This window comes from Scytonema sp. PRP1 (genome assembly GCF_036697665.2).
In the GTDB taxonomy this organism is placed as follows: Bacteria; Cyanobacteriota; Cyanobacteriia; order Cyanobacteriales; family Nostocaceae; genus Kalymmatonema; species Kalymmatonema gypsitolerans.
In genome coordinates this window covers 1-57,671 of the sequence record NZ_JBAHYJ020000084.1, presented here as the reverse complement: position 1 = coordinate 57,671, position 57,671 = coordinate 1, and the positions used below count along the sequence as shown (strand labels likewise).

Genomic DNA, 57,671 nt, shown 5'->3' with positions numbered 1-57,671 from the left:
TTCCGGAGTCAGTGCTAATGAACTTGACTGGCTGTTGTTACACCAAGCTAACCAGCGAATCCTTGATGCTGTAGCACTGCGCTTAGGAGTACCGTCTGAAAAAGTGATTAGCAACCTTGAAAACTACGGCAATACCTCTGCTGCTTCAATTGGGCTAGCTCTTGATGAATGGGTGCGTCAAGGTCACATCCAGCCCGACCACCTGATTGCTGCCTCAGGGTTTGGTGCAGGGCTGAGCTGGGGGGCTGTAGTGTTCCGTTGGGGAACTTAAACATTTTAAGTACGGGACATCAAATTTAGATGCGTTTGCCGTGATTGAGAAATTTCTCGTCGTGCGACTGCATAAAATAATTGGCTTACCCCTATCAAGATATAGAAGCAAGATGATTCGTAATTGAAGAGTCATTGCGAATCACGACTTACGAATTACAAACACCAATTCCCAAAATCTAACAAATAATAACTAAGGTTGACTTCCAATGGACATTTTTCGCAAACCAGTAAGCTTTGATACGAAGTCAAAAAAATTGAAGGTAGCTTTAATGGTTCCTGTAGGATTAGCAGCTATTGCTGTGCCGGTCTATATTTTTTCCACTAGCTCTAATTTAAGTTTGCAACTTAAAAACCAGAGTAATGTAGCGCCAACAGCTCCAGTTCAAAAACCTGTAAATCCAAGTATTGCAGCTTTAGGACGCATTCAAACAAAGGATAAAATCGTTAACCTATCTGGACCATCTGCTTTGCAAACTGCCACGTTAGATAAGGTTTTGGTAAAAGAAGGCGATAATGTTCGTCGCGGACAATTAATTGCTGTTCTTGATAACGTCAGACAACTGCAAACAACCGTAGACAAAGCCCAAATGGGCGTTCGAGTCGCTCAAGCGCAACTTGATCAAGCCAAAGCAGGGACTACAAAACAAGGAGAAGTTGCGGCCGGGCAAGCACGCATCGCAGATTTAGAAGCCCAATTTCAAGGGAATATTACCGTTCAAAAAGCCAAGATAGCTGGCTTGGAAGCGCAACTGAAAAATGCACAGACTGAGTACGCACGCTATCGATCATTGTACGAACAAGGCGCAATATCTGCTGTTACCAACGATACTAAAAAATTAGCAGTAGAAACTTTGCAAGCGCAACTTAAGGAAGCTAAAAGTTCGCTGAATCAGACTTTATCATCATTTCCCAACCAGATTAAAGAAGCTAAAGCTAGTTTAAGAAAGTTAAAAGAAGTACGTCCTGTAGATGTGCAGGTTGCTCAAAGCGAGTTAGAAAAAGCAAAGGCATCTGTCCTGGAAGCAAAAGCAAATTTAGATTTGGCTTACGTGAGAGCGCCGATGGATGGAAAAATTTTGAAAATTAACACTTTTCCGGGAGAAACTATTAGCTTTGAAAAAGGGATAGTTGAGCTAGCTCAAACGCAGCAAATGTATGTTGTTGCTGAAATTTACGAAACTGATATCAGCAAAATAAAAGTAGGTCAAAAAGCTTCGATATCGAGTCGCGCATTACCGAAAGCATTAGCTGGAAGCGTTGAGAAAGTAGGTGTCCAAATAGGTAAGCGAAATGTTGTAAGTAATGACCCTACGATAAATGCTGATTCAAGGATTGCAGAGGTAAAGATTCGCTTAAATGCTAGCGATGTTAACGAAGCTGCTAAATTCATTAATTTGCAGGTTGATGTCAAACTTGAAACTAATTCAAATAGTTGAAATTATAGGAAAATACTAAATTATGAGCGCTACAACACCTATTGCTTGGTTGCAACTAATCCATCGCAAAGCTCGCTTATTAGTTACAATTACTGGCGTGACCTTTGCTGTAATGTTGATGTTTATTCAATTGGGTTTTCGAGACGGACTTTTTGAAGATGCTGTCACCTTTCATAAAAAATTACAAGCAGATTTAGTGTTGCTGCATCGCGATACAGAGCTTTTTTTTGAAATGAAAGAGTTTCCACGGCGCTATTTGTATAACATTTCATCAGTCGATGGGATAGCCTCAGTCAATCCTTTCTACTTTTCCACCGTAAATTTCAAAAATCCTAAAACTTTTGTCAAAACACCGATAGCTATTTGCGCTTTTACGCCGGATAAGCCTGTGTTTAAAATACCAGAAATCAATCAACAAACAGAAGCGATAAAAGCAGCTAACACCGTATTATTTGATAGACTTTCTCGACCGGAATTTGGTCCAATTGTTGAAAACCTGGAAAAACATGGAGAAGTGATAACAGAAGTATCTAATCGCCAAACTAAAATTGGAGGATTATTTTCTCTAGGAGGTGGGGTGATGTCGGCGAATGGTGCTATCATCACCAGTGATCTAAACTTCTCTGAAATCGTTAACCACCCATTAGAAAAAGTTCATATGGGAGTTATTCAACTCCAACCAGGTGTTGACCCCCAAAGTCTCATTAAAAAAGTCTCCAAAGACCTACCTCGAGATGTGAAGTTAATGACTTTAGAAGACTTCATGCAACTTGAGAAAGACACTGTAGCGCAATCTACACCCATCGGATTTATTTTTAATATGGGTACAGTGATAGGATGTGCATTTGGTGGGATTATTGTTTATCAAATTTTGTACACACAAATATCTGATAGCTTAGTTATCTACGCAACATTTAAAGCGATTGGATATGCAAATTCGTACATGGTAAAAGTGGTTTTGCAACAAGCAGTTTTAATGTCCTTAATTGGATACGTCCCTGGATTTGCTTTCTGCATATATCTATATAGCTTTGTTCAAGATGCGACTCGCTTGCCAATGTTTATGACGATAACTAGAGGTGTGCTGGTGATGGTACTAACAATTATTATGTGTTCCATAGCCGGAATGTTAGCGATGAGTAAACTTCGGTCTGCCGACCCAGCCGAACTTTTTGGATAAAGTCTACCAATTTCCAATGAATAATTTGCGGTTTGTAATTAATTTCACAATTTAGAGCAAAGCGTCTCAATCAAAGAGTCTACTGAATTTTGAAGTTTCAATTCTCAATTCTGATACCAAGCATTTATCAATCTTCTATCTTTCAGGTAATCATCATGTTTCAATCTCCGATTATCTCAGTTCAATACCTCAACCACTACTTTGGAAAAGGTTCATTACGTAAACAAGTTTTATTTGATGTCAGCTTATCAATTGACTCTGGTGAAATTGTAATTTTAACAGGTCCTTCTGGTTCAGGGAAAACAACTTTATTAAGCTTAATCGCCGGTTTACGTACTGTACAAGAAGGTAGCGTAAAAGTATTGGGAAGCGAAATCTATCGTGCCAGCAATCAAAAGCTATTACAACTACGTCGTCAGATTGGATATGTTTTCCAAAAGCACAATTTAGTACCCTTCCTAACCGCAAGTCAAAATGTACAAATGACTATGGAATTAGGTAAAAATATGTCTCGTAAAGAAATGTGCCGTGAGGCAGAAGCGATGCTGGAATTAGTAGGTTTAAAACACCGTATTAATTATTATCCTGAACAACTTTCTGAAGGACAAAAACAACGTGTGGCATTTGCACGGGCATTAGTTACTAAACCTCAATTAATTCTTGCTGATGAACCAACAGCATCGCTAGATAAAGCAAGTACTCACACTGTAGTCGAAACCTTAAAAAATCTTGCCAAATATCATGGTTGTTCCATTCTCTTAATTACTCATGACAATCGCATTCTTGATATGGCTGACCGTATTATTCACATGGAAGATGGTTACTTAAAGAATAATGTTCGCACTGCCTAATAAACTGATTTGCTTACACCAAAAAAGTTTCCTTTTTTCAATCTAAACAAACATTAACTTTGATTTTAGGAGATATTTTTAATGACATCTACACTAAACAATTCAATCACAAGAATTCACAATCCCAGCAAGCAGGAATACTTGAATCTGCAGAAACAAGGTCAAGCGTTTATTATTAATGGTGTTGCTAACCAATGGGACGCTTATAAAAAGTGGTCGAATGATTATCTAATAAGTACTTGTGGAGATAATCTTGTTCCTGTTGAAGCTTACAACAAAACTTTTTTTCAGAATTGCAATTTTGATTATAACGATTTTGACCATCTCAAAGAAATGAAACTTAAAGATTATCTTGATGTGGTTAATGGGAATCAAAAGGATGGTAATATATCGTACTAAATAGCTCCTCTGGATTTCCAGAAGTACTTTCCTGAACTCATTAAAGATATACTTCTTCCAAAATACTTCACGAAAAACCTAAAAATAATGTATTTCTTTTTTGTGTTCTCTAACAAAAAATCTACTTCAACTACTTACCTTCACTTTGATGATGTACATAACATTTTTGCACAAATCCGTGGACGAAAAAAATTCATTTTATATCCACCTTCAAATTATCTATCATTTTATCCACCTATTGGAGATAATGGCTCTTCCTCTGCTTGGACTACAGTTGCTTGGAGTAAAGTAAATCCTGCTAAGCCTGACTTAGAATCTTACCCTAAATTTCCTTGGCAAGACAAAATTGAGGTTATTCTTGAAGCTGGAGAAATACTCTACATTCCGCCTTTATGGTGGCATCATGTTACAGCGATAGAAGAAAATATCTCATTAACTTTTTGGTATCCTCCAAGTATCAAAGACTTGATTGCGCAGAAAGGATTCTTATCAACATTTTTGCAAATAGCACCTCATGTCATTCCTCATCTAATTAAATCTGAAGTCAAGAAAAAGTTAAAAATAATAAGTTCAAATAAAACTTGACTCTGAATAAACTCTGTCACAGTAGGTTGACTCACATCTTGCACCCTTCGGGTTCGCCAGTCCCCTGGGCGTGGGAAACCCGCCTGCTTTCTCGCTTACTCACCATTCTCAACAAGAGCCAGAGGCTCTAATATCTCGTTACCAGGTTGAACCTGGTAACGAGGGTTTGGAGGCTGAGCCTCCTCACTATTGCAAAGCATGTAGTAGGCGCTAAAGCGCTTATTACGAGCTAGTTCCCAAGCTTTACTTTCCTTTACATAGTTCGATTTTTTCTCGCCTACTTACTTATACATAGCCAAATTTCTGCATAATTGCTGAGTTTTAACACTATTAAACACAAACTGCTGTTTATTCAAATCAATGATGTAAAACAAATGATTTCAGAAATTGAGCCAAGAACTGTAATACACAGCCGCTATCAGATTCATAAATTTCTTGGTAAGGGAGGATTTGGACGAACTTACCTAGCATTCGACAATGAGCGATTTAATGAAGTTTGTGTTTTGAAAGAGTTTGTACCAACAACATCAAAAGAAGAAAACCTCCGTAAATGCAAGGAGTTATTCGAGCGTGAAGCAAAAGTTTTATACCAAATTGAGCATCCTCAAATTCCCAAATTTTTAGCTTGGTTTACGGATAACCAACGAATCTTTATCGTTCAGGAATATATTGACGGCAAAACTTATTCAGAAATTTTATCCGATCGCATGCTACAGAAAGGTGAGCCATTTTCTGAAATAGAAGTGAGAACATGGTTAATGGATATATTACCAGTTTTAGAATATCTCCACGATCGCCAAATAATTCACAGAGATATTTCACTAGAGAATATCATGTTACCTCATAATCAATCTAAACCCGTGCTGATTGATTTTGGGGTAGTTCAAGAGAATTGTACCCAGATTATGTCTCCTGATTCTCTAAATTTTTATAACTCAATTCGCAAATCAGTAGTCGGGAAGATTGGCTATTCTCCACCTGAACAGCTACGTTTAGGACAATCCTATCCTTCTAGCGATCTCTATGCACTTGGTGTTTGTGCAGTGGTTCTTTTAACGGGTAAAATGCCACTTTCTCTCTTAGATGAATCACTAAATTGGCAATGGCGTTCTCAAGTCAATATCTCTGAGGATTTTGCGCTCATTTTAGAAAAAATGCTGGCAGAAGTACCAAATGAGCGCTTCCATTCAGCTAAAGAAATTCTTGTTTTCTTGAATAACCTACACAGTCATTCACCTGTTTTACCTCGTTTTACATTTATACCTCGAATACAAGGAATTAAAAGTTTCCAAAAGCAAAAACAAGAAAAAAAAACTAAGAAAGCATTAGAAGAATTATTAATTTTACAAAAATTAGAACGAGAACTTAGACAAGAAAATGCTACAAATGGCGACATTCATCCACAAACACCTATGTATATCAACTTAGATTTGGCAGAGTATATACAACAAGAATCAACTGTTCCTATCGAGTCTTCTCCTCATGTTTTGATGAAAACTCCATTAATAGCGGCAAAAATTAGCGATGTTTTGATGAAAATACTTACTAAAATAGCAGTATCTAACACTTCTGTTAATAACAACAACTCTATAAATCATAACATACAGGTTTTTATGGAAAATTCTTCTGTAAATAGGAATTTGGAGCTTTTAAAACTTATTCAGCAAGAACTCACTAAGTTTATTGGACCAATGGCAAGTTTAATTATTAATGAAGTATTAGCGGTTTTTCCAGATTGTTCACCATCGCAACTCATCGAAATCTTAGCAGCAGAAATTCCTGATAAATTAACGTCAAAGCAATTTCAAGAGGATACTTATAACATAATTCAATCAAATTTGCTTCTTATACAAAAAACTGAGTAATATTTATTAGAGGTTTCCAATCGGTTTATTTGAAATAAATCAATAATAATTCATAAGTTACATTTTTTTGTGGAAGCGCTTTGCTTACAGTATTATTTTTGACTTTTAATTCCTTAATTATTGATAAATAATGTATTCTATAGCAATCCTAAATCATAAGCTCTACGGGCACACGAAGAGTTTATGCCTGCGGCACGCACTCGCCTTCGTGAACAGCCAAATTCCTGACTTTACCGAAGAAGCCGGAAACCTGAGCCGATGGATTTTTACAAATTAAATAGAATTACTAGATTTGCTAACATTTTTAATTTTCTCCCAATTTTTTCTGAAAAATCACCAGACAAGTGCATAATTTTCCAGAAGTGAACCGTAATATATTATAAAAGCAATAAAAATATTGGGTGACACAGTATAACATTGCTAGAAAGATTTGACGCTTTATAAGTCCATACGGTTCAGATAAGACCAGAACCCTTATCACGACCACAATGTAGAGATGCGCCATGGCGCGTCTCTACAGAGAACGCGAATCTTTTATAAGTGATTGCACTATCAAGTTTTATGGATATCACCTTTAATAGTTTTATCTTTTATTTTATATAATAAATAAAAAATAAAATTTTATTGAAGAGTTTTCTTATAGTTGCTTGAAGTGAGTTATAGCTTATCTGAATCTTTAAGTCTATTTACCTTAATTTTACAACGGAGGACGGAGAAATGAATCATTTAGTATTGGTTAATTCTCAGCAACAAGAAGTACAAAACCTTGTTGATAAAAGTAACCTAAACCAACAATTGGTCAATGTAGTAATTAGTATTCGAGGTCACAACTATCATACTCAAGCTATTGAAACAACTGTGAAGCAGAGCCATCCATCCTTAAAACCAAGCGCTGGAGTGGTCTTTTCTGTAGAAGTTAATTATCAAGAACGGTTAGTCGTTCTTCAGGAGGTGAAGAGAGCCTATTCACGTATTTTTAATGCGGATGAAGTCATTAAAGCCATCCGTTCTGCAGTTTTAGAAGAACATGAACTGCAAATTTATACTGTGGTGTTTTTAAAGGCAGGTAGTATTCCAAAAGACTCTACTGGTAAGATTGACTATCATGCTTGTCGCAATGCTTTTTTAAATGCAAGCTTGGATGCAATACATACTTGGACCGTGAACCATGAACAAGATTTGCAGCAACTACAAAAAGATGTAGATGCATTGTTAGAACAAATGCAAGTGTTTGTTCAGTCGGCATAGTTCTGATTGGTGTGGGCGCTGTGACTAGTTAATTGTGAGCCAGAGGCTCTAATATCTCGTTACCAGGTTCAACCTGGTAACAAGGGTTTGGAGGCTGAGCCTCCTCACTGTTGTAACAGGTGCAAGATTTTAGCCAACTTACTTAAGTAGGTCGGTGTAGATAATTAAAGGTATGTAATAAGCGCTTACTACAAGCTAGTTTCCAAGATTTACTTTTCTTTACATAGTTTAATTTTTTCTTGCCAGCTTACTTACTGCATAAAATTTGGCATACGACTGGTATTAAACACAAGAACGCACTAAATCCATCGCATACATCCCGCAGTTGCGATTATTCAAAGCAACTTTTCGGAATATTAAACCAGTGAACAGTACCAGCCGCAGTTATCAAGCGTATGGTGTGGATTAACGCCTTCCACCAATTGGTGTGGTGTTTCCGCCAATGATGAAACTAATAATGCGGATACTTAATAACTGTTAATAACAGATTCTGCCAAGTACTTTATCTTTTCTGAGGAAACATCAAATGATTGCTAATTTAAACGATTTTACCAATAACAATGATGTTAAATTTTCTACTTTAGTAGAACTTTTAACCTACAGAGCGCAAAATCAAACTGAACAAACAGCTTATACTTTTCTTCTTGATGGAGAAACAGAAAGCGTTAATCTAAGTTATCAAGAATTAGATAAAAAAGCACGGGCGATCGCCACTCAACTTCTTCAACACGGAGTACCAGGTTCGCGGGCTTTGTTACTATATCCACCTGGACTAGAATTTACCGCTGCCTTTTTTGGTTGTTTATATGCTGGCTTTGTCGCGGTTCCTGCTTATCCACCCCGACGCAATCAAAAAATGTCTAGGCTACAGGCGATTGTATCAGATGCTTCAGCAGTGGTAGCACTGACTACAGCATCCGAATTAACAACCATGGCGGTTCAATTGGCTGAAAATAATACATTGGCTGCAATACCCTGGTTAACAACCGATAATATTAACACTGACATAGCCGTAGATTGGCAGCATCCAAATATAAACAGTGATACTTTGGCTTTTCTCCAGTACACTTCGGGTTCTACGGGAACTCCAAAAGGGGTGATGGTGAGTCATGGTAATCTATTGCACAATGAGCAAATGATTTTGAGGGCTTTTGACCATACCAAGGAAACTATTGTTGTAGGTTGGTTGCCCTTATACCATGACATGGGATTAATTGGGAATTTGCTCCAGCCATTGTATCTTGGTAGACCTTGCATTCTCATGCCACCAGTTGCTTTTCTCCAAAAGCCTTTCCGTTGGTTGCAGGCAATTTCTAATTACAAAGCAACGACCAGTGGAGGTCCAAATTTTGCTTATGACCTTGCTTGTCGCCAAATTACCCCGGAACAACTAGCAACTCTTGATTTAAGTCGTTGGGAAGTTGCGTTTACAGGTGCAGAACCGATACGTGCCGAAACAATGGAACGTTTTGCCGAAACTTTTGCTCCTTGCGGTTTCCGTCACTCAGCATTCTATCCTTGCTATGGAATGGCGGAAACAACTTTAATTGTATCTGGGGGTTTGAAATCTGAGGCTCCAATTGTTCGTCATATTCAACCCACAGCTTTGGAACAAAACCAAGTCATATATACTACTGCTTCTGATGGTGGCAAAGCGATTGTTGGTTGTGGTAAAAGTAGCCCAGACCAAAAAGTGCTGATTGTCAACCCCGAATCATTTCTGCCTTGTCCAGATGAACAGGTGGGAGAAGTTTGGGTAGCAGGCGATAGTATCGCTCAAGGTTACTGGAATCGTCCCGAACAAACGAAAAATACTTTTCAAGCGTACCTTGCAGACAATAAAACTGGTCCTTTTCTGCGGACTGGGGATTTAGGCTTTTTACACGATGGTGAGTTGTTTATCACTGGTCGCCTCAAAGATTTAATTATCATCATGGGTCGCAACCATTATCCTCAAGATATTGAATTCACTGTGGAAAATAGTCACCCTGCACTACGTCCTGCTGGTGGTGCAGCCTTTGCAGTCGAAATCAAAACTGGTGAAAAGTTGGTGATTGTCCAAGAAGTCGAACGCAGTCACCTCCGCAAGCTTAACGCTGATGAAGTCATAGGAGCAATTCGTAAAGCCGTAGCCGAACACCATGATTTGCAAACTCATGCCATTGTTTTGATTAAAACGAATAGTTTACCGAAAACTTCTTCCGGTAAAGTACGGCGCAGTACCTGTCGGGCTGAGTTTGAAGCTGGTACTCTCGACGTGGTTGCTATTTGGAGTGCTGATTCTCACAACAAAACTAAATTAGAAAATGTGGAATCAATCGCACCGCAGTTAGAACAAACCCAAATTGAGACAGCAAACACCGAAGCGATCGCAGCTTGGTTAGTTACCAAAGTCACTGAACAATTGCAAATTTCCTCCCAAGAAATCAATATTAACGAACCTCTCGCACAATACGGTCTGGGTTCCTTGGCAGCAGTGAGAATTTCGGGAGAATTGCAGGAATGGTTGGGACGCGAACTTTCACCGACTCTGTTGTATGATTATCCTTCAATCGCAGCTTTAGCACAACATTTAGGCGGTGGAGTTCCACAACAAAAGGTCGTATCGCAGCAACAAAAAGAACAAAAAGAAAATAATGCGATTGCGATCGTTGGTATTGGTTGCCGTTTCCCTGGTGCTGATAATCCAGAAGCCTTTTGGCAATTACTACGCCGTGGTGTCGATGCGATTAGCGAAGTCCCGCAACAGCGATGGGATGCGAATACTTTCTATGACTCAAACCGCGCTACACCAGGTAAAATGAATACTCGTTGGGGTGGCTTTTTAGAACAAGTAGATAAATTTGACGGGCAATTTTTTGGAATTTCTCCACGCGAAGCAGAGTCTCTCGACCCGCAACAGCGATTATTATTAGAAGTTAGCTGGGAAGCGCTCGAAAATGCAGCTTATGCACCAGATAAGTTAGCAGGAAGCAATACGGGTGTATTTGTTGGAATTAGTAATTTTGATTACTCTCAGTTGCTATCCAAACAAGTTGCTGGATTCGATGCTTATACAGGTACAGGTAACGCTTTTAGCATCGCCGCTAACCGTATCTCCTATTTGTTAGATTTGCGTGGTCCGAGTTGGGCAGTAGATACAGCTTGTTCTTCATCCTTAGTTGCACTTCACCAAGCTTGTCAAAGTCTGCGTCAGGGAGAATGCGAACTTGCTTTAGCTGCTGGTGTAAATTTAATTCTCACCCCACAGTTGACTATTACATTTTCCCAAGCTGGGATGATGTCTAGCGATGGTCGTTGTAAAACTTTTGATGCCGATGCTGATGGTTATGTACGGGGAGAAGGTTGCGGTGTCGTGGTTCTCAAACGTCTTTGCGATGCTCAACGCGATGGAGATAATATCCTTGCAGTTATTAAAGGTTCAGCAATTAATCAAGACGGACGCAGCAACGGACTTACAGCACCCAATGGACTAGCCCAACAAGCAGTGATTCGCCAAGCAATGCAAAATGCTGGTGTGTCACCGAGTGAAATTAGCTACGTTGAAGCGCATGGTACTGGAACCTTTTTAGGCGACCCTATCGAGGTAAACTCCCTCAAAGCAGTCCTTATGGAAGGACGTTTGTCTGAGCAACCTTGTGTTATTGGTTCTGTCAAAACCAATATTGGACATTTGGAAGCAGCAGCAGGAATGGCTGGTTTAATTAAAACTGTCCTATCGCTACATCACGAGGAAATTCCACCCCATTTGCACCTCAAACAAGTTAACCCCCACATTTCTTTTGCTGGCACAAACTTGTCCATCCCTAGTACAGTTGTGCCTTGGAATAGAGGCAATAAACAACGCTTGGCTGGTGTATCTTCTTTTGGTTTTGGTGGTACCAATGCTCATGTGATTTTAGAAGAAGCACCCGAAGCAAGTCAAAAAGAAACGGCAAGCGATAGGCAGGTGCATCTTCTCACGCTATCCGCTAAAAGTGAAAATGCTTTGCGCGATTTAGCACAACGTTATGAGAATTATCTTGGTAATAACCCTGAGGCATCATTACCAGATATTTGTTTCACAGCCAATACCGGGCGATCGCATTTCGATCATCGCTTAGTTGCGATCGCGAAATCTAACCTGGAATTACAAACGGTACTTGGTGCTTACGCTGCTGGTAAAAAAATGTCTCAGTTGGTAAGCGGTAAAATTGGTGGTAAAAAGCATCCCAAAATCGCCTTTTTGTTCACAGGTCAGGGTTCCCAATATGTAAATATGGGTCGCCAACTTTATGAAACTCAGCCGACCTTCCGCGCTTGCATTGACCAATGCGATAAAATTTTGCGGTCTTATCTAGATAAACCTCTGCTGTCGGTTTTGTATCCTCAAGCCGAAACCGAAAGTAGCTACATCGATGAAACTGCTTACACCCAACCAGCGATATTTGCTGTAGAATACGCTCTGGTGCAGTTGTGGAAATCTTGGGGTGTAGAACCAACAGCCGTCATTGGTCACAGTTTCGGTGAATATGTCGCAGCTTGCATAGCTGGAGTCTTTACACTGGAAGAAGGACTCAAGCTAGTTGCCGAGCGATCGCGCTTGATGCAAGGAATCAAGTCAATGGGTGCGATGGCTGCGGTATTTGGCAATGAGGCTCAAGTACAAGCGGCGATTGAATCTTACAGCCAAGAAGTTACCATCTCTGCAGTTAACGCTCCTGATAATATCACCATCTCTGGTACCGTCGCAGCAATTGAGGCAGTCATCGCTAAACTCGAAGCCCAAGGAATTGAGACTCGACGCTTAAAAGTATCTCACGCCTTCCATTCTCCTTTGATGGACGAAATGCTAGATGCTTTTGAGCAAACCACAAGTCGAGTACAATTCCAAGCTCCGCGCATTCCCTTAATTTCCAATGTGACTGGAACTTGGCTGCCTTCAGGAGTTGTACCCGATGCCAAATATTGGCGATGCCACACCCGTGAAGCTGTAAAATTTATGGCAGGGTTAAATACCTTGTTGGCAGAGGGTTACGAATTCTTTGTAGAAATTGGTTCCAAACCAGTTCTCTGTAGTCTAGGCAAACGCTGCCAGCAAGTAGAAAATGCTGTTTGGTTACCTTCTTTGACTGCAAAGTCCGATAATTGGCAAACATTGCTGGAAAGCTTATCAGTATTGTATCTGCAAGGAGTCGATATTGACTGGACAGGATTTGAAGGCGATGATTCGCGTCAGCTACTGCCACTTCCTACTTATGCGTTTCAAAGAAAACGTTACTGGATTGATTCTGAAAATACGGTTGACAATGGCAATGCAAATGTGAATAGCAATGGTTCTAAACCTGTTGCGTCAGTTCATGGCGATGAAGGAGGAACACCATCTAAGGCATTGGTGGAAAAAATTATCAAACAACAGCTACAGCTCATGTCTGAGCAGTTAGAAGTTTTGCGTAGTTATGGTTTGTCTTTTGACAAATCCTTGCCATCGCAGAATGGACACTTACATAACTAAACGCAAGTCCTACAGGCGTTGCGTAAAATCTCTACGGTTGGTTGTTCCAACATGAAAACTCACACGCCGCTTACAAAGCACGCAGAGGAGATTAAGAAATTCTCTGCGTGCTCTGCGCCTGTGACATTCAAACGTCTGTTCCCCTCTGCCAAGAAGCTGCTCTCTTCGTGAAGTGGCAGCAATGATTTAGGACTTACGCATTGACAGGAAATGGACTATGTGCATTGCCTTAAAGGGAAGTGAAGCGGGATGAATTAGCATAGGTCAAAGCCTCATGCTGGGGAGCCTACTCCCAGTATACTTTGCCTAAAAGAAGACATTCTCGGCAAAGTTAAGCATCTAAAAATCCTTGAGTGAAACACTTGTCTAGTTATGTTTGAATGTCTAGATTGCAATAGGTGACAGCTTCCCTAGCATTACGCCAAGATACAAGCGAGAACTAACTAACTTAACACCAATCTCATTCTTTAGTTAGAGGTTAGGTTTAGTTGAAAGCTTTAAGGTTCAGGTATTGATTTGTAGTAGTTAATTTTTTTAGTAGTCTAGAAGGCTGATACGAAGGGTAAATCTTTTTAAGAGACTTCTACATGCCTCTCGCTAATAAGCTTTTATCCTACACTGTTCTCCGCTCCTGGTATTAGGGTTTGGACAAATTTGTTTGTCCAAACTGCGATAAACAAAACACCATACAGCAAGCACGGGAGATAATAGACATGAGCCAACCAATTAAAGTTGAAAAGACGGTAACGATTAACAAACCAGCAGAGGAACTCTACCGCTTTTGGCATAACTTTGGGAACTTGCCGCGCTTCATGAAGCATCTCAAAGACGTAAAAGTACACAATAATAAGCGAACGCACTGGACGACCAGTGGGGTGTTAGGTGTAACTGTTGAATGGGATGCAGACATCATTGAAGATCGGGAAAACGAATTGATTGCTTGGGCTTCAGTTGAAGGTGCAGACGTGGATAACTCTGGTTTTGTCCGCTTCCAGCCAGCACCCGGCGATCGCGGTACTGAGGTAAAGGTCGTCACGGAATATAACCCGCCTGGTGGAGCAATTGGAGCTACCATTGCCAAACTCTTCGGCGAAGAACCAGAACAGCAAATCGGAGATGATTTACGCCGCTTCAAAATGATGATGGAAGCAGGCGAGATTGCCACCACAGAGGGTCAACCAAGAGGGAAATAGTCACTTGTCCTTTGTTTATTAGCTAACGACAAATGACTAAGGACTAATGAGAAGACTAACGACTAATAACCAATAACCTAAGGACTAATGACTATGAAAGCAGCTTGCTGGCATGGTGCTAACGATGTGCGGGTCGAAACAGTTCCCGATCCAAAAATTCTCAACCCGCGCGATGCCATCCTTAAAGTGACATCAACAACCATTTGTGGTTCTGACTTGCACCTCTACGATGGCTACATTCCGACGATGCAACCGGGTGACATTCTTGGTCACGAGTTTATGGGGGAAGTTGTTGAAATTGGTAGCGAAGTCAAGCAATTGCAAAAGGGTGATCGCGTGGCTGTCTCTTCCATGGTCGGCTGCGGCTCGTGTTTCTTCTGCCAACGAGATTTATGGTCACTATGCGATAACTCCAACCCCAACGCTTGGATGCAGGAGAAGGTGTTTGGCTTTGGTACGTCGGGAATTTATGGCTATTCCCATTTATTCGGTGGCTATGCCGGTGGCGATGCAGAATATGTTCGCGTGCCGTTCGCTGATTTCGGCGCGCTCAAACTTCCCCAAGACATTCCCGATGAAAAACTGCTGCCGATCACCGATGCCTTTCCCACCGGCTACATGGGAGCAGATTTATGTAATATTCAGCCTGGAGACATCGTAGCAGTCTGGGGTTGTGGCCCAGTCGGACAGTTCGCTATGGTCAGTGCCTATCTACTCGGTGCCGAGCGCGTGATTGGCATCGATCGCTTTCCCTACCGCTTGCAACTGGCTAAGGACTTCGCGAAAGCGGAAACGATCAATTATGAGGAAGTCGATGCGGGCGAAGCCCTGAAAGAAATGACAGGCGGGCGCGGTCCCGATGCTTGCATTGATGCCTGTGGCATGGAAGCCCATGGGATCGGGCTGGAAGGATTCTACGATGAAGCGAAGCAGGCAGTACGGCTGGAAACCGATCGCCCTCATGTGTTGCGGCAAATGATTCTGGCTTGTCGCAAGGGTGGCACTCTGTCGGTCATGGGCGTTTATGCTGGCTTCGTGGACAAGATGCCGATGGGCGCTTTCATGAACAAAGGTTTGACGCTCAAAACGGGACAAATGCACGGTCAAAAGTATATGCCTCGGTTGCTGGGTCACGTCATCGAAGGCGAAGTCGATCCATCTGCTGTATTCTCACATCGCCTCAGTCTAGAAGACGCACCACGCGGCTTTGAGCTTTTCAAACACAAACAAGACAACTGCGTCAAAGTCTTACTCAAACCCTGATTTCAAGCAAATTTTGGGGTGCGGCAAGGTGCAAAGACGCTAAGGAAGCTTGTCATCTCTTACCCTTTGCGTCTAACGCTTCGCCTCTGGCTAATGCGCGAAATAAAAAAGGAGAACAACTCAATGAGAGCAGTTTGCTGGCACGGCGCTAACGAAGTGCGGGTTGAAACAGTACCCGATCCAAAAATCATCAATCCGCGTGATGCGATTGTTAAAATCACGTCAACAGCGATTTGCGGTTCTGATTTACATCTTTATGACGGTTACATCCCCACGATGCAAAAGGGCGATATCCTGGGTCATGAATTCATGGGGGAAGTCGTTGAGCTAGGCAGTGCTGTCAAGAATGTCAAGATAGGCGATCGCGTTGTCGTCCCCTTTACCATTTCCTGCGGCTCCTGTTTCTTTTGTCAAAAAGATTTATGGTCGTTGTGTGATAACTCCAACCCTAACGCTTGGATGGCAGAAAAACTGATGGGTCATTCCCCATCTGGTCTTTTCGGCTACTCCCATATGATGGGTGGCTATGCTGGAGGTCAAGCTGAATATGCCCGCGTTCCCTTTGCCGATGTCGGTTTATTCAAGATTCCTGATGGACTAACAGACGAACAAGTCCTGTTTCTGACGGATATCTTCCCCACTGGCTATATGGCAGCGGAAAACTGCGATATCCAGCCAGGAGATACTGTAGCGATCTGGGGCTGCGGTCCAGTCGGACAGTTTGCCATTAGAAGTGCATATATGCTAGGTGCCGAGCGCGTCATTGCTATTGATCGAGTTCCCGAACGCCTACAGATGGCGAAAGACGGCAAGGCAGAAGTCCTTAACTATGAGGAAGTTGATGTTGGTGAAGCCCTCAAAGATATGACCGGTGGCCGCGGTCCAGATGCTTGCATGGATGCTGTGGGAATGGAAGCCCACGGTACGGGTCCTGATGCGTTTTACGACCAGGTAAAGCAAGCCGTGCGTATGGAAACCGACCGACCCACTGCCCTAAGGCAAGTGATTGTTGCCTGTCGCAAAGGTGGCACTGTTTCAATTCCTGGTGTTTACGGCGGCTTTGTAGACAAGATACCGATGGGTGCTGCCATGAACAAAGCCTTAACATTTAAAACGGGACAAACGCACGTTCATAGGTACTTGCGCCCGTTACTTGATCGCGTCCAAAATGGCGATATCGACCCATCTTTTGTAATCACCCATCGTCTGCCGCTAGAACAAGCACCGCACGGCTACGAAATTTTCAAGCACAAGAAGGACAACTGTATCAAGATCGTGCTCAAGCCAGGTCAGGCTGCCTAAAACCCCACAAGAATTGAAAAAAACCAAGTCTAGCCAACATTTTAGGAGGTAGAGATGACAGAAGAGCTCACAAATAAGAAAGTTGCCATTCTGGTTACAGATGGCTTTGAGCAAGTTGAAATGGCTCAACCCAAGCAAGCCCTTGAGTCAGCAGGTGCTCAAACCCACATCATTTCACCTAAGAGTGATCGAGTTCAGGGCTGGAACCATTTTGACAAAGGGGATTTTTTCCCGGTAGATGTCCCCCTCGATAAAGTAAATCCAGCCGACTATGATGCCCTCCTGCTTCCCGGTGGTGTTGCCAATCCAGATCAACTTCGGACTAAAGCTAAGGCGATCGAGTTTATAAAGTCCTTCTTCGATACTGACAAGCCGGTAGCGGTGATCTGCCACGGACCTTGGACTCTGATCGAGGCAGATGTGGTGCGCGGACGGCGGCTCACCTCGTGGCCGTCGCTCAAGACCGATCTCCAGAACGCAGGTGCCCAGTGGGTAGATCAGGAAGTTGTAGTTGATAGCAACCTCGTGTCGAGCCGCAAGCCAGACGACATCCCAGCCTTCAACCGGGAAATGATCGAGCTGTTCAGCCATGCAGGGCAGGTACGGCAGATAGTGTGAGGACTCGGAGCGTTAATCAGGAGGACAGGTATGGAACAGCATCGATTTGGTTCCACGCAGCGCGAGGTGGCAGCGATCGGTCAAGGAACCTGGTACATCGACAACGGTGACCGCGCCTCTGCGATCGCCGCTTTGCGCCAAGGACTCGATCTCGGCATGACCCACATCGACACGGCGGAGATGTACGGCAGCGCCGAGGAGGTGGTCGCAGAGGCTCTAGCTGGACGACGCGATCAGGTTTTCCTGGTTTCCAAGGTTCTTCCTGGAAATGCTTCTCGGAGAGGGACGATCGTAGCCTGCGAGAAATCGCTCGCTCGACTTCATACCGATCGGCTGGACTCTTATCTGTTGCACTGGCGCGGTCAACACCCACTGGAGGAGACGATCGCTGCCTTCGAGCAGCTTCAGCACGAGGGGAAGATTCTCTGCTGGGGCGTGAGCAACTTCGATGTGCCTGACCTTGAAGCAGTCCAGAAGATCGCTGGCGAGGGTTCTCTGGTCTGCAATCAAGTCCTTTACCATTTGAGAGAGAGAGCGATCGAACACGCTGTGATCCCCTGGTGTGAGAAGCATGGGGTCGCCGTAGTCGCATACAGCCCGTTCGGTCATGGGGATTTTCCCAGCTCGCGCACAACCGCAGGTCGCGTACTACAGGAAATCGCCGCCGCCCATAACGCCACCCCTCGCCAAGTCGCGCTCCGATTTCTGGTGCGGCATTCCTCGCTCTTCGCAATCCCCAAAGCATCCAACCCCGAACACGCCGCTGAAAACGCGGGAGCCGGGGAACTCAATCTGACCCAAACCGAACTCGATCGAATCGACGCAGCCTTCCCGACCGGATCTCGTCCCCGCGTGCTTCCCATGCTGTAAGCCTGATTGGCTCGCCTGCAGGCTGCCTGCCCATGAATTGAAGGCACCGCGCTGATGGAGAAGACTTCCGAGCTTTTTGCCTAGCCGCCTACCATTGAGGAGGTTGACATCGTTAGCTAGTCAAGCTTCCTTAATGGGGGAAAGTAGCGAAGATACCGTTGGCGAAATATTTCTTAACGCTGAAAATCCTTGTGCTGTCGTGGAAACCCGTCAAAGAAAGTTACCGAAAATTACCCCTCCAATGAATTCGCCAACGGTATCAGCGAAGCTGTCACCAGCCACCACGCAATGGCTGAAACCCTTTCTCCAAGAACTTCAGAGAATTAGTTATTAAAACAGTGACAATTGCTCCATCTTAGTATTACTTTCAGTTGAATTTGCTGTAACAGGGTGTTTGTTGTTATTTGAAGACTTCTTACCCCATCCCTCTTTCGCCGCGTGTTTGACTACACGAGAACGGATATCAGCAGCCTGGGTTTCATAATCAGAGCGGATTTTGTCATACGAAACCGGAGTGGTACCAATCTTCTCCCAGAGGTTTTCATAGTTGAAATTCTTGAAAGGTCTGTGCCTAACGAGGGCATCATAACTTGCCCAGAGATAAACATCTGTCCATTGGGATGATAGCGGCACTTCAAAAGCAATTGGCATCATTAAAGCAACAACTTCGCTACTAGAACACCGATTCACTAATAAAAGACGAGACTGAAAACCCCTGTTTTAACGTCTCTTACAACGAAATATTCCTTGTTACAACTCACAAAACCTGGTTTTTTCGTTATGATTCCGAATACTGAATCGGTGTTCTAGGAGGCAAGTTTACCTACTTCTCCCTTGTCTATCTCTTGTAAAGCTGCGTCTAATCTATCAACTGCGATCGCGCGCCAAACCCAAGTGGGAATTGACTGTTGCCAGCCGTTCTGCTGAGTGACAATTGGCCCAGCGATGTATTGAACAATTTCACGACTTGCTCCTGCTAGATCGAGTAGGCTGGCTGTTACAGCTTTGTTAATCCCTTGGCTGGTTAGTAACTGAAATATCTAAAACTTACGCATACGCATTGACAAAAATAGAGAGATGTGTTTCAAAAGCGATAGACGAAGTTTAAAATGCGATCGCGAAACAGTAGGGGCAATGAAATGGCAGATAATACTTATGTTGCTCTATCTGGGGTTCGGACTATCAGAACTACTAGCAAGCCTTCCCCCGCCAAGTGTGACCTTAACACTTATACTCTGTTCTTGTTGGCAGAATCAAAATATCCAGGTTGCACGAGATTGGCGAAATTCTGGAAGATTTATCTCATGATAGTGTCAATAGATTTTTGCTGCGAGAGCGTTATGAACCCAAAGATTTATTTGATGAAGTCAAATTAAATATCAACTTGGTGGGAGGGACATTAAGTGGAGATGATACAGTTGTTGATAAACCTTATAGTGACCCAAAAATAACAGAATTAATTGGTTACTTTTGTTCAGGAAGCATCATCGAGTCGTCAAAGGAATTCAATTAATTACCTTGTATTACACCGACTTATTTCGTAAATCTGTACCCATAAATTATCGCATTTATAACAAACTGGAGGGAAAGACTAAAAATGATTATTTACGAGAAATGATTGTGGAGGTTTTGACTTGGGGTTTAAGTCCAGAAACTATAACTACTGACACTTGGGATTCGAGCCAGAAAAATCTAAAGTTCTTTAAAGACAAAGGATTGAAGTTTTTAACTGGAATAGCTAAAAATCGCTCATGTTCAGTTGATGGACAAAATTTTACTCAAGTCCAAAATATAGAAATTCCCGCATCTGGTTGAATAGTGTATCTAAAAAATTTCGGGCAAGTAAAGGTATTTCGCAGAAGTTTCAAAAACGAGACTTACAGATATTACATTATGTATGTTTCCGAAAAAGATACATTAAACTCAATCTCTAGAGCAGAATTCAAGGAATTACATTCAATACATTGGGGAATTGAATGTTACCACAGAGCTATTAAACAAGTATGTGGTATCAGTCAATTTATGGTCAGAACAACTGACGCAATTAAAACTCATTTTTTTAGCGCCATACGAGCTTTTACACAATTAGAATTAATGCGAGCAGAAGATTTAATTGAAAATTGGTATGAGATCCAAAGAAATTTATCTCTTCAAGTAGCTCGTGACTTTATTTTAGAACACTTATCACAGAAGTTGGGCTTGACTGCATAATCTCAGTTTTCTGACAATGCGTAAGTTCTATGATTGAGGGATTGATACGTCATTGCACTGAGATGAAGGTAAAGAAAAACTATGTCGATACGCACGGACAAAGTGAAATTGCTTTTGGTTTCTGTCATCCAAAACATCTTGCCAAGCATGAGAAGAATTTAAGCAGTAGGTTTCTCCGCGCACAAAATACTTGGCTTACTGTGGAATTGCTGACGGATACACTTCTGTCGCAACTAGTACAGGCTTGTTACTGTACTCTGCTTCTAGCTTTCGTTGCAAGGTTAAATCCCACGTGAGGTCATAGTCTCGCTCCAATTCAGCGACGACAAACGGACGCAACACACCCGTTACAGCAACCTTCTCACCCTCATTGACAGTTCCTTTTGGAGTACCAGCACGTATAACTAACAAGTCTTGTCCACCTAGCAACTTGTCTTCATCTAGAGTGAAGGAGCTCGCACTTCTAATGTCTTCGACTTCACCTGTGACTGCTAGTGTTTTACCGTAGTATTGCCTGGGGTTGGTGGTAATTTCACCCGGTTTGGGTGCTAGTGCAATTGCTTGTGCAATAATCGCAGGTTTGTTTTCGTACTCTGCGTACAACTTTGGATCTAAATCCAAATTGTATTCTCGCTCAATATCTGCAACAACAAGTTTGCGAACCGGACCCGTAACTTGAACTGGTGTATTTGAGTCAGCAGGCAGAGCAAAAAGTTTGCCTGAGGCATTGACAACGAGGATGGGTTCGCTGCCAAAGAATTGCTTATCGCTGATGGTAAAGGTTGTTGGAGCAATTTTCCTGATAGGTTGACTTCTAACGGTTACGGTTTTTCCAATCAGTTGATTTGTATTATCAGCAACTTCTTCTGCGGTGACATTGGTTTCTGGAACTGCCGCCTCTCGCTCTAAGTTGTTATTACAAGCGGGAAGCAGCACTATGGAGAGTGCCAGAGCAATAGTCCCTTTGGCGTTCCACAGCTTTTGAGCAAAGCTCTTATTTTGATCAAGTGTATTCATCATGTAAAATCTCCAAAAATTTGTCATTAATTCCGTTGAGGCAAGTGCAAATTGTGTTGATGCGTAGATGTCCAAACAGATGAGCTTTGATTAATCAATTCCTGGCTGACGGCTACTGACGCTCATTTGAGAATGACCAATACTCCTTGGTGCGTCGTAAACACGCCACTGTTGAATCCTCTGACTGTTTAGAATGGTTTCGGCACGACGAATTTCGTGTTCTGTGCCTTCGACTATCAGCAGATAATCACCTTGCGACACCCGGTCATTATAAAATTTGGCTTGTTCTTCAGGAATTCCCCAACCAATTAAACTACCGAGAAGACCGCCTGCTGCTGCCCCAATACCACCTGCTAGTAGGGTATTTGCTAATACAGTCCCCAATGCAAGCGCGGGGCCCATTCCGGGAATAGTCACCACAGCCAGCCCTTCAAATAAACCTACTAGACCTGCCGTTGCACCACCTGTTACTGCGCCTACTTTAGCGCCTTCACTAGCTAAGTTTCTATTTGAGTCAGTTATGTCAGCACCTCTGAGCTTGCTGTCGGCATTTTTGGCAATTACGGAAACTTTATCAAAAGAAAAACTAGCATCTCTGAGCTGGTGAAGTGCATATTCTGCCTCTTGATGATTGGGAAATACACCAATAGCGTGTTTAAGTGGAGCAAAAGTCATATCGCCTCACACGATGTATAAACGATTGAGCGAACATCTCAAAATTGATGTTTAGTTTGTCCAGTTATTAATGAATTTTTTAAAGAAGTTTCTCTTGACACTTGAAACTCTTTGAATGTGAAGTTTAAGAAAAAGTTGAGATGCTCAACTTAATACAAGGAACAAGGAACCATCAACAATCTGAATTTAAACTTTAATAGTGGAAAACTCGTGGATAATTCCAGGAAATTCTCGCAATTACTACTAAACGAATAGCTGACACTATGAAATCAATGCTAAGCTTCACTTTTACTCTATCCAATTGAGTAACCCAAGCAAAGTCAATCCACCAAAAAAGTGGGCACCGTTCATATTAACGTTTGCTAGCAAGACAAAAATATCCAGCGAACGAATAACAGTTTCTGGGTTATATACTGCTACTCCTTGAGGTTGGGCTAGAGCTTTAGCCAGTACCACGGCAACTGTCTCTTCAGATGCAAAAAAAGCTATTAATAGCCCAACCAAACTAACGATTAATCCAACTCGTAAAACTTGGATTACGTCTTCCTTATTAGCGTTGATTTCAAGGGTGGGTGCTTGTAAATGTTTAGCTAAACGTCTGTAACGGAAAGCCCAATAGACTCTGAAACACAGCAATCAAAGACTAATTATAGCTAAAAATATGCCGAGGCGAATGCCTGGATTATTGGTTTTGTTGGAGATGTTACGACTAAACGACGCAAACAACAAAGCAACCGTGGATACGCTACCTAGTGCTAACTGTACCCAGAAGCTAATCTGACTTGTTACACGAAAAGTAGCGGCAAATTCTTGTTTACTTGGGGGATGCGAAAAAAGTTCTAAATTATTCAACATATAAACCTTCAGATAGCATTATTTAAATATTGATTTCACCGAGAAATTGTTATATTTACAGCAATTAGCTTGATTTAGCGCCTTAAGCACTTCAAATTAAATACAGAATGTGGTACATTGTTGACATCAAAGTTTTTACTTGAGAAAAACCTGCGTTAACTCAACAGTAAGCCAGACCTAACTTTAAATTAGGCAGCAATGGTGGAGAACTCAAGGATAGCGGAAAAAATACTACTTAAGCTTGAGCCTAACATTCTTCAAGGTTGCTGCTACTTGGTCAGCTAGTTTATGAGGATTGAAGGGTTTATTAATTACGCCTGTCACGCCCAGTCCAGCAAACAGGTGGTAGTCAGCGGTGCGCCCCCTAGCTGTTAGCAAAATGACAGGGATATGCTTAGTTACCGGGTTCGCTTGTAGTTGTTCAAAGGTAGTCGGACCGTCCATATCAGGCATCATGACATCTAGAAGGATAGCATCAGGCTGGGTAGCGTGAGCCAAGAGCAGTCCTTCAGTACCTGAGGTGGCGGTCAGAACCTGCCAACCTCCCATGATCTCCAGGCAGGTCTGAATTAATTTACGGATGTCATCTTCATCATCAATGACTAGGATTTGCTTGGCTGTCATTGTTATTGTTATTGTCTTCGTTGTTGTTTTCAACTACTCCTCCCATACTCAGTATGGAGGGGTAGTGAAATAGATTAGTCTAGATTCCAATAGTAACTTCCAGAAATTGTTACTACAACTCCTTTAAGCCGATGGAGAGCATCATGGCAAATTGCTATTGGCGCGGTTTTGCCATGAGTCCGTGCTTCTTGATCAAAGCTTACTGCAAAGGGTAAATCTGGGAAAGCATTCGACTCAGAGCGGCATATCTCAAAGTGAGGAGGCTCACAGTTTTCCAAAGCAAAGACAACTAGTTCTAAGGCTGCCCTCATATCTGTTGAATATGGGCGTAGAGGTAAATTGAATTGTTCAGATACAATCCGGTCCAAATCAGCTAGTGACTTAAGCTGAATAGTTTCAGTACGGTATCGTTTGATTGTTGTTTTCATTTTAAACTTGCTTGAGTTATGTGGCAAAAAATGTGTTGGAGTGTTCAGGCGTTGCCCCAAAGAGCGGAACAATGACCGATAGTTCTAAATATTTCAGGAGGCATCTGCTGTGATGAATGAAATACAAAAAAGCTGCAATATGCTTTTTAACCTTTGGAAGAATCAGACAAAGCACAGCCTTCTTGATATCGCTGCCGGAAGAATACACCCTGACTTGTTTAGGACTACCATGTTTTTTAGATTCATCTTCAAAGTAGGGCGCAAAAGTGGAAAACTCGGGCAGAAATAGAGAACGCCCAATTATGTCCTAAGTACACCACCGGAGCGATGCTCCGGTGGAGCCGCCCAAAGGGCGATCGCAAGAGAACAAAATATGCTGAAATTGACGCGCTCCCGGCTACAACGCTATGGCGTTGCTATAATAACGGTTTTACTGGCTCTGCTACTAACACGGCTGCTATGGCCGCTGCAAAAGCTGAGCATTTACCCACTGTTTTTTGCCGCTGTCATGGTTAGTTCCTGGTATGGCGGTATGGAACCGGGGCTGGTAGCAACTGTTCTGTCCGCTTTAGCCTGTGCTTACTTCTTTTTACTTCCACATTCGCTGGCTGTGAGTTTGCCCGGTATAATAGGGCTGGTTCAGTTCGTGCTAGTGGCAGGGCTGAGCAACTCGCTAAACGCAGCGCTGCGCTATGCCCAACGACAAGCCGAAATCAATGCACTAGAAGCCCAGGGTAATTACGATCGCTTACGTAAAATTCAGGAAAGCCTACACCAAAGCGAAGAGCGTTACCGCTTGCTAATAGAAGGAGTAACGAACTACGCCATTTTCATGCTCGGTCCGAACGGTCACTTTGTCAGTTGGAATATTGGAGCAGAACGCATTTTAGGTTATCAAGAAGCAGAGATTATTGGGCAGCCTTTCGAGCACATTTTTACACCGGAGGCGATTGAGCGCGGACAACCTGAGCAAGTCCTGAGAACAGCGGTAGCCGAAGGTTTTTCCAAGGAGAATCGCTGGCACATCCGTAAAGATGGCACACATTTCTGGGCGCAATGTGTCCTCACACCCTTACGAGATGAGAACGGAAATCTGCGCGGCTTCTCAAAAATTATGCAAGACATCACTGAGCGCAAGCTCGCTGAGGAAGAACGCAATCAACTACTGCTGCGTGAACAAGCCGCACGTGCTCAAGCAGAAGCAGCAAACCGCTCAAAGGATGATTTCTTAGCAATAGTTTCCCATGAATTACGCACCCCCATGACCGCAATTCTTGGATGGGCAGGGATGTTGCAAACAGGTATGCTAGATGAGGATAGGGTGAGTGATGCGATTGAGACGATTGAGCGCAACGCTAACTCGCAGATGCAACTGATTGAAGACCTGCTTGATATTTCACGTATTGTTCAGGGGAACCTCTCACTGAATTTTAGTTCGATTAACCTGGTGGAAGTGATTGCAGACGCGATAGAAGTTGTACAACCATCAGCAGATAACAAAAATATTCAACTTGAGTGTGTGCTTGATACCCCGGTAGAATTAATTCGGGGCGATTCAGACCGCTTGCAACAGGTCGTGTGGAATTTACTTTGCAATGCAATTAAGTTTACACCTAACGGCGGACGGGTTGAGGTGCGATTGTCAGTGGTTAGTGACAGCGAACAACAAGCAACAGATAATTATGCTCAAATTCAGGTGAGCGACACGGGTAAGGGTATCAGTGCTGACTTTCTACCATATGTTTTTGAGCGCTTCCGTCAAGCAGACAGCACAAGTACTCGGTCAAATAAGGGGCTAGGGTTGGGCTTGGCGATCGCACGTCATCTGGTAGAATTGCATGGTGGTATTATCCAAGCAGAAAGCCCCGGAATAGGACAAGGAGCAACGTTCACAGTAATGCTGCCTCTCTTAGCCATCCCCTCAGCAAAAGAAGCTCAAACCAGCAATTCAAACCAAATACAGGCGCTAACGTTTGGGGAAGACACAGCAGCATTAGAGAATCCTCCGAGGCTCGACGGCTTGCAAGTGCTAGTTGTGGATGATGAGGGTGACGTGCGGGAGTGGATTAGCACAGTACTTACTGAGAGTGGAGCGCAAGTGATTGCTGTTGGCTCGGTAGGCGAAGCACTTGCAGCGCTTGAACAATTAAGACCAGATGTGCTAGTAAGTGATATCGGGATGCCAGACGAGGACGGCTACACGTTCATCCGCAAAGTCAGGGAACTGGGTTCAGAGATGGGCGGAGGCATTCCGGCTGTTGCACTTACGGGGTATGCCAGGGAAGAAGATTACAGACAGGCTAAAGCAGCAGGTTTCCAGCTACACATAGCTAAACCAATCAAGGCATCTGAATTAGTTGCAGTCGTCAACAACCTTGCTGAAATGTCTCAAGAACTTTAAGCAATCATACTTTTCAGAATTGTCTGCTATCGATACCAGTGTGTGAACTTGTGATTAGCAATTTTGGCAAGACTGCTCAACCCTCCACAAGTTTTCCACCTTTGAGAGATATCTTGAAACTAGAAGCAGCTAAGTTACTGAACTGCCGTTTCTCAACTTAGCTTCAACTTCCTGTTTCACTAATTGTTGGCCATTGCACATTTTAAATGATTTAGAAAGAAATATATAGCAATTAAATCACTAAATCCTTTTGTGATTGTGCAATGCCTATTTCTTCTCATAAGGTTGGGAAGAACTAGAGGTTATGCAGCTTTGCTGAATTGCTACATTTTTTTACATCAAAATAAAATCCTGTGACGCACAGCCAAGATTTATATACCTATCCAGTCCCCTCTGGAGACGGGGTGTAGTGAAAAAACTTAAAAGGCAAAAGATATAATTTTACTTTTTACTTTTCCTACACCCTAACACAGCAGTTTTACTTGGGGTAACGCTTAAGAGCTAGCCCCATATTTGGAGGATATTTTCAACTATGATGAATAATTTCTTACGTTGGTCATCAGGTAGCACGTTGCTATCTATTGCTATGACAGTTGGTGCAATGGCTCCTATGGTGATTACTGCTCGGGCCATTGCTCAGACGACTTCTCCATCTCCGAGTCCATCTCCCAGTCCGGGTGCAGCGGTCAACTTTTCTGATGTTGCACCTGATTTCTGGGCTCGACCATTTATTCAAGCCCTAGCAGAAAGAAAAATAATTACAGGCTTTCCTAATGGGACCTTTAGACCAAATCAACCTGTGGAACGCGCTGAATTTGCGACGATGATTGCCAATGCTTTTGAGCAGAACAAAACTAGACCGTTGGCTGAATCTGGATTTAGAGATGTTGCTGCCAACTACTGGGCTACTTCTGCAATTGAGGAAGCTTTCCAAACAGGGTTTATGAAAGGCTACGCTGGTGGACAGTTTTTGCCAGAACAACCCATTCCTAGAGCGCAGGCGATAACTGCTTTAGCAAATGGCTTGGGTTTGTCTGCTGATGGCACCCCTGAAGAGATTCTTAGAAGCTCTTATAAAGATGTCGGATGGATACCAGCTTATGCCATCAATCCTATAGCCGCTGCAACACAGGCAAACATTATTGTCAACTATCCAAATGTACAAGCTCTCAATCCGCTGCGAACTCTCACGCGTGCGGAAGCCGCAGCACTTTTGTATCAAGCCTTGGTACGGCAAGGACGGGTACAACCACTTGCTAACAATGTTGCAGCGGCTAATTACATTGTGGGTCGCAATAGTGAGGTGAGCCAAACCACTTCAACGACTACATCTACATCAGATACTAGTGGTTCGGCTAGGGCAACCACAACAATGACGACATCTACATCAGATAATCGTGGTTCTACTACCGCAACCACTTCAACCACCTCTACAACAGAGCCTGGTGACATTGTTGCTCTTTCTGCTTTAAACTTCACAACATTGGGTTCTGCCATACAAACAGCAGGTCTAACAGACACTCTCAAAAGCGAAGGTCCTTATACAGTTTTCGCTCCCACAGACCAGGCGTTTGCTGCTTTACCTAAAGACACGCTGAGAAAATTGCTCTTGCCTGAGAACCGAGAAACGCTTGTTAGGATTTTGAGATATCATGTGGTGTCTGGTGAAGTTACTGCCAATGAACTCAAAGGTGGACAACTGAAAACGCTTGCAGACAGACCTGTCAATATTCAAGTTAATCGTGCTACCAATCAAATTAGAGTGAACGATGCGAGCGTGACCCAGCCAAATATGCAGGCAAGCAACGGTGTTATCCATGCGGTTAATGAAGTTTTAATACCGCCTAACATCAACCTGAACCAGTTACGAAATTAACAGCCTTCAACAGGCGCGCCGATGCTTGCTTAAGAACGCTTTTTTCAAAATGATTTTGCAGGTTTAAAAATGAAGAATATTTGGTGAAAGCGCCTTTTTGGGTTGTTCATTTTCTTCACAATAACAATGCTTGGAAGTGGGTTATCTGCTCAGAGGAGGTTTTTTGACACTCTCAGGTCTAAAGACACTGAGATTCTTGGTTCATTGACTCGCCGTTAGACAGCAGGCCCCGGCCAACCGCCCAAGAGGGCAAATCTCCCCAAGCGTAGGTTCCCGTGTGCCCCACGGTACTGAGTCCTCTTTTCAGGATGTTGATGGCTGCGTTCACGTCTCTATCCTCCACAAATCCACAATGTGGACAGATATGAGTTCTGGTGGATAGAGACTTCTTCACTTTCTCCCCACAATTAGAGCAATTTTGGCTTGTATTGTGGGGAGGAACAGCTACTGTGACTTTCCCATACTTATGCCCAAAATATTCCAACCAGGACCGGAAAGTTGACCAGCCAGCATCAGATATTGATTTTGCCAGTTGCGGGTTACGTACCAGCCCTTTGACATTTAAGTCTTCATAGGCGACCAAATCGTTAGATTGGATGAGGAGGTGTGCAACACGCTTGCAATACTCTTTTCGTTGCCTACTTACTCTTAAATGGTTCCGGGCATATCTTTCTCGTGCTTTGTGGTAGTTGGTTGATTGTGGTTGCTTTACCTTTTTCTTTTTAGGATCGTACTTTTTGGATTTTTTGCGATTAGCACGATTTAATTGTTTTTCAGACTTGCGGTAAAACTGGGGAGATTGTTCAACATTGCCTTTATTGTCAGCAATGAAATACTTCAATCCCAAGTCGATACCAACGATTTGACCTGTAGGCTGAGTCTCAACTTTCAAATCAATATCAATTGCAAATTGAGCATAGTATCCGTTAGCACGACGCACTAACCGGACACGCTTAATCTGTTTGATGTCATAATAATTTAGGTCGTAGGTTCCCTTTAATTTTAAGGTTCCTATTCCTTTTTTGTCTGAGAAAGTTATGGCTTTACGAGTCGCCGAAAGCTTCCATCCTGATGTTTTATATTCAACAGAACGGCAATATTTCTTGAACTTTGGGAAACCCTTCTTGCCTTTAACTTTCTTTTTACAATTATCGTAAAATCGTGCAATAGCACCCCAAGCCCGTTCCGCCGCAGATTGTCTAGCCATTGAATTAAGTTCGTCAGCAAAAGGAAATTCAGCAGCAAGCACAGCACAATGTTTGTTCAATGCATACTTATCAACTTTTTTGTCTTTGTTATCCATCCAATAGCGCAAACACTTGTTTTGGATGAATTGACTTGTACGAATAGCATCGTCTATTGCCCTATACTGCCTGTCTTTTCCTTTAACTTTGAACTCGTAAATTATCACTGGTTTCGACCTAACCAACTAAATTATTATGCTAACATAAAAAGCATAATATGGTACAATTATACTGCAAAGATGACGGCGATTAAAATCGCCCGGGTCGCTTATATCTCACGGCACCCATCCGCTGAGTTTTACGCATACCGCGAGGTATTATAAATCTAACAATTACTTTACTAGCAAGCGCCGTTCTTATTTAAGACAACCTTTAGAGTTTTCAATAGCAAATTAATATCGTAGGTAATAGACCAATTGCGTTGATACTTTAGATCCATGCGAACAATATCTTCAAAGTTCTTAACGCTGGAGCGACCATTAGCCTGCCATTCCCCAGTAATACCCGGTTTGACATTCAACCTTTCCCAGTGGTGAGTTGAGTAGTGCATCACTTCATCGGGAGTGGGAGGACGGGTACCGACTAGGCTCATTTCCCCCAACAGCACGTTCCAGAACTGAGGGAGTTCGTCTAAGCTGGTGCGGCGGAGAAACTTGCCTACAAGGGTAATGCGAGGGTCATTCTCATTTTTGAAGATATGATGACCTTTGGCTTCGTTATTGACCAGATGCTTGAGTCGATCAGCCCCGACCACCATAGAGCGGAATTTCCAGATCCGGAAGGAACGCCCGTTCAAACCACAGCGAATTTGACTGTAGAAGATCGGCCCAGGATTATCCAACCAAGTGGCTATAGCAACAGGAATCGCTACGAGTACTGTAATCCCTAGCCCTACAAGCGCACCCAGGATGTCAATTATACGCTTCGCTTTGCTTGTTACAGAAGGATGAACTGGAAGCGTGGCGAAATGAACAGTGTAAGCATCATCCAGAACTGGTATATGAATAGGGTAAATAGAGTGGGAAGTAGAGGAGTTAGACATGGTAATTACAGTTTCAGCGGGTCACTTTAAGAAGGGAATTGGTTGAAAAGACTGGCTTTTTAGCAACTTGCTTGGTTTTGATGGAATTGGCTGGTTAATTAAGCAAACGGATGAGTAATAGCAATTGACCAAAACTTGGCTAGACAACAAGGGTCTTAAATCTTTGGTCAAGACTTCACGATTAAGTATTAACCGTGGTCACAACAGCGTTGTAACTCTCAAAAATTTCAAACACTGAATCGAGCTGAGTCAGTTCAAAGATCATCCGGATAGGTGCTTGCAGGTTGCAAATGACAAGGCGACAGCCACTGGAACGTGCAGCGGAAAGCCCCGTCACGAGGGCGGCTAAACCTGAGCTATCCATAAAATCCACTTGGGCTAGATCAATCACCCACAGGTGGTCGGATTGAGGCACTAAGCTAGTTAACTGTTCCCTCAAGACCTTACCATGCTCCAAATCTAAGCGTCCTTGAGGCTGAAATACAATCAGTTTATATTCTTGTGTGAGAGCCATACATTTTACTATTGATTCCGGTAGGTATTTATTGCACGATTGAGAAAATCTTGGCAGGCAAAAGCGATTGAGGAGTATTAGCTCTAGCACTGCAAATGCTTATGCTTGTTTAGTTAAATTGACGCTGCGACTGGCAGAGAGGTTTGTCATTGACCCTTGGCGATGCTCGCGGAGGGAGCCGCCCAAAGGGCGATCGCTGGTTGAATACAGCTTATGTGAGTAGAAAAATGCTAGACGATTATGTCGAGATTATCAGGATCTACCTAAACAGCTTGAGAGTATTTTCTATTGAAATTGTTTTTAAAGTCAGAGCAGTTTGGTAGAGCTAAAGTCGCCTAATGTGATTCGGTTGTAAGTTTTGTATTCTTATGTTGTTTGTTCGCCCTGACGACGTGGGGCAAAGGCGTAAGATAGCACCAAACTTAAGAAGACAAGGTTGCCTATGAGATAGCGCTGCCATAGCCGACCCGGTTCCATTGCTAGTCGCCACAGCCACTCCATACCAACAGCACGAATTGCATACGGGGCACGGGGTACACGTTCAGCGACAAAATCCAACAGCGCACCCACGCCCATACAAGTGATACTGGGCAGTTGGTTAGCGTATTGATTGATCCAAATTTCCTGTAACGGTACTCCCATCGCTACTAACAGCAGGTGCGGTCGGGCTACCCGGATAGCCTCTAATACCTGCTCGGTTTTTGCTTGAGAGAAATAGCCGTGTTGAGTTCCTGCAATAACCAAACCAGGATAGGCTTTCTTCAGATTAGCTGCGGCTTCTTCAGCTACACCTGGCTTAGCACCAAGAAGATAAACTGATAAACTTTTTGGTGCCCCATCCTTGCACAAAGCCGGAACTAGGTCGGTGCCATTGAGGTTATGCATCAACGGTGTACCCAGTAAGGCACTACCCCAGCGAACTCCACTCCCGTCCGCCAACAACAAATCACTGTGATCTAACGCCTCTGCCAGTACAGGGTTTTGGGCAGCAGTTACCATAGTGTGCGCGTTGGCATAATACACGCGACCGCCCTGCCGATTCAATAACCGCGCCAGTAACAGTTCGATTGCCTCGGACGAGGACATACGATCAAAATGGGTGTTGAGAAAACTAACTCGGTTTGCCATATAATTTGGAGCTCGTTATCTAAAGTCAGAAAATACCGAAATTCAATGCATAGGCAGTGTTGTGTTATCACCGGAATATACTTAGTTGTGCTACTACGGGAATATACTTACACATTTATGCCTGGGTGATATCAAGCTCGTTCAATTGCTTGTCATCAAATAATGCCTACAATCGGGCTCAAATCTTTATAGATAGCGGTTTTTAGCATAGTTGCATGCTTATGCTTATGCGGAACTGCAACAAAAGACTTGATATGACCAGAGACTTTCTTTAAAAGTCTTAGTATAGTTTCCTACGCAAATACCGATGGGAAATACTATCTCATGGTTACTTAACGGCTTGTGGATACAGCATCCTCTGAGGAGATAAAAATGTCCAGCTAGCTATCCGCTTGGCTGTAGTGTGCACATACTGTAAGGTGCATAATAGATTTATGTTCCAAATAGCTCTAACAAATAGCTCTAAAATTAGCGCATCTGGGTGTTAATTTTTATAGTTGCCGTTGCACAACTATCTAATTTTGCTAGATATACAGCATTTGGTCGCTTATCCTAGTGTATTCTTTTCAACGGGAATGGTGTGATTTAGCTAATTCGATGAAAATTCCTCAGGCTATATCATTATCTGTGCGTCATACGAGTTTCGACAGAGAATGCGACAGATAACTGAGTAGGGGCACAAGATCCTGCGCTCCTATAGGTTTTTATGTATAGCAAAGATTTTTGAAATTGGTATGAGAAGGTAAGAAGGCTATCTCAAATATTTTACCTACTGAAATTTTACCTACTGAAATTAAAGCCTTCGCAACTATCTCAACACTTAGGCAAAAACATAATTTAAGACTAAATTTTTAGCGATTTGCCAGTAACTATGCCAGATAACCTTTCAAGGTGCAGAATGTAGCCTGTATATGCAATATCCTCTAATTAACCTCTAATTGATATGAAAAAGCATCGAATTATGGTCATTGGTAGCAACGTTATTACAGTACAGCGCGTCAGTAGCTACTGTCTGAAACAGAGTGCAGAAGTTTTCCCCTACTATGGTATTCCCTCAAATGAGGAGGTTGCTCTGTTCGCCCCCGAAGTCTTGGTGCTATGTTTACCAATCACTAATGACTTCTCCTACCAGATACATCCATACATTTTATGGTCAGAACAATTCATGGATAAGGGGTTACCATCGGCTACCACCCCTGCAGAACTGTATGCCCGTCTGCAGGAAGTCCTTCAGGCTTAAATCAATCCTTGGCGCACAGCCAGAGCTGCTGCTTGGACACGATCATCAACGCTAAGTTTGTTTAGTAGCATACGCACATAGGACTTAATGGTTCCTAGGGAGAGGTATAGCTGATTGGCAATCTCTTGGTTTGAGTATCCTTGGGCAATAAGTTTGAGAATTTCTAGCTCACGAGGACTAAGAAGTTGTTGTTGCAGTACCTCAGGTGCAGGAACCGCTTGGGGTACAATGCTGGGCTTGAGCATCCGGGAGACTTTTTGAGCTATCTGAGGATCTAGATAAGCACCACCTTGGAGGATCAATTGAATGACAGCGATGAGTTGTTCCCATTCGATCGTCTTAAGACAGTAACCATCTGCACCAGCTGCTAGCATCCCCATGACTTGGGTATCCTGGTCAAACGCACTCAAGGCAAGGATACGAGTCGTAGGGCGATCGCTTTTTATAGACTGCGTGGCTGTAATCCCATCCATCACTGGCATATCAATGTCCATTAAAATGACATCGGGCTGGAGTTGAGCAGCTAATTCAATAGCCTGTGCACCGTCACCTGCCTCTCCAACGATACTAAAGGCAGGTTCAAGGGCAAATTGACCTTTCATGCCTCGGCGTATCAAAGCGTGGTCATCGACCAGTAGAATACGCACGGTTTTCTGTTCGCCATTCTCAAGTATTATTGGCATCATTCTTTCTCCTACATCTTTTCATGTTGGCATTTAGGCTGGTCTGTGGTAATTGGGAGGGTAAACCAGAAGATGCTACCCTCTCCGACGAGAACACTTTCGACGCCAATGCTGCCTCCGTGAGCCTCAATAATTTGACGACACAAGTACAGACCCAGACCAGATCTCCCACGCCGAGCTCCTCCCTGAACGAAGCGGTGGAAGAGTTGTTCCTTTTCCTGTGGTGCAATTCCGCAACCGCGATCGCGCACGCAAAGCTGCACTTGAGCTTCCCCAACGGGCCTTACCTTCAGGAAGATTTCTTTGTTTGGCTCGCTCACTCGCACAGCGTTATCAAGCAGGTTTTGCAAAACCCGTTGGATCTCTATCTCATCACCGTAGACGGTAGGCAGTAATTGAGAAATTTTATAGTTAACGGTGAACTCACGCTTTGAAGTCGCTTTTATCTTGGCAATCGTTTTGACAAAAATTTTTTCCCAGTTAAGGGGCTCGTAGTTCAAGTGAGTGCCATAACCAGCTTCATAACGGGAGATGTTCAAGAGGGCTTCCACAAGCTTGAGGAGATCTTCGTTAGCTTCCCGGTACTCTTGGAACACTTCCCTCAAGGTACCACTGACAGGACCAAAAGCTCCTTTGAGCATACTTTCTAAAGTATTGCGGGTAGCAAGCAGGGGAGTGCGCAGGTCGTGGGAGAGTGCAGAGATCAGGTTCTCAAGCTGTTGGTTGTGCTCCTCGATGCATTTCTGACGATAGCGAACCTTGCCTGCCATTGCGTCCAGAACTCTAGCCAACCGACCAATTTCATCCGCAGACGAATAGCCAAGGCGGGCTTCCATTTGACCCGTTCGCCAAGCTTCACCTACCTCCATCAACTTGTGCAAGCGAACCTCGAATCGTCGATACAAAAGCCGGAGGTTCAGGTACACTCCTACCAGGATCACGATTGTGCTAAAGATGTTTACAGCAGTGTTTACATGGTAGAGTTGCTGTAAATTATGCTTGCGTTGCTCCAAAAGTATCTCCTCGCGGTCAAGCAAGACCCGAATCTGAGTGCGCAGGGAATCGAATAAGGTCTTTTCCTCCAGAGTAAACCTACTGCTCAAGCTAAAGAGATCCCTCTCACCCAAGTGGCTTTGCCAGCGAGTATGCACATTTTTGATCTTATCGAGTTGCTGGAGTTGAGTAGGGTTGTCTTGTACAAGAGTATATAGGCGGCTGAGGCTGCTGTTGAAAGCGAACTGCATATTACTGTGAGTCTCTAGGAAGTTTCTTTCCTCATCTATCACAGCGTTGAGTAGACGTTCTCCTTCACGCTCTACAACTAAAGTATGGGTTACTAAATCAGCTGCTTGCTGAGTATGGAAGGCTATCGACAAATTTAAGCCTTGTTGCCCCAGTATCAATAACACTAGCACCGCCAAGCTAATGTACAGGGGCGCAAATAAATGAGTTTTCACAGTGGATGGAGCAAATAAACACACTAAATTAATAGCTCCCACGATCTAAGAAATTTTTATGCTTATATCAGGTAATATTCAGAAAATTAGCTGAGGTCTTCATTGAGCCAAATTTGCTTTCACACCTCAGCCAGCACTGGATTTTTGGCAATGGTGATCATGGTGTACAGGCTTGTATAAACTATATGCGATCGCGCCGTGGCAGGCAGTCCGTACCATTTCCCAAAGCGCCGCCTTAAGCGGGTATTGCCTTTCCGCCTGAGCAAGCGCGCTAGTAAGAAATTACCTAGCTGGGGCGAGGGCATATAATAAGTAAAACAAGCGTTGAGAAAAATTACTGTATCAACCATGTAACCAAAAGCAGATGTTTTTACAAAGTATCTTAATTAAAAAAATTTACTCTACCAATTACGGTGTATCAAAAATTTTGTAGTAAATTTACACCAACTATTTGAAGGGCTTATTAGCTAGCCTGACAATCTATCGGTTGATACTAAGGTTTGAAGTTGCACTTAATTCTTAACGAGTGGGACAATTATTAGTATTCTAGATAACAATAGTAATCTTAATACTTGTAAGTAGGACTATATATTACAACTAAAAATGTTATTTGTAAACTTTATGGTAACTAGAGCATCTTTCATAGTTCATTTGAGAGGCTCAATGTAGCTTGCAAATAACCTAACAGCACTACCAACACAATTTAAAGCTAACTCACTAACCCTTATTTAGTCGTCCTCATCAGGTTTCTTCTTATAATGAATCTCAATACATTTGCAATGTTTTTGCTAGATAATTGTTTACCAGAATAAACGATTTTAGTTTTCTGAAGAAAACTAAACTTGCGCAAGACAAGCTTTGTCTTTCGATTATATGTTCAAATATTATACCAAAAATAATTGATTGGTATAGATAGATGTAAAATCTCCTACTTTTCCTACTTTTCTTACTTACGCGACTGTCACAGTGCTCGTGCTTAAGGAATTAAGGTGCCTTGAGGGCTCTGGCAGAGTAAGGCGTATGTATGGTGGCTTTTGGAAACAGCTAAGCCCTGCTTGATCAAAACTGCGATAATCGCCCTTTCTAGGGTAGGGCAAAGCACCATGGTCTTTATATGCCCCGAGGTTTACAGAAAGGCATATACTACCATACGTTGCTCACAGGGCAATCCTCCTAAGGAGGGTTGGGCGCAATACGGTTCAGTTAAGACATTTATTCGTTGAGACAGCAGAGGGGATGGGGAGATGGGGAGCAGAGGAGAAAAAGAGTTATTGTCCAATAATTCTTTCCCCTGTGCCCCTCTCCCTCTGCTTACCTTCACTTGTCAACTTCTTATCTGAACCGTATTGGGATTGGGCGTAGGATAGATACGCTTCGTGATCGCATAGCAATAGCGTAGCTATGATCACCTAGAAAGGGAAAAAATTAGAGAAAGGGTCTGCCAACTCTCTTTTTTACACCTATCTAATAACTGCCTATTACTTTACGGAGTTCCGTAGTAGATTCCTCTCCCGTTGGTACCAATAAAGACTAGCCCGAATTGCTGAGAGCTAGCCTCCATCACATTAGGCTGATCGCCGATGGGCTTGTGCGGATCGCCGATGTTTGTCCATGTTTTTCCATTATCTAGAGAACGGAAGATTCCCTCACCCAGACCAGTGATTTTGCCATACAAATACAGTGCTGGAATTTTGCTTCCCACCTGCGGCTTGCCAATGGCAAATAAATAAGCTCTCTCCACGCCAGCAATACGAGCAAACTTCACACCGCCATCTGTTGAGCGGTAAAGCCCATTCCAGTTGAGACTCACCCAGACTTCGCCGCTCTTTCTCGGAACTGTTTTGAGCATGGACCAATCTTCCTTCGGGAGCGATGAGTTCACAATGCTGAAAGAAGCGCCCGCGTTGCCACTACGGTAGACTTTGCCGCTGTTGTAGTAGTAAAATGCATTCTCCTTAACTTTGTCCGCCGCCAGTGGTTGACCCCAGTACCACGGTCCCTTCGGTCCGTTGGGTAATCCCGATACTTTACTCCAGGAAGATCCGCCGTCAGCTGTGCGTATAGCTTGTCCTTTTCTCGCGATCGCAACGAATAGATTTGGGTTTGTTGCCGACATGGCTACGCGCAAGGGAATTGTGTTCTGCGGAAATGACGAAAACTTTTTCCACGTCAGTCCACCATCTGTCGAAGTGGCTCCCGTATAAATATTGTTTCCCCGATGACCGCCGACACGCACCATTCTTGCGGGATCGCTTTCACTGTAAGCAATGCTGTAGGTGTCTTGAAACCGGGGACCGAAGCTGCCGCCCAACTGTGTAGATGGATAGGCATTTAGTCCATTGTTGTGGTTAAACCCGTCTACATCAGCCACGCCGCTCAATAACACAGATCCACGCGGAGGTGAAACTAGCGCGAAGCTAACCAGCTCCTCGTGTCCTTTTTCATAGTTGAACCAAACAGATCTCTGCACGTTGATGTTGTCTGTCCGCCATGTTCCGAACCAGTCTGTTAACCAAACCCTACCGGGAATTTTCGGGTCAAATTCAATAGCTGAGGTCGCCGAGCCAAAATACCAGTCGGGCCACCAGGACACTTGAGGCTTCAAGGAATACTTTTTCTGTTGCCATGTCGCTCCACCATCGGTAGATTGAAATACTCTGCAATAATCTTTTGTTTGATGGTACTGGTCATAAGCAATCAGAACGCGATCAGGGTTATTTGGATCTACAGAAAGGGCATTGAATCCAGTTTTCGCGTTAGTTGGCGTGATACGGCTCCAAAGCCCATTAGCATATTTGCTAACTCCTAACTTGTGTGTCACATACAGGGCTGAGTTGCTGGCGAGAGCCATTCTATTAACCTGTGATGGGCTTCCTGCTATTTTGCTCCACGTAACACCCGCGTCGGTGGATTTATATATTCCGTCTCCGTAGGCATTGGCATATACCAAGCCAGACACCTTTTTGTGAAACACGATGCCTGCAATTCCAATATCTGCTTTCGGCTTTCCTGGGAACGAGGTAACTTTGACCCATGTCGCGCCAGCATCCGACGACTTCCATAGCCCATTTAATCGCGAACCAAAGAAGATAACATTAGAATTAAACGGATTGACAGCCAGTCTTTCTCCCACCCATCGGTGAGTCTCGTTGCCGCCCATCGGCAAGTCTATGTTCAGCTTGGTCCAAGTTTTCCCTTGATTGGTGGACTTAAAAATTGTCCCCAACCCAGCTGAACTAGCGGTGTATTTGCCAGTCGCGATGTAGACAATATTTGGGTTGTTCGGGTCAAGTGCTAGTGCTTCTCCCCCATAGTAGTTGCTCTTGGCAAGCCCAAAGTGGTCAGTTAGTGGAATCCATCTCTTCTCTACTGCATTCCAACGATAAAAGCCACCTATGTCGGTTCTGATGTAGACGAGATCCTGCTGTAGCGGATGCAGATAAACACCAGTGACATAGCCCCCTCCCCCGATGGATACATTAGTCCATTGATATCCAGAGGTCGTGCTGCAAGTAGGCTTAAGGGGTTCAATTGCTATGGCAGTAGCCAGCGCAATCATCGCAATGCAGGTTGTTTTTCCTAACAGAGCCCAGAAACGGCGATCGCTCATACCAATTGGCTAGATTCTGCAACGTTAATAAATGGGATGCGAGCTTAACTTATCACCGATGACTTTCTATACCTCTTGTTGACCCTGGTGGAATTTAGCTCAAACTGGGGCAACAGGCAGGGTAAACCAAAAGGTGCTACCCTCACCAGGAGTAGTTTCGACGTTGATCGTACCTCCGTGAGCCTCTACAATTTGGCGGCATAAGTAGAGACCCAGCCCAGATCCGCCAGGTCGTCCTCGTCTGTGACTAAAGCGATGGAAGAGCCTTTCCTTCTCTTGGGAAGCAATCCCTGTTCCATAGTCGCGCACTGATACCTTGACTTTGTCAACTCCAAGCGATGCCACCTCAAGGATAACTTGCTGGTCCATCTTACTCATTTGTATAGCATTATCAAGTAGGTTCTTCACAACCCGTTGAATTTCAAGCTCATCACCGTAGACAGTCGGCAATGAGGAAGGAATTTTATAGATAATTGCACACTTTCGCTTACTCGTGATATCGCTTTGGATAATGGCTTGGGCAAAGATATTTTTCCAATCAAGGATCTCCCAGTTGAGATTCTTACCAACTTCTATTTTATGGCGAGAAATATTTACGAGAGCTTCGACAAGCTTAAGGAGGTCCTCGTTAGCCTGGCGACAATCTTCAAGCACGTGTGCCCAAGTTTCCCTTAGTGGACCAAAAGCACCTCCGAGGATAGCACGCAGAGTGGCGCGAGTTGCGAGCAACGGAGTACGCATATCGTGGGAAAGGGCAGAAATGAGATCTTCAATCTGTTGGCGTTCAGCGGTCGTTATACGTTCCAGCTTGTCTAAATTACGCCTTAACTCCAGTTGGGCAATAACTTGACGACTTAAGGTACGCAATGCCTGCACTTGCTCTAAGCTAAGCTGTCGTGGGACACGGTCAATGACACAAAGTGTTCCCAGTACATATCCTTCAGGTGTAATCAGCGGAGCACCGGCATAAAACCGAATATACGGGTCAGAAGTTACCAGTGGGTTGGTGGCAAATCGATGGTCGAGTAGTGTATCGGGAACAATCAAAATCTCATTGGGCTGCTGAATGGCGTGGGCACAGAAGGCCAAATCCCGTGGTGTTGACTCAACATCTAACCCGACTTTCGATTTGAACCACTGACGGCAATCATCAATCAGGCTGATTAAAGCTATGGGAGTGCCACAAATTTGTGCCGCTAAAAGTGTGAGGTCATCATACGCAGCTTCACAGATAGTGTCCAGAATTTGATATTGGCGAAGGGCTTCCAGCCTCGCCATTTCATTTTCAGGCTGTATGGCTTTCATTCATTTGTTCCTACTTCAGCCAAACGTCATAAACTGGACATCAATACTTATCTGAAATATAATCCTATCCCACTGCGGACTTAATTGACTACCTATATTTGCAAAGCCCAATTTTCAGACACTCCCCCGTTGACACTTACAGCAGATTTGAGCAACTGAGCCTCGTAGCCATAGTCATCAGCGGTGTGAACTAGAGCAGAGACATCCTTGGGGAAGCAGGAACCACCCCAACCGATACCAGCCTGCAAGAACTTGTTACCAATGCGGGAGTCTAAACCAATTCCTTTGGCAACCTGGGTGACGTCAGCACCGACGCGATCGCATATATTAGCAACTTCATTAATAAAGCTGATTTTGGTTGCCAAAAATGCGTTAGCAGCGTATTTGATCATCTCAGCAGAGCTAATGTCAGTCACAAGTACCGGTACTGGTGGTAAAGATTGGTCCGCAGCGAACTTGCGCTCCACAATTGGGGCATACAGTTCTTTCATCATGGCGATCGCTTTGTGATTATTGCTTCCCAACACAATCCGATCTGGGTTAAAAGTGTCATACACCGCTGAGCCTTCGCGCAAGAACTCGGGATTACTGACGACATCAAAGGCAGGTAGCTTTTCCAAAACCACCTCACCGCTACTAGTACCACCAGCAGTAACTAGTACTTTTTGACGTTCCGCAACTCCATCCACTACAATCATCCGCACCCAGTCACCTGAGCCAATCGGCACCGTGGATTTATTCACAATTACCTTGTAACCTCCGTTCAAGTGTGTGCCAATTCCACGAGCGACGGCTTCTACGTAACGTGTATCACTTTCACCTGTGGGTAAAGGAGGTGTCCCTACTGCAATGAACAGAATTTCCCCGTGGGCAACTCCCGCACCGAGATCCGTGGTGAACTCAATGTTACCAGACTCAATAGCGGATTGCATAATTTCCGAGAGTCCCGGCTCGAAAATTGGCGATCGCCCAGCCTTCATCAACTTCACTTTTTCTTCGTTGTTGTCCACGCAGATGACTTGATGTCCAATATGTGCTAGGCAAGCACCTGTGACCAAGCCGACGTATCCAGTACCAATGACACAAACGCGCATATTCTTTTAATATTTTTATTAGTTTGCTAGTAATCTTCACTTTGCTAATTCAATAACCGCTGACGATTCCTCGTCCTTGCTCCGAGTCCGGAAATCTTTGACTGTCAGTTTTAATCCTTCTTTTACAGGAACAGTAGGTTCCCAGTTTAGATGAGTTTTCGCTCGTGTAATATCTGGGCGACGACGACGCGGATCGTCTTGAGGCAATGGTTTAAACTGAATCTCTGCGTTGGGATTGACTAACTCTTGAACAGTAGTAGCCAGTTCTAAAATAGTGTATTCTTCCGGATTTCCTAAATTAACAGGACCAATGAAGTCGCCATTCATCAGCCGCATTAGCCCTTCCACGAGATCCGAAACATAGCAGAAACTGCGAGTTTGTGAACCGTCGCCATACACTGTTAAAGGAATATTACGCAGAGCTTGAGTCACAAAATTGCTCACCACTCGACCATCATTTTCCAAGATCCTTGGACCATAGGTATTGAAGATGCGAGCAACCCGAATGTCTACATCGTTTTGGCGATGGTAGTCAAAAGCCAGAGTTTCTGCGATCCGCTTGCCTTCGTCGTAACATGAGCGAATTCCAATACAATTAACATTACCCCAGTACTCTTCCGTCTGCGGGTGAACTTCCGGATCACCGTACACTTCCGTTGTTGAGGCCAAAAGAAATTCGTGCCTTCACACGTTTAGCCAACCCCAACATATTAGCGTTCCCATGACGTTCGTTTTGACTGTTTTCACGGGGTTGTATTGGTAATGCACTGGAGAAGCGGGACAAGCCAGGTGGTAAATTTGATCAACTTCTAACCGAATTGGTTCAGTGATGTCATGGCGGATGAGTTCAAAATATGGATTATCTAACCACTTCAGAATGTTTCGCTTGTGACCAGTATAGAAGTTATCCACGCAAATAACTTCGTGTCCCTCTGCCATCAGTCTGTCGATGAGATGGGAACCAATAAATCCAGCACCGCCAGTGACTAATATTCTCATAATTTGCTAGTGAATTACAGCTATTTCAAACAGCGTCTGCACGAAGGTCTATGTAAAAGTGGAATGTTTGCACTTTTTCGTTGCACTTTTTCGTTGCACTTTGTCCTTACTACTGGGTAAAGACATGAAACAGTTTGGATTCTATAAATAAATTACTTTGTAGCAAATTGTTTACCTAACCGCATAAAAGGTTTTTCAATCCCATAATGTAAAAAATGTGAGAATATCGTTGTGAGCGGAATAACTAACAGCATAAGTGCTACTAAATAGAATCCTTGCCCATGCTCTGGAGCAATCTGCGTCACACAAAATAAAGTACTATATATAACAATCATGTGACAAAGATAAATAGAATAGGAAATATTACCAAAGTACAGCATAATTCGATTATTAAGTATCTTTGAAAGCATCTTTTCCAAAAGCAGCTTTTTGTTAACTCTAAGTGCTAGAACGCTTAGGAAAACTAATACCCATAGAGTCGTGGAAAGCTGACGTGTAAATCCAGCTGTGAGCCCAACGCTGATAGGTGTTACAAAAACCCAATATTTTGCTGGTATAGTTAAGATAGTTTGATAGTTTTTCCAGATATAGAATGAAAAAATTCCAATTACAAAGAAGGGAATTTGTGTTAGCAAAAAAGCTTTTTCAGCATTTCTAAAAAAATAAAAAACTAGACACAAAATTCCAAATGTAGATATAGTTATTATTAGGTTTTTCCGCTTGATTATCTGAAATAGAAGTGGAGCAACTAAGTAAAACTGCCACTCTAGAGAAATGCTCCACGCTTGCCCTATGAATGCATAGCTACTACTCGGTAAAATCGAATGTGGTATGACGCCATGGAGCATAGTTAGGTGAGCTATTAGGTGATGCAAAAAGTAGTCCAAGCTATGATTTAAAATATCTATGCGAACTGCATTGCGAGCGCTTTCCCAGGAAAGAGTATTCAGTGCTTCTAAGGAGATACCAACCGAGAGAATGGAAATTATTAAACAGACAAAGTAAGCAGGGTAAAGGCGAAAGAATCTGCGAATTATAAATTGCTTATAATTCTCACGTCCACTATCTAATAGATAAAAGATGAAAAAGCCACTCATGATAATAAAAACTTCGACTGCATAAGTGCCTTCTACAAGAAATCCAAACCGCCCTAATGTTTCCTCAGTAATGCCAACAATGGGTAAAATGTGACTAATAACAACCCACCAAGCAAGAGGACCACGTAATGCTTCTAGTTCATTGATACGCTGGGTTGATACGCGGTTATCGCTACTAATTGCCGCAATAGAATCAGAACTTATCGACAATAATTTATCTGCCATAGTTTAGAGATGGAAGTAAGTGGAAAACAAGTTAGATAGAGTTGCGAATGAGAATGCGGTGATGGTCGAGGACTGGCTTACCATGATGAGCCTTCTGAAGAAGTAGCAAGGGCTTTGAGCTTCCCCACTGCTCATCTGTTAAACTGAACATCCCCGATCATCTCTCGTTTGCTTCAACGCTTTTGTCCTGACTCTGTTTCTTCAGGAAATTAGATGCAGGCACCCTAGGACTGCTCTTGTAAAATCCGGCGTCTTTGGGTAGCGCCTGTGCTCTTTAAAGCAACAGCTTCAATTTGACTGTAGAGGGATTGGGGCAGAAGCAAAACGAGATAAGCTGCAGCCAAGCTCAAAAGCGTACGGCGCGGCTCCTCAACGAGAATACGCCAATTGGTCGCTAAAGCTTGATTAACTAGTTTCACAGCCATTGCTCCATCTTGCAGACGTACTGCCCTACGAGACAAATATCGTAGTTGGTAAGCTCTAGCTAGAGTTTCCCATTGAGTAATTATTTCTGGAGCATAGGAACGCGTCTTTTCAATCACCTTTTCCCAAGAATCTAACTGTTGGAAGATATTTGCAGAAAGACCACCTGAATTCACCCTGTATAAGGTTAAGGCTTCAGCAATACCTTCTATCTGCCACTCGGTTTGAATCGCTATGCGAATCCAACATTCAATGTCTTCAGATTGGCGGAAGCGTTCGTCAAAATAAAAATCCTCTACAGTACCGTGAAGATGATCTTGAAATTTTATGCCTGCAAACACTTCATTGCGAATCACTGCTGCCGAACCATTGCTAATAGGATTGCGGCAAAGTACTTGAGGCAATGTGATATCTTTTAGCTTAGGCATTTGATAGAGCCCTAAAGGTCGCCCCTCATCATCAATAAAAGTAGAGCGGCTGAAGCTAACCCCTACCTTTGGTGAACTGTCTAGATGGGTAACGTGTTTTTCTAATTTCTCTGGTAACCAAAGGTCATCTGCATCTAGAAAAGCTAAATATTCTCCTTGAGCATGGCGAATACCAGTATTCCTTGCTCCAGCTAGACCTCGATTTTCTTGGTGAAGAATTTTAATTCTAGAGTCTGTGAATTGCTTACAAATATCTATACTCTTATCAGGAGAAGCATCATCAATAATAAGAATCTCAAAATTTTTATAGGTTTGCTCAAGGACAGATTTTACTGTAGCAGCTATATATTTCTCGGCTTTGTAAACCGGAATAATAACAGAAACTTTTTTCATAGTAACAATTGCTAGTAATTTGAGTCATTAACAAATAAAGGTTTCATGACGCTCTCTAGGTTGAACCTTCCTGATGCTCCAAAAGTTGGTCTTGAAGAATGCGGTGTTTTTGGCTAGCTCCTGTTCTCTTTAAAGCAACTGCCTCAATAGAACTGTAAAGAGATTGGGGTAGCAACCAAAGGAAATAAGCAGCAGCCAAGGTCAAAAGCATAGGGCGTGGCTCCTTAAGGAGAATATGCCAGTTGGTTGCTAAAGCTCGATTGATCAGTTTCACAGCCATTGAACCATCTTGCAGACGAACTGCATTCCGAGCTAAATACTGCAAATGGTAGGCTCTAGCTAGTGTTTCCCATTGAGTAACTATTTCTGGAGCGTAGGAGCGTGTCTTTTCAATTACCTTTTCCCAGGCATCTGACTGTTGAGGTATGTTGGCAGAAAGGCCACCTGAACTGACTCGGTACAAGGTTAGAGCTTCAGGAATCCCCTCTATTTGCCAATTAGTTTGGATGGAAATGCGAATCCAACATTCCAAATCTTCTGCTCGGCGGAAGTGTTCGTCAAAATAAAAATCCTCTACAGTACCGTGAAGGTTATCTTGGAATTTAATAGCTTCAAAAACTTCTCTCCGAATCAGCGCCGCCGAGCCATTGCCAACCGGATTGCGACCAAGTAAATAGGGTGTGGTGATTTCTTTAAGCTTAGGCATCTGATAAGTACCTAAGGATTTTCCAGCTTCATCGATAAAACTAGAGCGGCTAAAGCTAACACCGACGGCTGGAGAATTTTCCAAGTGAGTCATATGTTTTTCTAACTTCTGGGGCGACCAAAGGTCATCTCCATCTAAAAAAGCTAAATATTCTCCTTGGGCATGGCGAATACCAGTATTCCTTGCTCCAGCTAATCCTCGGTTTGCCTGGTGAATGATTTTAATTCTGGCATCTGTCAATTGCTGACAAATCTCTATACTCCTGTCAGGAGAGGCATCATCGATAATGAGAAGCTCGAAATGTTTATAGGTTTGATCGAGAACAGATTGCACAGTAGCCGCTATGTAATTCTCGACTCCGTAAACCGGAATAATGACAGAAACTTTTTTCATTTTTAAGACTGACTTTGTTTCAGTCCCGATCTCAGGTTGTACTGTTAGTACAGTAATCTCCAATATAGCAATGGAAATACTACCTGCTGGCTACGATCGCATATGAAGCTGATAGCATCCAACAGAGTGCGAGAATTATCCACCTGGCTATCCGCCTAGTCGTAGGGTCAACCTCAACTTCCAATACTGTGCGGATAGGACAAATTCATAACCGACTAATCTGGCTCACGTACAACGATACAATAGATTTAGCCGCAATAATGAGGCGATCGCCCGGCAGTGCGCAATAGCGCGAACGCGAGTGCTTGCCCTTTGGGCATTGGCACGGACTGCCCGCCAAGGCACGATTGCTTTTGCTTACAAATGTAAAATTTTTTCGTCTGGTCCTCGTTACTCAGGACTAGTTCCCGTATTCTAAAATACACTGTTTCTGACGTCTGGATAGTCTGCTTGAAATTCCTAGCAACTCATCTCCAGACAATCTAACTTTGCTAAAGATTGTCATGGGTCGTCTGGAAGTGTAGGAAAAAGTGATTGAAAATCGATCTGCTCCTACAGGTGGCTTGGCACGATGAAAAACATTGCGTGTATCACTGAAGATTACTGTGCCAGAACGTCCTATGCAAGGTTTCCAATCTGATGTAGGGATAAGGGTTTTTATGATGTCATCTGAGACGAAACCAGAACTGTATTGAAGAGTTTGACGTAATAATGAAGTTGAATTTTTTGAAATGTATTCAAATGGTCCACCATTTAAACTCACATCATTCAAGTAGACTATGATTCTGACCATGCGATGGTCTTCCACATCTGTGTGCCATTGCCTGACATCTATAAGTTTCCCATTAGCAATCTCCCTGCGGAAATGTGCGCCATGATAGAGTACTGGAAGACCGATATAATTTTCAATAATATTAAGTAATCGTTCTTGAAGTCCCCATAGAAAAATTTCTGGGTACTTCATTAATTTCAATAAAGGCAGACTAATTACATGATTCTTATCGCTAGAAAATGCGAGTAGTTCTGGTAATAGCTTTTCTGCACTAGCAATCATTAGAGATGTAGAGGAAATTTGCAGTGCTTGTAAAGAGGTAACATAAGTTCCTTCTTGACGCAAATACTCAACCACATTGGAGTCTTCTAAAGAAATCTTTGGTAGATATTTAACATATTTTTCAAGTTTTTTTTGATGAACAAGCTGTGAGATCAGTTGAAATACTGAAATATTTAAAATAATTCTCTTGATTTTATTAGGTAAACGTCTAATTTTTTCCAAAATTCTCATCTATGCTTCCCTTTTCCAATACTTGATACCAGTTTGATAGTTTATCCCAATTCCATTTGACTTTGCACAGAAAATTGTGTCACTCATACCCTATATTAGACAAAAATTGCAGACCTAAATCATTGTGTGCTGTTACATAAAGAATTGGTATTATGAGAAGCAAAAGACAATTTGCTTGATTTATACTAAAGGCTCCGATTCTTAGCTTATATGTGGTATAAAGTTGCACTTACTATAATTAAATACTAAAAAGAACAAGCTGACTCGCGCATAATTGACGCAAATCAGCCTGCTCTTCTTCCACATCCCGCGAAAATAAAAGTTAGCCTCAACTCCCATGCACCTTCTGGCTTAAGAGGAAGTCACGCAGCTGGTTGCCAATTGCCTCAGGCGAAAAGCAATTCTCTGCCCGACTCCGAGCTAGTTTACCCAACTTACACGCCCAAGCCTCATTATCTAGAACACGACCAAGGGCCAACGCCAGCGCTGTCGCATCACCGCGGGGCACGACTACCCCACCTGAAGCCTCCCCTTCCTCAAGAATGTCGGGCACACCAGGAGCATCAGCTGCCACCACAGGCAAACCGCAAGCCATTGCCTCAACTGGCGCTACTGGAAAGCCCTCCTGTCGGGACGGGAGAGTATAAACGTCAGCAGCAGAGAGGTATTTTTGAATTCGGGTGCGATCACGGACAAATTCGTTTACCCACATCACGCCCTGTAGTTGCATAGTTTCAAGGCGCTGACGCAGTTTGTTCGCATCGCTACCCGTTCCCACCAGCAGCAACCGCAGGTCTTTTTCCGGTCGCCCACCGCATATTTCTTTCCAAGCGTCAAGCAGCACGTCCAGCCCCTTGCGCTCTATCTCGACACGCCCGTGCCAGACGACCACCTTAGCATCTATTGGGATGCCGAGCGCAGCCCGTGCTTCGTCGCGATTGATAGCACGCCATGTTGCCACATTTAATGGGTTAAAAATACGGGCTACCTTGGCAGACGACACCCCATAACAAGTACTTACCCGCTGAATCTCGGTTTGCGTAGCGATGATTAAGCCTGTGCATGCGCGCATCGCCAGCTGGCGCAGGGGATATTCGAGGAAGCTTTGCTGTTTGTCGCCTCCTTGGAAAGTAGCAAACACTGGCAAACGCATCAACTGCCCCAAAAGCACGCAAGTGTCGAAGCGGGCGTACTCATATTCCTGGCACAAAATGGCATTGCAACCCTCGCGCCGTAGTTCTTGGGCAAGCAACAAAACAGGTGTAGATAGGTAAGAGCCTAAGTTCTTGACTACGTTTTTGAGTGTTACTAATAACGAAAGGCGGGTACTGTTCGTGGCGTAGACATCGCTGAATTTCTCATTTTCGCTCACCCCGGAAACGTTGAGTGCTTGGCGTCGAACACCATGGTAGGCGCGGTAGATCCTGGGAGCAGGCAGCACGCAGATTGTAGCGCCAGTGGGCGTATGTGTGAAGCGCGACGGCACAGCAACATTTGCCGAAAAACAGAATAACACCGTTCGCACACCGACCACCCGCAAAGTATCGATGTAACCAAACATCCAGCTCCCCATAAACTCGTTACAGAAAACCTCGAATGAAACGCCGATACTCTCTAAAAAATCTTCAATCAAATCGCCAAAAGGCAGTAAGGCGATCGTTGGTTCTGACTGGGTGTTCACTAGTAGCGACTCTTGGACATTCGCGTCAGGACGCTTGATGTTTTGATTTAATCGAGAATTGGAATATGTCAATAAGTCGGGCGAAGTATTTGCCAAATTTGAAAAGTTTTCCATATTTTTCATAATATTTGTATTTGAGTGGGTGGTTTAGCGACCACAAAATAGCCTAATTTTTACTTTCAATAATAAAATAGGGAAATATGTATCCTAGTATTAAAAATTAAGGAGTTAGTAGAGATTGAAGACCAAGTGCTTGCATCAATTCTGTGTCAAGCATATTCAAACCATACCAATGCCCCCAACCAATTCCATAGGTTTCAAAAACTTGTGTAACATCTTTTAAAGAGTGAAGCATAGATTTTCTAGGAGCTACCCATGGTATCGCTCCAAACTCATTACATATTACAGAAACGTCGTTAGTTTTTGCCCATTCGGCAATTGGCGATAAGACTTTTAGCAACTTAGCTTTATTCCATTCTTCCTTACCATAATTCTCTACTGCTGATTTAGCCTCAGAATCTCCAATTTCCCAAAGCAAAGGTTCGACTGCTTGAGGATTTGAAGGGTAAGGAATACTTTTCATGAATTGCCAAGCGCGCCATCCCCATCCCCAGGTAGCACCTTGATGTGTAAAGACAAATGGAACGTAACAGTGGAAGTTATACACTATTGTCTTTAGTCGGCTGGCTGTGAGTATAGACTTAGACTCATTCGTCGCCTTTACAATACTACAGTTGCTAACTGCAACTCCACTACAAATGGAAAGAAGTCCCAAGCGTAGAAATTTAGAACGCGATAAAGTGTGCATAGCATCAGTAGAAAACATTTTCATCATTGGGTTAGAGGTTGATGATTCGCACGATTTTTTTTGATGAACTCAAAGAAATTGTTAGTAATTCCAGGTGAGAGTACTCGTAGCAGTAGAAACTTGAGTACTAACTTTTGAAATCTTTTGTTTATTAAAGTCTGTGGCTGTAGCCGGATTGCCATCCACAAGTGCTGCCCAGCTTCTTTAACTCCACTCATATCGGTGCTGTGCTTCAGATATAGATCTGCACAGAACTTGTGAAAACTAGTAAAAGTCTGATTTTTAAGATATTGAAGTTCCGGTGGAGCCGCTCGATACGCCTTTTCAAGCACGATAAGACATGCTTGCTTCATCACCTCAACTTTAGAAGACATTACTCCTGAAGAGCGACGATAGAGAATTTGGTGCTTAGGAACAACAACAAAATGCCAACGAGTAGCTAGCCGCAGCCAATAGTCCCAATCCTCACATGATTTAAGTGTAGGATCGAACTCTCCTATTGACTCAATCGCTTGCTTACGTATTAAAGTATTAGACCCGTTATAAATGAAATCAGCAACTAACAAGTTGGCATAAACATTGCCTTCAAAAAATACGGGTTCACATGCGTTGAAAGATAAAGAGCCTTCTTTATCTTCCATGAAATAAGTCCAGCTATAAGCAACTCCTGCCTCTGGATGCTGTTGCAAGGCTGCAAGTTGGAGTTCCAACTTATCTGGTGTCCATAAGTCATCAGCATCGAGAAATGCAATAAATTCTCCAGTGGCATGAGAAATACCACGATTGCGAGCGACTGGTAAACCACCATTACTGTAGGAGAAGATTTTGAGGCGAGGGTCTGCAACTGAATTAAGCAATTCTAAAGTGCGGTCTGTTGAGCCGTCATTAATAACAATTAGCTCAAAATCTGAGAAGGTTTGTTGCTGAACTGATGCAATCGTTTCTAAAAGAGTTCGTTCAGCATTGTAAGCAGGAATAATAATTGATATCGTCGGTGACATAAAGATGAGACTTTCCTTAGATGAATCGCTACGTTTGCCAATTAATACTGAATGGTTTGACTTTTGTTATTGCCTAAGAGTAGCTTAACTATGGCAGATATTGTTTTCTTTTTAAGGGATCTGGCTTTATTCACAGCCATTTGTTTCATTCTCAGCACAAGAGGGGGGTTTAATAAGGATTTGTCGAGTGCTTCCTCGCACCATACTTTCGCACTTGAGGAATTCAACGGATCTAAGGCTGAGATAAATTCATCGCGTATTTGTTCGACGACGTTAATAGCGCGATCGCGACATTCTCTTGCTTTTTCTCGTGCTTGCTCTGTTAGACAGTAGTCAAAAGCTTTCTGCAACACCTCATCTGATACGTTATCAACAGTAAATACCGTCTGCCAACCAATCGTTTCCGCCTGGCGTAGAACTTTAGCTCCCCCAGCAATGCCATCTATAGCAACCACCGGAACTCCATTCTTGAGGGCTAACACAGTACCATGTAAACGTGTAGTCACGACAAGATCCATGCGGGCGATCAGCGATTCGACCTCAGCGGCGGTTCGGAGATTTGTAGTATTAGGATCGAGACAAGTATCGATAGGCACTGCTACCATTTCTCGCGAGGCAACGAGTCGGTTAATAGCGTCATTTGCAAATTCATGTCTGCCTCGGTCTTTGTACTCACCTTGTGGATGAACCAGGATAACACCCACAACAGGCACCTTGGGTTGACGTGACAGAAAAGTAATATCTGGTCGCGAACAAGCAGAACTATCTCTTTCTAAAAGTACATCGAAGGGATTCCAAACATTAATCGACTCAAGCATTGTTAAGTCAAGACCGATAAGACGACAGCAGCTGAAGCGTTGTAAAAATTCATGAGTTAGCTGACCAAAACCAAAAGGACCACAGACAAACACAAGATGTGAATAATTCTTCGGATCTACAGATCGCCAATCAACCCCACCAACAAACGGAGGAGCAAGAGCGACATCATAGGTATGACCAGCACGTTCGAGCCAGTCACAGGCAAGATCCCGCGCCATCAGGTCGCCAGCGGTAACATACATCTTCTTAAAACTGAACCAACCTACTACGAGAGTTTTCACGAAAATAGCTCCTTACAAAAGTGTTACTAGATAAAAATTGGTACTGAAGCAGTTGGGTTAGGCTTAGAAAAGTGGTTTGTCATTCAAAACAGACAGGAGAAAAGAATTCTTAGCTGTCAATGACTAGTCATCACCAATCATCACAAATTCAAACTTATCAAAGTTTTTTGCCAAAACAAATTCAAGGATTCGAGTAAAATTCTAAGTTTCATTGTCAGCATGAATGATTACGCTCCCGTCTTATTTATAATTTTTCTGCCAGTGAGAAATGTGAAGCTTTGCCGAATATATATCTCATACCCCAAACACTAAACATAGGCTGTGCCAATCCCTGACAAATGAGTACTGTTGCGGCTACCCAAAATATTCCCCATTTCACAGCTACTAATAAGGAAATCGTGAAGAAAACTGTATAAATCAAATTCCAATAGAGATTAATATGGGTTTTACCCACAGCGTTGAGTAGTTGGTAAGTGGGATTATAAAGAGTAAGCGGTAGAGCTGAGAGGCAGATAACTACCAAGACTGGAATTGCTGTTACCCATTTTTGCCCGAAAACAATTGGTACATAGAAAGGAGCTAAGCTTGCCTGTAAAATAATCAACGGAACTACAAATATGGTAGTCGACTTGAGGCTACTAAAATATCGTTCTTTAAGCTGCTTGAAGTTTCCCCTAACCGCACAAAGATGAGGAAATAAAGCCGAAGTAAATGCATTTATGACATTTAAACTAATCCCTAATCCAGCATTAAAGGCAAAGTAGTATATTCCTAAAGCTTGAATTCCTAAAAAACGCCCAACTAGTAAATAATCTATATTACTTCTCAACTTAATGAGTAATTCAACGCCCAGTATATCTTTACCATAATTAGTAATTTCTTGCCATCGTTCAAGCCTGAAAGAATTCGGAGGTCGCCAGGAATGATTCATATAATTGATCACGATCCATACAGGAGTCGTTAGGACAATTGGTAAGACGACAGCCCACATTCCCATTCCCAATATGGCTAGACCTATTGTTAAAATATTTGTGAGTAACGATTGGGTGACATTACATAATGCCGTAATATTTAGTCGGTTTTCTCGTTGAATCAGTGCAGATTGAACCATGAAAATCGGTAGCATTAAGTAGACTAGTGCAACAATGCAGATAGGCAAAATAACTTGATTATTTCCATAAAACAAAGCAATCGGAAAGGCAGCAATACACTGAATAATAAAAAGTGAGCCGCATAAAACCCAATTAAGCCAATACGATGTATTACATATAACTTTCACATCTTGTTCATTAGCCTGAATAATCTTAGATCCAATCCCAGACCTGAGGGTAAAAACACTTGCAAATTCATTCGTAGTTAAAACGACTGCTACTAGTCCGTAATCGTAGGGGCTAAAAATGCGAGCTAAAGTAAACGTTGTCGCCAAGCGGAAGATACGATTAGCTAACTCCGCCCCCCCAGCCAACCAACATTGCGAATAAATTTGCTGGATAATTGCTGCTTCAGCTTCTTAATTAGCATTACTATTATGTGTCTCAGAAATAATTAATTTTTTTTGGGTAAATCGAGATCTAAATAGACGTTGCTTCAGTGTTCCTCTCAAGAGAGATAGGAGTCTGCACTTTTGCTTTAAATCCCATGCCCATTATTACTAAACCAGGCCAATAGAGGTAAGCTAAACCTTCTATTCTTTCACCAAGAGTAAAGAAAAATAAAACTAAGAGTACACTTAACCCTAGCTTGGCAGTAGTGTTCTTCTGAGCTTTGTAAAGTAAATCTATAAAGCTCCATAACAAGGGAACTGCTAATGCAATTAAACCTACCAGTCCTTTTTCAAACAGTAAACCAAACCAGGTGTGGTGAGTGCCAACAGGCATAAATGCTGTAATTCTTGTTCCTCTCGGCTCAATAATTCCGTGACCCCATATGGGCGCTTCATTCCAACGATGTAGGGCTATCCGACCCAGTATCTCTCTAATTCGCGAAGAGCCTGCTCGAGCCTTGGAGAACTGCTCCTTAAACGTTTCAAGAAAATTGATCAGTAGGGGTGCAAAGATAGCCGCAAAAAAACTTACTACCCCTGTGGTAATTGGTACAAGGGGTTGAGTAAAGTTTACCAAAACCCAAGTTAGTAATGGAATGGTGGCAAAAGATAGTATACTCAACCGTGAAAATGAGGAGACAATCATAGCGACGGAACCAATCATGCCAATCAACCGCCACTTTTTATCGGACTCTTGACATGCAAGCAAAAAATAGATATTCGCTACCAATCCCAAAGCAGGAGGCCAAGGCGCAAACAATTGTAGGCGAGTTTGATTAGTGTCTTCCTCAAATCCATAGAGAACTACATTGTAATACTCAACACCATTACCTCCTAGTAACCGCAGTGGAGAAGTGTATAAATTATTTGGTAAATGTAACGTATATGCTAGATAGAAAATTGGAATTAAGATTAAACTTTGTAGGCAGATGATACAAACAGCTCGGTAAAGTAATTGTGGTCGGATATTAAGGCAACCAATAAGAGGAAACAACGCCATCAGAGGCCATGCTCTTGCCCAATTGATTGTTGAAGTAATTATCTTTGGTATTCCTAAATCAAAATTTATATGAGCAATAATTAAAGCAACTTCCATGACTAACATGAAAATCACCCATATCCATACTGAAAAAGGAATGGCTACTTTTTCTTTAGTTGGTGTATTTTCAGTTTGGCTCCAAACTTTTTTGCCCAAGTATAATGTTAGCAACCATGCAAGTGCGGGTGTTAATATGTACTGTGCTCCTATAAAGTAAAAACCGTAGGTTCCTATGAGCGAGTACCAAACTACTTTTTCTTCTAAATTTTGAGGTTTCATCCAAGTTGGAATGACAAGTGTTAAGTCTTACTATATAAATTTGCGTTTGTTTCCAGAGCTATTTGAATATTTAACACGCTTGGCTTTAGTTCTGATTACAACTGTGTAATCTCCAAGCACGTATATACAAGTCATTTAGGTATCTTTAGATGTCAAATGTTTGCGTTTGCAGCTACGCAGCCAGAGTAACACTAAACCCGTAGTTGAAAAAAGCGAGCCAACAGCCGCACCGAAATAAACATATGATTTTTTTGGCGAAGTAGGACTATCGGGTAAGCTGGGTTCTGCGACAACTTGAATAAGTGGATAAGAGCCAGAGGCATTCGACTTGCCAATATCCAGTCTGGTTAAAGTAGAGGAAAAGACTGCTTCAGCAACTTGCATATCCCGTTTGAGAGCATCCAAATTAGACCCCTGGTGTACAAGGTTTTTTAGTCTATTTTCAAGCTGGGCAATTTGTTGGTCTATTGCTTGAGCTTGGGCTGTGAGTCCCTTTTGGTCTGCTTGAACAGTAACTATTTGTTCAAAAAGAGCGTCTCGACCGCTATCAGAGCCAGCGCTACTAAGATTTAATTGCTTTAGGGTTCCTAGGCTGACTGGTCGCCCTAGAAGAGCTTGACCCCGGGCTAGCAAAGCTTGTTGAGCAGCGTCTCGCTTGGCTTTTTCTGCAACCACTGTCGGATGGATAGGCAAAAATTTGGATTCTAAAACAACCACAGCAGCGCTAGCTTCACTATAGTCTTTTAGGTTCTGCTGAAATATCTGATCTGATTGAAGGACAAAAGCATCTGTAGCTTGCCCAGCAGATAGTTTTAAACTAGCAGATAATTGTCTTAACCGAGTACTAGCTTGCTGCTGTTGAGCTAATATTTCGGCTCGTTGTCTACGTAGCTGTTCAATGTTGGTTGTAAGATCCTTAATTTGATCGTCAGAGTTCAAACCTGAACGCGCTTTGTAATCGGAAAGACTCTTTTGAGCGCTTTGCAATTTTTTCTGTGAAGAATTGAGGGCTGTTTGAAAACCTGCGTCTCGTCGAATACCTTCTTGAGTTCTAAGCTCATTGAGCCTTGCTTCAAGGGCTTTGTAAAAAGCTAAGGATTTATTCTGAGCTTCTTGGGGACTCGCACCTTTGAATTGAACAGTCATGATAGTGGTGTTATCTAATACCTTGACCTGCGGGCTGCCAAACTCTCCTAAGGACATATTAAGCTGAGCTGCTGCTCCCTTCAATACAGATTCGCTTTGAGCAATGAATTTATAATTTTCTCTTGGGTCTTGAGAAGAATTAGAACCGTAGGGAGATGAATCTTGATAGGAGGCTTGACCAATGCCTGGTAAAGTAACATTGGCGTTTGATGCCGCTTCTGGCAAATTAAGAGCTGAAGAACTGGTATAAGTTGGTGGTGTCACCTTCAGATAAAAAAAAGCGGAACCCCAAAAGGCTAGATTGGTTGCTAGACCTAGAAGTAAGTAACGCTGCCAACGTCCTTGGTTCACTGCTGATTTGCTCGGTCTGCTAGGGTAACCAGTAGAGATTTCTATATAATTGGTCATTAACAATCCCCTAAATTGGAAACTGGTAGAACTACAGAGCCTAGGCGGCGTTTTGCGATTGCAAAAGAACACACTGCCCTTTGGGCGATTGCCCGAATCTACTTGCAGGCTTATATTATTTTGGTGACCTAAGACTTTATCTGCAAGTCTTAGTACAGTTTCCTCCGCAAATACCGATAGAAAACACTATCTAATGGCTACGATGCGCCTGAGGCAGATAGTATCCTATGGGGAAGATACAATTATCCACTAAGCTATCCGCCTGGACATTGTGGATTGTGTTGCAAAAACTTGTTGAGGACATGAATACTAGTGTATTTCATTACAGGAGCACACGGAGAATGTGTGGAACGTAATTTTTCCTTTTCTCCCCTGCTCCTCTTGCATCCCTGCACTACTGCATACTTTGCTTACTGTAAATGCACAATAGGCAACACTTCGATAAGAACAGCCGAGAAAATCGCTGATTTCGTGATAAGTTTTTCCATCATTCATTAGCAGGAGAAGCCGCTACTTTGTCTATGCACTTTTTTCTGGGGCGTTTATTATTTAAACCAATTTAACCAAGCTTCCCAATTTTCCACGATTTGGGCAAACTTTGCATAGCCTCCTGCTCGGGGATGCGCACCGTCATTGGCTCTTGCCTCATCTATCCAAATATTTGACTTTTCCAATTTCGGAAAAATATCTAAATAAGGTACATTTAATTCATGACACACATGAGCAAACTGTTTAG

At 43.0% G+C, this 57,671-nt stretch carries 40 protein-coding genes and 9 pseudogenes (1 of these 49 running past the window's edge); 20 read left to right on the top strand and 29 right to left on the bottom strand.

The window, feature by feature from the left end; all coding sequences use genetic code 11:
- From V5G28_RS19575 to V5G28_RS19510, 14 genes and pseudogenes are all read left to right on the top strand, one after another.
- On the top strand, positions 1-271 hold the final stretch of the coding sequence (locus V5G28_RS19575) for a beta-ketoacyl-ACP synthase III (RefSeq protein WP_332987850.1). It extends 731 nt beyond the left edge of the window; the window shows 271 of its 1,002 coding nt (coding positions 732-1,002); its start codon lies beyond the left edge, outside the window; its stop codon occupies positions 269-271.
- Between the two features lie 208 nt (positions 272-479).
- Positions 480-1,709: an ABC exporter membrane fusion protein gene (locus tag V5G28_RS19570; RefSeq protein WP_332987849.1), complete on the top strand. Its 1,230-nt coding sequence runs from the start codon at positions 480-482 to the stop codon at positions 1,707-1,709.
- 22 nt (positions 1,710-1,731) lie between these two features.
- Entirely contained in the window at positions 1,732-2,889 is a 1,158-nt protein-coding gene (devC, locus tag V5G28_RS19565; RefSeq protein ID WP_332987848.1) for an ABC transporter permease DevC, read from the top strand.
- Between the two features lie 155 nt (positions 2,890-3,044).
- Entirely contained in the window at positions 3,045-3,740 is a 696-nt protein-coding gene (locus V5G28_RS19560; protein WP_332987847.1) for a DevA family ABC transporter ATP-binding protein, read from the top strand.
- 81 nt (positions 3,741-3,821) lie between these two features.
- Positions 3,822-4,724, top strand: a pseudogene (locus V5G28_RS19555) (cupin-like domain-containing protein).
- Between the two features lie 374 nt (positions 4,725-5,098).
- Entirely contained in the window at positions 5,099-6,589 is a 1,491-nt protein-coding gene (locus tag V5G28_RS19550) for a serine/threonine-protein kinase (protein ID WP_332987846.1), read from the top strand.
- A 717-nt stretch (positions 6,590-7,306) separates the two neighbouring features.
- Positions 7,307-7,837 carry a hypothetical protein gene (locus V5G28_RS19545; protein WP_332987845.1) on the top strand — a complete coding sequence of 177 codons (531 nt, stop codon included), beginning with the start codon at positions 7,307-7,309 and terminating at the stop codon, positions 7,835-7,837.
- A gap of 526 nt (positions 7,838-8,363) precedes the next feature.
- Complete coding sequence (locus tag V5G28_RS19540) at positions 8,364-13,331, top strand: beta-ketoacyl synthase N-terminal-like domain-containing protein (protein ID WP_332987844.1); 4,968 nt, start codon at positions 8,364-8,366, stop codon at positions 13,329-13,331.
- 674 nt (positions 13,332-14,005) lie between these two features.
- A pseudogene (locus V5G28_RS19535) lies at positions 14,006-14,524 on the top strand (SRPBCC family protein); the annotation flags it as partial.
- A 93-nt stretch (positions 14,525-14,617) separates the two neighbouring features.
- A complete protein-coding gene (locus V5G28_RS19530) occupies positions 14,618-15,787 on the top strand; it encodes a zinc-dependent alcohol dehydrogenase (protein ID WP_332988134.1) in 1,170 nt (389 codons plus the stop codon).
- A gap of 123 nt (positions 15,788-15,910) precedes the next feature.
- A complete protein-coding gene (locus V5G28_RS19525; protein WP_332987843.1) occupies positions 15,911-17,089 on the top strand; it encodes a zinc-dependent alcohol dehydrogenase in 1,179 nt (392 codons plus the stop codon).
- Positions 17,090-17,143: 54 nt separating this feature from the next.
- Complete coding sequence (locus tag V5G28_RS19520; protein ID WP_096566508.1) at positions 17,144-17,707, top strand: type 1 glutamine amidotransferase domain-containing protein; 564 nt, start codon at positions 17,144-17,146, stop codon at positions 17,705-17,707.
- 30 nt (positions 17,708-17,737) lie between these two features.
- Positions 17,738-18,577 (top strand): aldo/keto reductase, encoded by an 840-nt coding sequence (locus V5G28_RS19515; protein WP_332987842.1) that lies wholly within the window; start codon positions 17,738-17,740, stop codon positions 18,575-18,577.
- A 103-nt stretch (positions 18,578-18,680) separates the two neighbouring features.
- Positions 18,681-18,911, top strand: coding sequence for a hypothetical protein (locus tag V5G28_RS19510; RefSeq protein ID WP_332987841.1), 231 nt, complete (start codon positions 18,681-18,683; stop codon positions 18,909-18,911).
- Here the strand turns inward: V5G28_RS19510 and V5G28_RS36790 are convergent.
- Positions 18,908-19,617 (bottom strand): annotated as a pseudogene (locus tag V5G28_RS36790) (hypothetical protein). The gene V5G28_RS19510 and the pseudogene V5G28_RS36790 overlap by 4 nt on opposite strands.
- A gap of 141 nt (positions 19,618-19,758) precedes the next feature.
- Between V5G28_RS36790 and V5G28_RS19500 the strand changes: the two are divergent.
- Together V5G28_RS19500 and V5G28_RS36785 are read left to right on the top strand one after the other, a co-directional pair.
- Positions 19,759-20,788 (top strand): annotated as a pseudogene (locus tag V5G28_RS19500) (IS701 family transposase).
- Between the two features lie 20 nt (positions 20,789-20,808).
- A pseudogene (locus V5G28_RS36785) lies at positions 20,809-20,916 on the top strand (Tn3 family transposase); the annotation flags it as partial.
- Between the two features lie 67 nt (positions 20,917-20,983).
- On the opposite strand, the gene V5G28_RS19495 reads toward V5G28_RS36785, so the two are convergent.
- From V5G28_RS19495 to V5G28_RS19475, 5 genes and pseudogenes are all read right to left on the bottom strand, one after another.
- Positions 20,984-21,808 (bottom strand): hypothetical protein, encoded by an 825-nt coding sequence (locus tag V5G28_RS19495; RefSeq protein ID WP_332987839.1) that lies wholly within the window; start codon positions 21,806-21,808, stop codon positions 20,984-20,986.
- A gap of 87 nt (positions 21,809-21,895) precedes the next feature.
- Positions 21,896-22,480, bottom strand: coding sequence for a hypothetical protein (locus tag V5G28_RS19490; protein WP_096562070.1), 585 nt, complete (start codon positions 22,478-22,480; stop codon positions 21,896-21,898).
- A 288-nt stretch (positions 22,481-22,768) separates the two neighbouring features.
- Positions 22,769-23,335 (bottom strand): annotated as a pseudogene (locus tag V5G28_RS19485) (DUF3611 family protein).
- Between the two features lie 231 nt (positions 23,336-23,566).
- Complete coding sequence (locus tag V5G28_RS19480) at positions 23,567-23,959, bottom strand: response regulator (RefSeq protein ID WP_332987838.1); 393 nt, start codon at positions 23,957-23,959, stop codon at positions 23,567-23,569.
- 74 nt (positions 23,960-24,033) lie between these two features.
- A complete protein-coding gene (locus tag V5G28_RS19475) occupies positions 24,034-24,387 on the bottom strand; it encodes a hypothetical protein (protein ID WP_096562068.1) in 354 nt (117 codons plus the stop codon).
- A gap of 373 nt (positions 24,388-24,760) precedes the next feature.
- On the opposite strand from V5G28_RS19475, the gene V5G28_RS19470 reads away from it, so the two are divergent.
- Positions 24,761-26,788 carry a hybrid sensor histidine kinase/response regulator gene (locus V5G28_RS19470; protein ID WP_332987837.1) on the top strand — a complete coding sequence of 676 codons (2,028 nt, stop codon included), beginning with the start codon at positions 24,761-24,763 and terminating at the stop codon, positions 26,786-26,788.
- 535 nt (positions 26,789-27,323) lie between these two features.
- The gene (locus V5G28_RS19465; RefSeq protein ID WP_442994279.1) at positions 27,324-28,664 is read left to right on the top strand and encodes a fasciclin domain-containing protein; all 1,341 of its coding nucleotides are present in this window, start codon (positions 27,324-27,326) and stop codon (positions 28,662-28,664) included.
- Between the two features lie 178 nt (positions 28,665-28,842).
- Here V5G28_RS19465 and V5G28_RS19460 read toward each other — a convergent pair whose 3' ends face one another.
- From V5G28_RS19460 to V5G28_RS19450, 3 genes are all read right to left on the bottom strand, one after another.
- A complete protein-coding gene (locus V5G28_RS19460) occupies positions 28,843-30,075 on the bottom strand; it encodes an RNA-guided endonuclease InsQ/TnpB family protein (protein ID WP_336231267.1) in 1,233 nt (410 codons plus the stop codon).
- Positions 30,076-30,248: 173 nt separating this feature from the next.
- On the bottom strand, positions 30,249-30,950 hold the full coding sequence (locus tag V5G28_RS19455) for a sugar transferase (RefSeq protein WP_336231266.1): 702 nt from the start codon (positions 30,948-30,950) through the stop codon (positions 30,249-30,251).
- Between the two features lie 181 nt (positions 30,951-31,131).
- Positions 31,132-31,464 carry an STAS domain-containing protein gene (locus tag V5G28_RS19450; RefSeq protein WP_332987833.1) on the bottom strand — a complete coding sequence of 111 codons (333 nt, stop codon included), beginning with the start codon at positions 31,462-31,464 and terminating at the stop codon, positions 31,132-31,134.
- A 67-nt stretch (positions 31,465-31,531) separates the two neighbouring features.
- Here V5G28_RS19450 and V5G28_RS19445 point away from each other — a divergent pair, with 67 nt between their 5' ends.
- Positions 31,532-31,687 carry a hypothetical protein gene (locus tag V5G28_RS19445; RefSeq protein ID WP_336231265.1) on the top strand — a complete coding sequence of 52 codons (156 nt, stop codon included), beginning with the start codon at positions 31,532-31,534 and terminating at the stop codon, positions 31,685-31,687.
- A 143-nt stretch (positions 31,688-31,830) separates the two neighbouring features.
- On the opposite strand, the gene V5G28_RS19440 is transcribed toward V5G28_RS19445, so the two are convergent.
- Positions 31,831-32,592, bottom strand: coding sequence for a WecB/TagA/CpsF family glycosyltransferase (locus V5G28_RS19440; RefSeq protein WP_332987830.1), 762 nt, complete (start codon positions 32,590-32,592; stop codon positions 31,831-31,833).
- 943 nt (positions 32,593-33,535) lie between these two features.
- On the opposite strand from V5G28_RS19440, the gene V5G28_RS19435 reads away from it, so the two are divergent.
- Positions 33,536-33,832 (top strand): hypothetical protein, encoded by a 297-nt coding sequence (locus V5G28_RS19435; protein ID WP_332987829.1) that lies wholly within the window; start codon positions 33,536-33,538, stop codon positions 33,830-33,832.
- Here the strand turns inward: V5G28_RS19435 and V5G28_RS19430 are convergent.
- From V5G28_RS19430 to V5G28_RS19340, 19 genes and pseudogenes are all read right to left on the bottom strand, one after another.
- Positions 33,829-34,518, bottom strand: coding sequence for a response regulator transcription factor (locus tag V5G28_RS19430; protein WP_332987827.1), 690 nt, complete (start codon positions 34,516-34,518; stop codon positions 33,829-33,831). The genes V5G28_RS19435 and V5G28_RS19430 overlap by 4 nt on opposite strands.
- Positions 34,519-34,526: 8 nt before the next feature.
- Positions 34,527-35,972 carry an ATP-binding protein gene (locus tag V5G28_RS19425; RefSeq protein WP_332987826.1) on the bottom strand — a complete coding sequence of 482 codons (1,446 nt, stop codon included), beginning with the start codon at positions 35,970-35,972 and terminating at the stop codon, positions 34,527-34,529.
- Positions 35,973-36,091: 119 nt separating this feature from the next.
- The gene (locus tag V5G28_RS19420) at positions 36,092-36,322 is read right to left on the bottom strand and encodes a hypothetical protein (protein ID WP_332987825.1); all 231 of its coding nucleotides are present in this window, start codon (positions 36,320-36,322) and stop codon (positions 36,092-36,094) included.
- Positions 36,323-37,455: 1,133 nt separating this feature from the next.
- Entirely contained in the window at positions 37,456-39,582 is a 2,127-nt protein-coding gene (locus tag V5G28_RS19415) for a VPS10 domain-containing protein (RefSeq protein ID WP_332987823.1), read from the bottom strand.
- Positions 39,583-39,681: 99 nt separating this feature from the next.
- On the bottom strand, positions 39,682-40,887 hold the full coding sequence (locus V5G28_RS19410) for a GAF domain-containing sensor histidine kinase (protein WP_332987822.1): 1,206 nt from the start codon (positions 40,885-40,887) through the stop codon (positions 39,682-39,684).
- Positions 40,888-40,979: 92 nt separating this feature from the next.
- Positions 40,980-41,981: a UDP-glucose dehydrogenase family protein gene (locus V5G28_RS19405; protein ID WP_332987821.1), complete on the bottom strand. Its 1,002-nt coding sequence runs from the start codon at positions 41,979-41,981 to the stop codon at positions 40,980-40,982.
- A gap of 36 nt (positions 41,982-42,017) precedes the next feature.
- A pseudogene (locus V5G28_RS19400) lies at positions 42,018-42,980 on the bottom strand (UDP-glucuronic acid decarboxylase family protein).
- 152 nt (positions 42,981-43,132) lie between these two features.
- Complete coding sequence (locus V5G28_RS19395) at positions 43,133-44,302, bottom strand: acyltransferase family protein (RefSeq protein ID WP_332987819.1); 1,170 nt, start codon at positions 44,300-44,302, stop codon at positions 43,133-43,135.
- 224 nt (positions 44,303-44,526) lie between these two features.
- On the bottom strand, positions 44,527-45,546 hold the full coding sequence (locus tag V5G28_RS19390; RefSeq protein WP_332987817.1) for a glycosyltransferase family 2 protein: 1,020 nt from the start codon (positions 45,544-45,546) through the stop codon (positions 44,527-44,529).
- Positions 45,547-45,601: 55 nt separating this feature from the next.
- Entirely contained in the window at positions 45,602-46,645 is a 1,044-nt protein-coding gene (locus tag V5G28_RS19385) for a glycosyltransferase family 2 protein (protein WP_332987816.1), read from the bottom strand.
- 400 nt (positions 46,646-47,045) lie between these two features.
- The gene (locus tag V5G28_RS19380) at positions 47,046-47,930 is read right to left on the bottom strand and encodes a hypothetical protein (RefSeq protein ID WP_332987815.1); all 885 of its coding nucleotides are present in this window, start codon (positions 47,928-47,930) and stop codon (positions 47,046-47,048) included.
- A 328-nt stretch (positions 47,931-48,258) separates the two neighbouring features.
- Positions 48,259-49,725, bottom strand: a complete 1,467-nt coding sequence (locus tag V5G28_RS19375) for a glycosyltransferase family 4 protein (protein ID WP_332987813.1) — start codon at positions 49,723-49,725, stop codon at positions 48,259-48,261.
- A 106-nt stretch (positions 49,726-49,831) separates the two neighbouring features.
- On the bottom strand, positions 49,832-50,194 hold the full coding sequence (locus V5G28_RS19370; protein ID WP_332987812.1) for a hypothetical protein: 363 nt from the start codon (positions 50,192-50,194) through the stop codon (positions 49,832-49,834).
- 248 nt (positions 50,195-50,442) lie between these two features.
- Positions 50,443-51,420 carry a glycosyltransferase family 2 protein gene (locus V5G28_RS19365; protein ID WP_332987811.1) on the bottom strand — a complete coding sequence of 326 codons (978 nt, stop codon included), beginning with the start codon at positions 51,418-51,420 and terminating at the stop codon, positions 50,443-50,445.
- Positions 51,421-51,461: 41 nt separating this feature from the next.
- Complete coding sequence (locus V5G28_RS19360) at positions 51,462-52,520, bottom strand: polysaccharide pyruvyl transferase family protein (RefSeq protein ID WP_332987810.1); 1,059 nt, start codon at positions 52,518-52,520, stop codon at positions 51,462-51,464.
- A 244-nt stretch (positions 52,521-52,764) separates the two neighbouring features.
- Positions 52,765-54,041, bottom strand: a pseudogene (locus V5G28_RS19355) (lipopolysaccharide biosynthesis protein).
- 50 nt (positions 54,042-54,091) lie between these two features.
- Positions 54,092-55,381: an O-antigen ligase family protein gene (locus tag V5G28_RS19350; protein WP_332987808.1), complete on the bottom strand. Its 1,290-nt coding sequence runs from the start codon at positions 55,379-55,381 to the stop codon at positions 54,092-54,094.
- Between the two features lie 135 nt (positions 55,382-55,516).
- On the bottom strand, positions 55,517-56,935 hold the full coding sequence (locus V5G28_RS19345) for a GumC family protein (protein ID WP_332987807.1): 1,419 nt from the start codon (positions 56,933-56,935) through the stop codon (positions 55,517-55,519).
- A gap of 545 nt (positions 56,936-57,480) precedes the next feature.
- Positions 57,481-57,671: pseudogene (locus tag V5G28_RS19340) on the bottom strand (GDSL-type esterase/lipase family protein); the annotation flags it as partial.

Excerpts from the sequence above, each read along its gene's own strand:
- V5G28_RS19570 (WP_332987849.1), top strand. The coding sequence starts at position 480 with ATGGACATTTTTCGCAAACCAGTAAGCTTTGATACGAAGTCAAAAAAA.
- devC (WP_332987848.1), top strand. The coding sequence starts at position 1,732 with ATGAGCGCTACAACACCTATTGCTTGGTTGCAACTAATCCATCGCAAA.
- V5G28_RS19560 (WP_332987847.1), top strand. The coding sequence starts at position 3,045 with ATGTTTCAATCTCCGATTATCTCAGTTCAATACCTCAACCACTACTTT.
- V5G28_RS19550 (WP_332987846.1), top strand. The coding sequence starts at position 5,099 with ATGATTTCAGAAATTGAGCCAAGAACTGTAATACACAGCCGCTATCAG.
- V5G28_RS19545 (WP_332987845.1), top strand. The coding sequence starts at position 7,307 with ATGAATCATTTAGTATTGGTTAATTCTCAGCAACAAGAAGTACAAAAC.
- V5G28_RS19540 (WP_332987844.1), top strand. The coding sequence starts at position 8,364 with ATGATTGCTAATTTAAACGATTTTACCAATAACAATGATGTTAAATTT.
- V5G28_RS19530 (WP_332988134.1), top strand. The coding sequence starts at position 14,618 with ATGAAAGCAGCTTGCTGGCATGGTGCTAACGATGTGCGGGTCGAAACA.
- V5G28_RS19525 (WP_332987843.1), top strand. The coding sequence starts at position 15,911 with ATGAGAGCAGTTTGCTGGCACGGCGCTAACGAAGTGCGGGTTGAAACA.
- V5G28_RS19520 (WP_096566508.1), top strand. The coding sequence starts at position 17,144 with ATGACAGAAGAGCTCACAAATAAGAAAGTTGCCATTCTGGTTACAGAT.
- V5G28_RS19515 (WP_332987842.1), top strand. The coding sequence starts at position 17,738 with ATGGAACAGCATCGATTTGGTTCCACGCAGCGCGAGGTGGCAGCGATC.
- V5G28_RS19495 (WP_332987839.1), bottom strand. The coding sequence starts at position 21,808 with ATGATGAATACACTTGATCAAAATAAGAGCTTTGCTCAAAAGCTGTGG.
- V5G28_RS19490 (WP_096562070.1), bottom strand. The coding sequence starts at position 22,480 with ATGACTTTTGCTCCACTTAAACACGCTATTGGTGTATTTCCCAATCAT.
- V5G28_RS19480 (WP_332987838.1), bottom strand. The coding sequence starts at position 23,959 with ATGACAGCCAAGCAAATCCTAGTCATTGATGATGAAGATGACATCCGT.
- V5G28_RS19475 (WP_096562068.1), bottom strand. The coding sequence starts at position 24,387 with ATGAAAACAACAATCAAACGATACCGTACTGAAACTATTCAGCTTAAG.
- V5G28_RS19470 (WP_332987837.1), top strand. The coding sequence starts at position 24,761 with ATGCTGAAATTGACGCGCTCCCGGCTACAACGCTATGGCGTTGCTATA.
- V5G28_RS19465 (WP_442994279.1), top strand. The coding sequence starts at position 27,324 with ATGAATAATTTCTTACGTTGGTCATCAGGTAGCACGTTGCTATCTATT.
- V5G28_RS19455 (WP_336231266.1), bottom strand. The coding sequence starts at position 30,950 with ATGTCTAACTCCTCTACTTCCCACTCTATTTACCCTATTCATATACCA.
- V5G28_RS19450 (WP_332987833.1), bottom strand. The coding sequence starts at position 31,464 with ATGGCTCTCACACAAGAATATAAACTGATTGTATTTCAGCCTCAAGGA.
- V5G28_RS19440 (WP_332987830.1), bottom strand. The coding sequence starts at position 32,592 with ATGGCAAACCGAGTTAGTTTTCTCAACACCCATTTTGATCGTATGTCC.
- V5G28_RS19435 (WP_332987829.1), top strand. The coding sequence starts at position 33,536 with ATGAAAAAGCATCGAATTATGGTCATTGGTAGCAACGTTATTACAGTA.
- V5G28_RS19430 (WP_332987827.1), bottom strand. The coding sequence starts at position 34,518 with ATGATGCCAATAATACTTGAGAATGGCGAACAGAAAACCGTGCGTATT.
- V5G28_RS19420 (WP_332987825.1), bottom strand. The coding sequence starts at position 36,322 with ATGGTTGATACAGTAATTTTTCTCAACGCTTGTTTTACTTATTATATG.
- V5G28_RS19415 (WP_332987823.1), bottom strand. The coding sequence starts at position 39,582 with ATGAGCGATCGCCGTTTCTGGGCTCTGTTAGGAAAAACAACCTGCATT.
- V5G28_RS19410 (WP_332987822.1), bottom strand. The coding sequence starts at position 40,887 with ATGAAAGCCATACAGCCTGAAAATGAAATGGCGAGGCTGGAAGCCCTT.
- V5G28_RS19405 (WP_332987821.1), bottom strand. The coding sequence starts at position 41,981 with ATGCGCGTTTGTGTCATTGGTACTGGATACGTCGGCTTGGTCACAGGT.
- V5G28_RS19395 (WP_332987819.1), bottom strand. The coding sequence starts at position 44,302 with ATGGCAGATAAATTATTGTCGATAAGTTCTGATTCTATTGCGGCAATT.
- V5G28_RS19390 (WP_332987817.1), bottom strand. The coding sequence starts at position 45,546 with ATGAAAAAAGTTTCTGTTATTATTCCGGTTTACAAAGCCGAGAAATAT.
- V5G28_RS19385 (WP_332987816.1), bottom strand. The coding sequence starts at position 46,645 with ATGAAAAAAGTTTCTGTCATTATTCCGGTTTACGGAGTCGAGAATTAC.
- V5G28_RS19380 (WP_332987815.1), bottom strand. The coding sequence starts at position 47,930 with ATGAGAATTTTGGAAAAAATTAGACGTTTACCTAATAAAATCAAGAGA.
- V5G28_RS19375 (WP_332987813.1), bottom strand. The coding sequence starts at position 49,725 with ATGGAAAACTTTTCAAATTTGGCAAATACTTCGCCCGACTTATTGACA.
- V5G28_RS19370 (WP_332987812.1), bottom strand. The coding sequence starts at position 50,194 with ATGAAAAGTATTCCTTACCCTTCAAATCCTCAAGCAGTCGAACCTTTG.
- V5G28_RS19365 (WP_332987811.1), bottom strand. The coding sequence starts at position 51,420 with ATGTCACCGACGATATCAATTATTATTCCTGCTTACAATGCTGAACGA.
- V5G28_RS19350 (WP_332987808.1), bottom strand. The coding sequence starts at position 55,381 with ATGAAACCTCAAAATTTAGAAGAAAAAGTAGTTTGGTACTCGCTCATA.
- V5G28_RS19345 (WP_332987807.1), bottom strand. The coding sequence starts at position 56,935 with ATGACCAATTATATAGAAATCTCTACTGGTTACCCTAGCAGACCGAGC.